General features: G+C 69.7%; 51 protein-coding genes (1 of these 51 only partly in view). 2 read left to right on the top strand and 49 right to left on the bottom strand.

Translation table 11 applies throughout. The annotated features are described in order from the left end of the window. A protein-coding gene (locus ACIQ6S_RS12190; RefSeq protein ID WP_397608591.1) for an indolepyruvate ferredoxin oxidoreductase family protein crosses the window boundary here: on the top strand, positions 1–3,242 show its 3' portion. Its footprint begins 301 nt before the window's first position; the window shows 3,242 of its 3,543 coding nt (coding positions 302–3,543); the start codon falls outside the window, past its left edge; the stop codon is at positions 3,240–3,242. A 64-nt stretch (positions 3,243–3,306) separates the two neighbouring features. Here the strand turns inward: ACIQ6S_RS12190 and ACIQ6S_RS12185 are convergent, their stop codons facing one another. The 38 genes from ACIQ6S_RS12185 to fliL all read right to left on the bottom strand — a co-directional run bounded on the left by ACIQ6S_RS12185 (position 3,307) and on the right by fliL (position 42,559). Continuing rightward, complete coding sequence (locus ACIQ6S_RS12185; protein ID WP_397608590.1) at positions 3,307–4,119, bottom strand: substrate-binding periplasmic protein; 813 nt, start codon at positions 4,117–4,119, stop codon at positions 3,307–3,309. Between the two features lie 105 nt (positions 4,120–4,224). Then, a complete protein-coding gene (locus tag ACIQ6S_RS12180) occupies positions 4,225–5,025 on the bottom strand; it encodes a substrate-binding periplasmic protein (RefSeq protein ID WP_397608589.1) in 801 nt (266 codons plus the stop codon). A gap of 75 nt (positions 5,026–5,100) precedes the next feature. Beyond that, entirely contained in the window at positions 5,101–5,898 is a 798-nt protein-coding gene (locus ACIQ6S_RS12175; protein ID WP_397608588.1) for a substrate-binding periplasmic protein, read from the bottom strand. 114 nt (positions 5,899–6,012) lie between these two features. Beyond that, positions 6,013–8,223, bottom strand: coding sequence for a methyl-accepting chemotaxis protein (locus ACIQ6S_RS12170; RefSeq protein ID WP_397608587.1), 2,211 nt, complete (start codon positions 8,221–8,223; stop codon positions 6,013–6,015). 7 nt (positions 8,224–8,230) lie between these two features. After that, on the bottom strand, positions 8,231–9,013 hold the full coding sequence (locus ACIQ6S_RS12165) for a transporter (RefSeq protein ID WP_397572500.1): 783 nt from the start codon (positions 9,011–9,013) through the stop codon (positions 8,231–8,233). A gap of 199 nt (positions 9,014–9,212) precedes the next feature. Continuing rightward, positions 9,213–10,391 (bottom strand): methyl-accepting chemotaxis protein, encoded by a 1,179-nt coding sequence (locus ACIQ6S_RS12160; protein ID WP_397608586.1) that lies wholly within the window; start codon positions 10,389–10,391, stop codon positions 9,213–9,215. Positions 10,392–10,496: 105 nt separating this feature from the next. Then, complete coding sequence (locus ACIQ6S_RS12155) at positions 10,497–11,543, bottom strand: chemotaxis response regulator protein-glutamate methylesterase (RefSeq protein ID WP_397608585.1); 1,047 nt, start codon at positions 11,541–11,543, stop codon at positions 10,497–10,499. Further along, the gene (cheD, locus tag ACIQ6S_RS12150) at positions 11,543–12,163 is read right to left on the bottom strand and encodes a chemoreceptor glutamine deamidase CheD (RefSeq protein WP_397608594.1); all 621 of its coding nucleotides are present in this window, start codon (positions 12,161–12,163) and stop codon (positions 11,543–11,545) included. The genes ACIQ6S_RS12155 and cheD overlap by 1 nt, the downstream gene beginning before the upstream one ends. Positions 12,164–12,165: 2 nt before the next feature. After that, positions 12,166–13,029, bottom strand: coding sequence for a CheR family methyltransferase (locus ACIQ6S_RS12145; RefSeq protein ID WP_397608584.1), 864 nt, complete (start codon positions 13,027–13,029; stop codon positions 12,166–12,168). 3 nt (positions 13,030–13,032) lie between these two features. Further along, a complete protein-coding gene (locus ACIQ6S_RS12140) occupies positions 13,033–15,900 on the bottom strand; it encodes a methyl-accepting chemotaxis protein (protein WP_397608583.1) in 2,868 nt (955 codons plus the stop codon). Between the two features lie 22 nt (positions 15,901–15,922). Continuing rightward, positions 15,923–16,396 (bottom strand): chemotaxis protein CheW, encoded by a 474-nt coding sequence (locus ACIQ6S_RS12135; RefSeq protein WP_297865642.1) that lies wholly within the window; start codon positions 16,394–16,396, stop codon positions 15,923–15,925. Positions 16,397–16,424: 28 nt separating this feature from the next. Next, positions 16,425–19,061 (bottom strand): methyl-accepting chemotaxis protein, encoded by a 2,637-nt coding sequence (locus ACIQ6S_RS12130; protein WP_397608582.1) that lies wholly within the window; start codon positions 19,059–19,061, stop codon positions 16,425–16,427. Positions 19,062–19,093: 32 nt separating this feature from the next. After that, positions 19,094–21,136: a chemotaxis protein CheA gene (locus ACIQ6S_RS12125; protein WP_397608581.1), complete on the bottom strand. Its 2,043-nt coding sequence runs from the start codon at positions 21,134–21,136 to the stop codon at positions 19,094–19,096. A gap of 65 nt (positions 21,137–21,201) precedes the next feature. After that, positions 21,202–21,567, bottom strand: a complete 366-nt coding sequence (locus tag ACIQ6S_RS12120; protein ID WP_297865639.1) for a response regulator — start codon at positions 21,565–21,567, stop codon at positions 21,202–21,204. A gap of 28 nt (positions 21,568–21,595) precedes the next feature. Beyond that, entirely contained in the window at positions 21,596–21,865 is a 270-nt protein-coding gene (locus tag ACIQ6S_RS12115; protein WP_397608580.1) for an STAS domain-containing protein, read from the bottom strand. 71 nt (positions 21,866–21,936) lie between these two features. Next, entirely contained in the window at positions 21,937–23,049 is a 1,113-nt protein-coding gene (locus ACIQ6S_RS12110; RefSeq protein ID WP_397608579.1) for a chemotaxis protein CheW, read from the bottom strand. After that, the gene (locus ACIQ6S_RS12105) at positions 23,046–23,831 is read right to left on the bottom strand and encodes a ParA family protein (RefSeq protein WP_397608578.1); all 786 of its coding nucleotides are present in this window, start codon (positions 23,829–23,831) and stop codon (positions 23,046–23,048) included. Before ACIQ6S_RS12105 ends, ACIQ6S_RS12110 begins: the two co-directional genes overlap by 4 nt. Beyond that, on the bottom strand, positions 23,831–24,790 hold the full coding sequence (motD, locus tag ACIQ6S_RS12100; RefSeq protein WP_397608577.1) for a flagellar motor protein MotD: 960 nt from the start codon (positions 24,788–24,790) through the stop codon (positions 23,831–23,833). The genes ACIQ6S_RS12105 and motD overlap by 1 nt, the downstream gene beginning before the upstream one ends. 10 nt (positions 24,791–24,800) lie before the next feature. Further along, entirely contained in the window at positions 24,801–25,541 is a 741-nt protein-coding gene (locus tag ACIQ6S_RS12095; RefSeq protein ID WP_397608576.1) for a flagellar motor protein, read from the bottom strand. A 3-nt stretch (positions 25,542–25,544) separates the two neighbouring features. After that, positions 25,545–27,197, bottom strand: a complete 1,653-nt coding sequence (locus ACIQ6S_RS12090) for a chemotaxis protein CheA (RefSeq protein WP_397608575.1) — start codon at positions 27,195–27,197, stop codon at positions 25,545–25,547. A gap of 12 nt (positions 27,198–27,209) precedes the next feature. After that, positions 27,210–27,827 (bottom strand): protein phosphatase CheZ, encoded by a 618-nt coding sequence (locus ACIQ6S_RS12085; RefSeq protein WP_297865632.1) that lies wholly within the window; start codon positions 27,825–27,827, stop codon positions 27,210–27,212. Then, positions 27,824–28,216, bottom strand: a complete 393-nt coding sequence (gene cheY / locus ACIQ6S_RS12080; RefSeq protein WP_297865631.1) for a chemotaxis response regulator CheY — start codon at positions 28,214–28,216, stop codon at positions 27,824–27,826. Before cheY ends, ACIQ6S_RS12085 begins: the two co-directional genes overlap by 4 nt. 94 nt (positions 28,217–28,310) lie before the next feature. Then, the gene (locus tag ACIQ6S_RS12075) at positions 28,311–29,063 is read right to left on the bottom strand and encodes an RNA polymerase sigma factor FliA (protein ID WP_397572487.1); all 753 of its coding nucleotides are present in this window, start codon (positions 29,061–29,063) and stop codon (positions 28,311–28,313) included. Continuing rightward, the gene (locus ACIQ6S_RS12070; protein WP_397608574.1) at positions 29,060–29,899 is read right to left on the bottom strand and encodes a MinD/ParA family protein; all 840 of its coding nucleotides are present in this window, start codon (positions 29,897–29,899) and stop codon (positions 29,060–29,062) included. The genes ACIQ6S_RS12075 and ACIQ6S_RS12070 overlap by 4 nt, the downstream gene beginning before the upstream one ends. Further along, positions 29,889–31,421: a flagellar biosynthesis protein FlhF gene (flhF, locus tag ACIQ6S_RS12065; protein ID WP_397608573.1), complete on the bottom strand. Its 1,533-nt coding sequence runs from the start codon at positions 31,419–31,421 to the stop codon at positions 29,889–29,891. The genes ACIQ6S_RS12070 and flhF overlap by 11 nt, the downstream gene beginning before the upstream one ends. Before the next feature lie 47 nt (positions 31,422–31,468). Then, a complete protein-coding gene (gene flhA / locus ACIQ6S_RS12060; protein ID WP_397608593.1) occupies positions 31,469–33,466 on the bottom strand; it encodes a flagellar biosynthesis protein FlhA in 1,998 nt (665 codons plus the stop codon). Positions 33,467–33,921: 455 nt separating this feature from the next. Next, complete coding sequence (locus ACIQ6S_RS12055) at positions 33,922–35,094, bottom strand: glutathionylspermidine synthase family protein (RefSeq protein ID WP_397608572.1); 1,173 nt, start codon at positions 35,092–35,094, stop codon at positions 33,922–33,924. After that, a complete protein-coding gene (locus ACIQ6S_RS12050) occupies positions 35,094–35,597 on the bottom strand; it encodes a DUF1190 domain-containing protein (protein ID WP_397608571.1) in 504 nt (167 codons plus the stop codon). Before ACIQ6S_RS12050 ends, ACIQ6S_RS12055 begins: the two co-directional genes overlap by 1 nt. Positions 35,598–35,607: 10 nt before the next feature. Beyond that, positions 35,608–36,021: a DUF350 domain-containing protein gene (locus ACIQ6S_RS12045; protein WP_397608570.1), complete on the bottom strand. Its 414-nt coding sequence runs from the start codon at positions 36,019–36,021 to the stop codon at positions 35,608–35,610. A 50-nt stretch (positions 36,022–36,071) separates the two neighbouring features. Beyond that, positions 36,072–37,121, bottom strand: a complete 1,050-nt coding sequence (locus tag ACIQ6S_RS12040) for an ion channel (protein WP_397608569.1) — start codon at positions 37,119–37,121, stop codon at positions 36,072–36,074. Between the two features lie 89 nt (positions 37,122–37,210). Further along, positions 37,211–38,332 (bottom strand): flagellar biosynthesis protein FlhB, encoded by a 1,122-nt coding sequence (gene flhB / locus ACIQ6S_RS12035; protein WP_397608568.1) that lies wholly within the window; start codon positions 38,330–38,332, stop codon positions 37,211–37,213. Between the two features lie 4 nt (positions 38,333–38,336). Further along, positions 38,337–39,137, bottom strand: coding sequence for a flagellar biosynthetic protein FliR (gene fliR / locus ACIQ6S_RS12030; protein ID WP_397608567.1), 801 nt, complete (start codon positions 39,135–39,137; stop codon positions 38,337–38,339). Continuing rightward, complete coding sequence (locus ACIQ6S_RS12025; RefSeq protein WP_397572483.1) at positions 39,137–39,406, bottom strand: flagellar biosynthetic protein FliQ; 270 nt, start codon at positions 39,404–39,406, stop codon at positions 39,137–39,139. Before ACIQ6S_RS12025 ends, fliR begins: the two co-directional genes overlap by 1 nt. 1 nt (position 39,407) lies before the next feature. After that, entirely contained in the window at positions 39,408–40,208 is an 801-nt protein-coding gene (gene fliP / locus ACIQ6S_RS12020; protein ID WP_397572482.1) for a flagellar type III secretion system pore protein FliP, read from the bottom strand. A 40-nt stretch (positions 40,209–40,248) separates the two neighbouring features. After that, complete coding sequence (fliO, locus tag ACIQ6S_RS12015; protein WP_397608566.1) at positions 40,249–40,653, bottom strand: flagellar biosynthetic protein FliO; 405 nt, start codon at positions 40,651–40,653, stop codon at positions 40,249–40,251. Between the two features lie 9 nt (positions 40,654–40,662). Next, positions 40,663–40,980, bottom strand: a complete 318-nt coding sequence (gene fliN, locus ACIQ6S_RS12010) for a flagellar motor switch protein FliN (RefSeq protein WP_397608592.1) — start codon at positions 40,978–40,980, stop codon at positions 40,663–40,665. 43 nt (positions 40,981–41,023) lie between these two features. Next, positions 41,024–42,010, bottom strand: coding sequence for a flagellar motor switch protein FliM (gene fliM, locus ACIQ6S_RS12005; RefSeq protein WP_397608565.1), 987 nt, complete (start codon positions 42,008–42,010; stop codon positions 41,024–41,026). A 9-nt stretch (positions 42,011–42,019) separates the two neighbouring features. Continuing rightward, positions 42,020–42,559, bottom strand: a complete 540-nt coding sequence (gene fliL / locus ACIQ6S_RS12000; protein WP_397572479.1) for a flagellar basal body-associated protein FliL — start codon at positions 42,557–42,559, stop codon at positions 42,020–42,022. 465 nt (positions 42,560–43,024) lie between these two features. Between fliL and ACIQ6S_RS11995 the strand changes: the two genes are divergently transcribed. Further along, positions 43,025–43,765 (top strand): response regulator transcription factor, encoded by a 741-nt coding sequence (locus ACIQ6S_RS11995; RefSeq protein ID WP_397608564.1) that lies wholly within the window; start codon positions 43,025–43,027, stop codon positions 43,763–43,765. On the opposite strand, the gene ACIQ6S_RS11990 is transcribed toward ACIQ6S_RS11995, so the two are convergent. From ACIQ6S_RS11990 to ACIQ6S_RS11940, 11 genes are all read right to left on the bottom strand, one after another. Then, a complete protein-coding gene (locus tag ACIQ6S_RS11990) occupies positions 43,754–46,021 on the bottom strand; it encodes a CHASE2 domain-containing protein (RefSeq protein WP_397608563.1) in 2,268 nt (755 codons plus the stop codon). The genes ACIQ6S_RS11995 and ACIQ6S_RS11990 overlap by 12 nt on opposite strands. Positions 46,022–46,025: 4 nt before the next feature. Then, a complete protein-coding gene (locus tag ACIQ6S_RS11985; protein WP_397608562.1) occupies positions 46,026–47,387 on the bottom strand; it encodes an amidohydrolase in 1,362 nt (453 codons plus the stop codon). Between the two features lie 124 nt (positions 47,388–47,511). Further along, the gene (locus tag ACIQ6S_RS11980; RefSeq protein WP_397572475.1) at positions 47,512–48,732 is read right to left on the bottom strand and encodes an ABC transporter permease; all 1,221 of its coding nucleotides are present in this window, start codon (positions 48,730–48,732) and stop codon (positions 47,512–47,514) included. Continuing rightward, on the bottom strand, positions 48,732–49,409 hold the full coding sequence (locus ACIQ6S_RS11975) for an ABC transporter ATP-binding protein (RefSeq protein ID WP_397608561.1): 678 nt from the start codon (positions 49,407–49,409) through the stop codon (positions 48,732–48,734). The genes ACIQ6S_RS11980 and ACIQ6S_RS11975 overlap by 1 nt, the downstream gene beginning before the upstream one ends. Next, positions 49,406–50,638 carry an efflux RND transporter periplasmic adaptor subunit gene (locus ACIQ6S_RS11970; protein ID WP_397608560.1) on the bottom strand — a complete coding sequence of 411 codons (1,233 nt, stop codon included), beginning with the start codon at positions 50,636–50,638 and terminating at the stop codon, positions 49,406–49,408. Before ACIQ6S_RS11970 ends, ACIQ6S_RS11975 begins: the two co-directional genes overlap by 4 nt. Positions 50,639–50,656: 18 nt before the next feature. Next, complete coding sequence (locus ACIQ6S_RS11965; RefSeq protein ID WP_397572473.1) at positions 50,657–51,334, bottom strand: YIP1 family protein; 678 nt, start codon at positions 51,332–51,334, stop codon at positions 50,657–50,659. 114 nt (positions 51,335–51,448) lie between these two features. Further along, a complete protein-coding gene (locus ACIQ6S_RS11960; RefSeq protein ID WP_397608559.1) occupies positions 51,449–52,753 on the bottom strand; it encodes a DUF58 domain-containing protein in 1,305 nt (434 codons plus the stop codon). Further along, entirely contained in the window at positions 52,750–53,739 is a 990-nt protein-coding gene (locus tag ACIQ6S_RS11955; RefSeq protein WP_397608558.1) for an AAA family ATPase, read from the bottom strand. The genes ACIQ6S_RS11960 and ACIQ6S_RS11955 overlap by 4 nt, the downstream gene beginning before the upstream one ends. A gap of 38 nt (positions 53,740–53,777) precedes the next feature. After that, positions 53,778–54,950, bottom strand: coding sequence for a DUF4350 domain-containing protein (locus ACIQ6S_RS11950; protein ID WP_397608557.1), 1,173 nt, complete (start codon positions 54,948–54,950; stop codon positions 53,778–53,780). Further along, positions 54,947–56,506 (bottom strand): DUF4129 domain-containing protein, encoded by a 1,560-nt coding sequence (locus ACIQ6S_RS11945; RefSeq protein ID WP_397608556.1) that lies wholly within the window; start codon positions 56,504–56,506, stop codon positions 54,947–54,949. The genes ACIQ6S_RS11950 and ACIQ6S_RS11945 overlap by 4 nt, the downstream gene beginning before the upstream one ends. Further along, positions 56,496–57,129: stage II sporulation protein M (locus tag ACIQ6S_RS11940; RefSeq protein WP_397608555.1), on the bottom strand; the 634-nt coding region annotated here is incomplete at its 5' end. The genes ACIQ6S_RS11940 and ACIQ6S_RS11945, both read right to left, overlap by 11 nt.

Below are 57,129 nucleotides of genomic sequence, written 5' to 3'. Positions count from 1 at the left end.
AGGACCTCGGCGCGACGATGGTCTGGGGCAGCCAGCAGACCAACCTGTGGCCGGGCGCCAAGTACGACGGCGTGTTCGGCATGTGGTACGGCAAGGGCCCGGGCGTCGACCGCTGCGGCGACGTGTTCAAGCACGGCAATGCCGCCGGCACGAACAAAAACGGTGGCGTGCTGGTGCTGGCCGCCGACGACCACGCCTGCCGCAGCTCGACGCTGCCGCACGGCTCGGAAGGCGAATTCGTCAGCGCGATGATGCCGGTGCTGAACCCGGCCGGCGTGCAGGACATCCTCGACATGGGCCTGCTCGGCTGGGCCATGAGCCGCTACACGGGCCGCTGGGTGGGCTTCAAGACGATCGCCGAGACCGTCGAATCGTCGGCGTCGGTCAACGTCAATCCGCACCAGCTCGACATCGTCATCCCGACCGACCTCGAGCTGCCGCCGGGCGGCCTCAACATCCGCTGGCCGGACCCGCCGCTCGACCAGGAAATGCGCCTGCACCAGTACGCGGTGAAGGCCGCGCACGCCTTCGCTCGCGCCAACAAGCTCGACAAGATCATCTACGACTCGCCGCGCGCGCGGCTGGGCATCGTCACCACCGGCAAGAGCTACCTCGACGTGCTGCAGGCGCTCGAGTACCTCGGCATCGACCACAAGGACGCCGAGGCCATCGGCATCCGCGTCTACAAGGTCGGCATGACCTGGCCGCTGGAGCCGCAGGGCCTCCGCAACTTCGCCCGCGGCCTCGAGGACATCGTGGTCGTCGAGGAGAAGCACGCCTTCATCGAAGCGCAGATGAAGGAGCAGTTCTACAACTTCGACGGCCAACGCCCGTCGATCGTCGGCAAGTACGACGAGTCTGGTGATTGGATCCTGCCGAGCACCAGCGAGCTCACGCCGGCGCGCATCGCCCGCGTGATCGCCAAGCGCCTGAACCGCTTCTTCAATTCGGAAGCCATCACCGCACGCCTGAAGTGGATCGCCGAGAAGGAGCAGGAGCTCGCGCTGCCGCGCCCGCTGTTCCCGCGCGTGCCGACCTACTGCTCGGGCTGCCCGCACAACACCAGCACGCAGGTGCCGGAGGGCCACCGCGCGCTCGGCGGCATCGGCTGCCACTACATGGTCACGTGGATGGACCGCCGCACCGACACCTTCACCCAGATGGGCGGTGAAGGCGCGACGTGGTGTGGCCAGGCGCCCTTCGTGGAAACGCCGCACGTCTTCCAGAACCTCGGCGACGGCACCTACTTCCACTCGGGCTCGCTGGCGATCCGCCAGGCGGTGTCGGCCAAGGTCAACATCACCTACAAGATCCTCTACAACGACGCGGTCGCCATGACCGGCGGCCAGCCGGTGGACGGCACGCTCACCGTGCCGGACATCGCGCGGCAGATGCGCGCCGAGGGCATCCAGACGATCGTCGTGGTGTCCGATGACATCGAGAAGTGGAGCGATCCGTCGATCTTCCCGGACGGCGTGCAGTTCTACGACCGCGCCGAGCTCGACGACGTGCACAAGAAGCTGTCGGAAGTGAAGGGCGCTTCGATCCTGATCTACGACCAGACCTGCGCGGCCGAGAAGCGTCGCCGCCGCAAGCGCAAGCTGATGGTCGACCCGCCGAAGCGCGTGGTCATCAACTCGCTGGTCTGCGAAGGCTGCGGCGACTGCTCGGTGAAGTCGGCCTGCGTCTCGGTGCTGCCGAAGGAAACCGAATTCGGCCGCAAGCGCGAGATCGACCAGAGCGGCTGCAACAAGGACTTCAGCTGCGTGCGTGGCTTCTGCCCAAGCTTCGTCTCGGTGGTGGACGCCCCGCTGCGCAAGAAGAAGCCGAAGGCCAAGATCGACTTCAGCGCCCTGCCGATGCCGAACGTGCGCTCCAGCCTCGAGCAGCCTTGGAACATCCTGCTCACCGGCGTGGGCGGCACCGGCGTGGTCACCATCGGCGCCCTGCTCGGCATGGCCGCGCACCTCGAAGGCAAGGGCACCTCGGTGCTCGACCAGACCGGCCTCGCGCAGAAGGGCGGCGCCGTCACCACCCACATCCGCATCGGCAAGAACCCGGCCGAGCTGCACGCCGTGCGCATCGCCGCGGGCGAGGCCGACCTCGTGCTCGGCTGCGACATGGTGGTGGTGAACGACTACTGGTCGCTGTCGAAGATCCGCGCCGACCGCACCGAAGTCGTGCTGAACACCTACGAGGCGATGCCGTCCTCGTTCCTTAAAGCACCCGACCTGCAGTTCCCGGCCGAGGCGATCATCGAGACGGTGCGCAAGAGCCTCGGTGGCCGCGCGCCGTTCACGGTGGAGGCGAACAAGCTCGCCACCGCGCTCTGCGGCGACGCCATCGCCACCAACCTGTTCATGCTCGGCTACGCCTGGCAGCTGGGCCTGGTGCCGGTCACGTTCGAGTCGCTGATGCGCGCGGTCGAACTGAACGGCGCGGCAGTCGAGATGAACAAGCAGGCCTTCGGCTGGGGCCGCCTGGCCGCCATCGACATCGACAAGGTGGTCGAGGCCGCCGATGCCGCGCCCGCGCAGCGCAGCGGCACCGCCGACGCGCTCGACGACGAGACGCTCTCGCTCTCGCTCGACGAGACCGTCGCCCGCCGCGTCGCCTTCCTCACCGACTACCAGAACGCCGCCTACGCCAAGCGCTACAGCGACCTCGTCGCCGAGGTGCGCGCCGCCGAAGCCGCGAAGGTGCCGAGCAAGGACGCGCTGTCGAATGCCGTCGCCCGCTACGCCTTCAAGCTGATGGCCTACAAGGACGAGTACGAAGTGGCGCGCCTGTACACCTCGGGCGAGTTCGAGGCACGGCTGAAGGAGCAGTTCGAGGACGGCGGTTCGCTGCGCTTCCACCTCGCGCCGCCGCTGCTCTCGAAGAAGGACGCCGACGGGCACCTGGTGAAGAGCGAGTACGGCCCGTGGATCTTCAGTGCCTTCAAGGTGCTGAAGCACCTGAAGTTCCTTCGCGGCACCGCTCTCGACCCGGTGGGCCACACGGAAGAGCGCAAGATGGAACGCCGCCTGCGCGACGAGTACGTGCAGACGATCCGCGAACTGCTGCCGAAGCTGTCGGCGGAGAACCACGCACTCGCGGTCGAGATCGCCGAGGTGCCGGAGCAGATCCGCGGCTTCGGCCACGTCAAGGAGCGCCGCGTCGAGAAGGCGGAGAAGCTGCGCAGCGAACTGCTGCGTCGCTGGGCCAAGCCGGGCATCGCCGCGACGGTGACGACGGCCTGAGGCCTCGCGCTCCGCAACAAACGAAACGCCGCCTCAGGGCGGCGTTTCGTTGTTGGTCATGGACTCAAGGTTGGTCGATGCGACAGCCCATCGTCGACGGATCGGTCGGGCAGGGAATCCACGCCTCCCGCAATCGAGGCAACCAGCCGTCACCCACCATGGCATCGATCGCACGGTCCAATGCCTCCGCCTTCTCTGCATCGAGATGGCGGCCCACCATGACGCGCGACGGCTCGTCGGAAAAAATGAAGACCTGCTTCAGCGGGACGCGTCCCGAAGTATCGGCCTGGTAGTTCAAGGCACTCAGCTCATCGATGAAGAGGCCATCGAGGCGGTCGCTCTCCAGCATTTGCCAGCCGCTCTTCGGTTCAAGGATGGGACGCAGTCGCGCGGCGAACGCCGGATCGCGCGCGAGGGCCACATACTCGGGCCCGTAATTGGCGCCGGCCTGGATCCCGATCCTGAGCTCCGTTGCGGCGAGCGCGGAGAGATCACCGACGTCGACCGTCGCGACCAGCTCGGCGCGAAGCAAGAGCACGTTGCGCGTGGCGTTGATCGGCCGGGTGAATCGGGCGAACCGATCGCGTTCCGGGCTCTGCACGGCACCTGCGATCAGGTCGACTCTGCCGGCCCTCATTTCCGCAACGCCGCGCGCCCAGTTCATTTCCCGGAAGCGCATTTCGCACCCGGTACGGCGCCCCAACTCGGCGAGCAGCTCCGCGAGATAGCCCGTCGGTGGCTGCCCCTCACGGGCGACCCAGTAAGGAGGCAGGGGATTCCAGCGCGTGGTCAGGACGCAAGGATCGCGCGGCCCCGACTCGGCAGAAGCCGGGGCGCTCGCGCAAAGCGCGGCCAGCAGGACGAACAGAAGGCGCATACCGGTCCAACAAAACTCCACGCGCAACCGTAGCACTTCGCAATGCCAGAATCTCGCTCAGAACAGCGCGATTCCGGCTTTCCACACGGTGTTCTATCTCAGGGGCTAGCGCGGCTGAAGCTCGCCACCGTCGGCACCTGCTTCCACGCAGCCCAAGGTCACCGGGTCCGTCGGGCAACCGATGTAGCGCTCGCGCAAGCGCGGCAACCACCCGTCCGCCACGGTTTCGGCAAGCACCGCATCGAAGCGCTCGGCAAACGCCGCATCGACGCTGCGACGGCTCAACCCGATCAACGCGTGCGCCTCGGCCACCGTCAACACGGCGCGCACCTCGCTCGCCTCCGGCTGCATGGGCAGGCCCACCATGCGCGCAAGCACATCGTCGGAAATCAGGCCATCGAGACGGCCGGTGGCCAGCATCTGCCAGGCGGTGCGCTGGTTCGGTACGAAGTACAGACGGGCGCGGAATGCCGGGTCGTCTTTCAGGGCGACAAACGCGGGCCCGTAGGCCGCCGAGGATTCGACGCCGATGGTCAGCGACGTCGAGCGCAGGTCAGCGAGCGTCCGCAGCGCGGGATTGCGTTGCCGCGCCGCCCCCGACAGATAGAGCAGGTTGGGCGAGAAGTTGATGCTGCGGGTGAATCGCGCGAACACGTCGCGCTCGGGCGTGCGCATCATGCCCGGCATGATGTCCAGGCGGCCGGCTTCCAGCTCGACGAGCGCGCGCGGCCAACGCATGTCGACCAGACGGGCCTCGCATCCCATCCGGCGCAGGACCTCGACCACGAGGTCGGCGGAGTAGCCCCCTTGGCGTCCATCCGGAAGCCGCAGGTTGTAGGGGGGCTCCGACGGCTCCCAGCGCACCGTCCGGATGCAGGCTTCACGTGCCGGCAGGGCGGTGGCCACGGCCGATGCGGCGAGCAGACAGAGGATCAGGGAGCGGCGCATGGGCTGGAGCATAACTCGGCGCACATCCCTCGCTCAGGGCGGAGACGGTGACGTTTCCACGGCATCGGCCTGGCATCCCAAGGTCAACGGGTCCGTCGGACAGGGCACGTAGCGCTCGCGCATTCGCAGCAGCGAGCCGTCGGCGATCATCGATTCGATGGCGGCGTCGAAGCGCGCGACGAAGGCCTCGTCATGGTGACGTCGGCTGAAGGCGATGCGTGCCGGCACCGACGACAGCATCAGGACCGCTCGGGGCTGGTCGCCGACGGGACGCAGCGGCATGCCGGCGACCAAGGCCGAGGCCTGGTCGGAGATCACGCCATCAACGCGCCCGCTCTCGAGCATGAGCCAGGCCCGCGCGCGGTCGGGCACCGGATGCAGGCGCGCGGCGAAGCGCGGGTCAACGAGCAGAGCCGCGTACTCGGCGCTGTAGTAGGCGCCGGTCTCGATGGCGATCTTGAGGTCGGTGTCGCGCAGGTCGGCCAAGCGCAACAGGGTGGCCCGTCGAGCCGCCGCGGCGGTCAGGAAGAGCAGGTTGGGCGAGAGATTGATGCCGCGCGAGAACAGGGCGTAGCGGCTGCGTTCCCGGTTGAACAACATGCCCGGCATCAGGTCGAGCTGCCCGTCCTCGAGTTCCTTCAGGCCGCGCGCCCAAGGCCGGGCGACCAGGGTCGAGGTACAGCCCATCCGGGCGAGCGCTTCCTGCGCCACATCGGTGTAGTAGCCCGCACGTTCACCGTCCGGGCGCACCACGCCATACGGCGGCTGGAGCTCCCAGCGCACCGTCTTGCTGCAAGTGCCGGCGAACGCGGGAGCCGCGAGGAGCAGCATCGCGGCGACAGCGCTCGCGAGGCCCTTCGCGATGTTCGTCCAACCGTCCGGCAACCCCGGCCCCCTCTTGTCGACGTGGCGCGCCCGTTCCAGCGCGCGCCGCGATTGTCGCACTCAGGTGAGGGTGAATCGCCCGACCGCGTCACGCAATTCCACCGCCTGCTGCTCCATCGACGCCGCGGCCGCACTGGCCTCTTCGACGAGGGCGGCGTTCTGCTGCGTGGCGCCATCCATCGCGACGATGGTCTGGTTCACCTGGTCGATGCCGCGTGCCTGCTCGATCGTGGCCGCGCTGATCTCGGCCATGATGTCGGTGACCTGGCGAACGGAGCGCACGACGATCTCCATCGTCTCGCCGGCGCGGTGCGCGAGCTTTGCGCCCTCGGTGGCTTCGGCCACCGATTCGCCGATCAGGCCGTGGATCTCCTTCGCGGCTGCCGTGGCGCGCTGGGCCAAGGCCCGCACCTCGCTGGCGACGACGGCGAAGCCGCGGCCCTGCTCGCCGGCGCGCGCGGCTTCGACCGCCGCGTTGAGCGCGAGGATGTTGGTCTGGAAGGCGATGCCGTCGATGGTGGTGACGATCTCACCGACCCGGCGCGAGGTGCCGTCGATGCGGTCCATGGTGCGAACCACGTCGGACACCACGCCACCCGCTTCCCCGGCCACTTTGGCCGCATCGGCCGAGAGGCGGTTGGCGGTCTGCGCGGCGTCGGCGTTCTGCTTCACCGTGGAAGTGAGTTCCTCCATCGACGCCGCCGTCTCTTCGAGATTGGCGGCCTGCTGCTCCGTGCGCGCCGAGAGGTCGGCGTTGCCCTGCGCGATCTCGCCTGCGGCGGTGTTGATCTGGTCGGCCGACTGGCGGATCTCGACCATCAGGCCCTGCAGCGTTTCGACCGTTCGGTTGGCGTCGTCGCGCATCTCGGCGAACACACCGGACAGCGGTGCATCGGAGCGGTGCGTGAGATCGCCTTCGCCCAGGGCGTGCAGCACGCTCTTCACTTCCGCGAGGCCTTCGATCGTTCGTTCCAGCAGCGTGTTGAGGCTGCCTGCGAGCTCGCGGAAGAAGCCTTCCTTGTCGTCGAGGCCGATGCGCCGGGAGAAATCGCCCTCGGCAGCGGCGGAAACGATGCCACCGACCTCGCGCTGCATCGCCAGTTCCGCGGTGCAGTCGTCCCAGTCGACGGTCGTGCCCATGCGCTGGCCCTCGCCATCGAAGATCGGCGTGGCGACGAGGCGGAAGTCGTGGCCACCGACGCGGATCTGCGCGCGGTGCACGCCACGCAGGTTGGCGAGGAGGGTCGACTGGTGCTCGGGACGCACGTGGAACTGGTCGATGCTCTCGCCGACAAGGCGTTCGGCGGAGAAGCTCGGGAACACGGTGCGCAGGGCCGACTCCGCGTCCTTGAGCACGCGGACCACGGCGCGGTTCACGAACACGATCCTCCGGTTCTCGTCGGCGATCATCGTGGCGCTCGAGGCGCTGTCGAGCGCATGGCGCAATCGGAGGTTTTCCGCCGCTTCGGTGCGCTCGTGCTCGATCTGCGTGCGCAGCTGGTCGCGCATGTGGGCCAAGCGCGACATCAGGCTGGTGGAATCGCCGGGCGCCACCGGGATGGCGACGGTGAGCTTGCCCGCGGCGATCTCGCTGGCCGCCCCGGCGGCGATGGCTGGGTCGCCGCCGACGGTGCGCAGCAGCACGCGCGTCGTCCACCACACGAGGGTGGCGAGCACGAGCAGTCCACCGATGAGCAGCCCGCCGATCTGCCGCGTCGCGCTCTGCCGGGCGACGGTTGCCGCGTCGGAGGCCGCGGTAGCGGCCCCTTCGATGGCGCCGCTGGTGGCCTCCATGCTGGTGGCGAGCTCGTCGTAGGCGGTATCGAAGCCGGCGAGGTCAGGGGCGGCATTGCCACCCTCCACCTCCACCATCAGGCTTTGCGCCGCCGCGACGTAGCCATCCAAGGCCGGCCGCACCGCCGCCACCGCGCCCGCGGTCGCGGTGTCGAGCGGCAGGGTGGCGTTCTCGTCGACCACGCGCTGGAACCAGGCCACATGCTCGTCGAGTCCGGCGCGCGCGCCGGCGAGCTTGTCCTCGTTGCCGAGGGCCCGGGCATGGAGGGCCTCGTAGAGGTCGGCCTTGATAGCGTCGTGCATCATGTCGGCCTCGAGTTGGTTGCGCAGGGCCTGCGTGTTGACGGCCTGTGCATCGACGAGGTCACCGAGGTGCGTCTGTACGCGGAGGCTCACGAGGCCCACGACCAGTGCACCGAGGATGCCGCTGACGCCGAGCAGCAGGAGCCGCCCGCGGAAGTTCAATCGAAGGGACATGGCGGCCTCACCAACGGATCGACAGGCCGGTGGTCAGGCCGAGGTCGGGTGTGCGGTTGTTCAGCCCCACCGATCCGGCGAAGTCCCATTGCGTGTTGTTGTTGATGAGGTAGGCGCCGCCGAGGTCGAGCGCGGCCTGCGTGCCGCCGTCGCTGCTGCTCGCGATCTGCGGCATCGCCAACTCGGCGAAGGTGCGGAAGCGGTCGGTCCAGCCCTTGCCGACGACGATGCCGAAGATGCCGGCGGCGTAGCGGCCGTCATCGCCGTTGTCGTAGATCACGCCGGGCATCACGCCGAGGCTCATGTCGTTCGGCAACTCCCACTCCGCCACCAGGCGCAGGGAGGGCCGGGCGCCGTCGCCGCGGAAGGCGCTGGAGCCGGTGTCGAGGTCGACGTGCATCAGCCAGGCCATCGACGGCCCGCCGTTCTCGCCGCTGCCGGGCACGTGGTACTTCAGGCCCACCGCGAGGTCGGCGACGCCGTCCTCGTCCACGCGCAGGCCCGGGCCGCGCAGCTCGGCATCGATGAAGCCATCGGTCTCGAAGCGCAGTTCCCAGTGCTCGGCGAAGCCGTAGCGCAACAGCGTCGGGGTGGAGAACGCGCTCGCCTCGAAGGCACCGTCCTCGTCTTCTTCCCAAGCGACGCTGGTTTCGATCTGCCATCGGCCGAGACCGACGGTCTGGCTCGACTCGACGAAGTCCGGGCGATCCGTGGCGATCGGGTCGTCCGCCCAGGCCGGACTGGCCGCCACGCCCATGGACAAGATCAGTGCAATCGATTTGCGCTTCATCGCTCCGCTCCCTGTGCTGGTGTCGCCGGCTCCCGCGGCGCGGGAGTGAAGAACCAGGTCCGTCGGGCAGGCCGCGCAAGGCGCGTTGCGATGACGGGCGGACCCTGAAATCAGGATCAGGGGGGGGGTGAAGACGTGAAGAGCATCACACAAAAACGCCGGCCCGTGCAGGGGCCGGCGTCACGCGGCTTGGGCGAGGTCAGAAGAGTTCGATCTCACCTTCCGACATGTTGTTCTGGGTCACCGGCTTGTGGGGTTGGCGTTCCCACTCGCCGCGGAATTCCTTGATGCGCGACGACAGGCGGCGCAGGGCGGCCAGCAGCTCCTGCTCGTTGCCTTCGCCGGCCTTGTTCAGCAGCTCCTGCATGCCCATCGCTTCGCGGTTGATGGCGGCGAGGCGTTCCATATGGGTGAGCGCCGAGCCCATCGCCTGCGTGGCGATGTCCTCGAACTGCAGCGAACGCACGGCGTCGCCAACGTGCTGTTCCATCGCCGAGTTGGCGCTCTGGATCTCGCGCATGCCGTCGCTCAGCGTGCGCTGGATCTGGTCGACCTGGCGCAGCATGTTGGCCGACTCATCCTTCGCACCGCGCGAGCGGTCGAGGTCGCGGCTGGCCATGGTGCTGACCGTCTCGCGGACCTTGTGGATGGCCTCCTTCGAGTTGTAGGCCAGCTTGCGGATCTGTTCGTTGAAGGCCGTGCTGCGCTCGGAGAGGTTTCGCACCTCGTCGGCCACCACGGCGAAGCCGCGGCCCGCCTCGCCGGCGCGTGCGGCTTCGATCGCGGCATTGAGCGCGAGCAGGTTGGTCTGGTCGGCGATCGACTTCACGTCCTCGAGCAGGGCGAAGATGCCGTCGAGATGCTGGGCCATCAGGTCGATCTGGTTGACGGTGGCGGAACTCTGGCCGCTCACCTCTTCCAGCGCCTCGACGAGGCCGCTCATCTGCGACGCCGCCTGGTGGGCGAAGCGCTGCACGTCGACGCCGCCACCATCGCTGCGGTCGACGATGCGGGACACGGCGCTGGCCTGCTCCTTCGAGCGGCGCATCATCGCGTCGAAGCTGATGCCGAGCTTGGCGACCGCTTCGCGGATCAGTTCGCGCGTGCGGTTCACTTCGCCGCGCGTGCCTTCGATCTCGTTGGAGACGAAGCTGCGCAGCTCGCCGAGCAGGGCGCGCTCCTCGGCGATCATGCGCGAGGCGTTCTTGCTCCGACCGCCGGTGGCGGCGAGCACGCCGACGCCGACGCCCCACGCGAGCATGGTGACGAGGAGCAGGGCCCATTCGATCGCCGGTGCGACCCCCATGGCTTTCGCCACCATGAGGATCAGGGACAGGACGAGCGGCGCGGCGGTGAATTTCAGCAGGCGCTGGATCATGGCGGATTCCTTCAATCTCCCCGCTGGTATCGGCGCTTGCGGGGTGTTCTTTAGAGTCCTCCTGAAGCCAGGAGGGGGCCTTCCACCCCCTGCAAGTCCCGTGCCTCAGGCGTTCCGCGCCAGCTCCAGCAGGCGTCCAGCGACCTTGTCCAGCGGCAACACTTCGTCGGCGGCACCCAGCCGGAAGGCCGTGCCCGGCATGCCCCAGACCACGCTGGTGGCCTCGTCCTGCACCAGGGTGCGGATGCCGGCCTGGCGTAGCGTCAACAATTCGCGGCTGCCATCGTCACCCATGCCGGTGAGCAGAGCCGCCACGCAGTTGGTACCGGCCGCCTTCAGCACGGAGTTGAACATCACGCCCACCGAGGGCTTGTGGCGGTTCACGGGTTCGGTGTCGATGACACGGCAGCGCCAGCGGGCGCCGTCGCGCACCACTTCGAGGTGCTTGCCACCGGGCGCAACGTACGCGTGGCCGGCGAGGATCGGCGCACCATCCTCGGCCTGCATCACCACCATCGCCGAATGCTTGTTGAGGCGCTCAGCGAAGGGCCGGCTGAATTCGGCCGGGATGTGCTGGGTGATGACGGTGGCCGGCGCGTCGGCCGGCATCATCTCGAGCACCACGCGCAGGGCTTCGGTGCCGCCGGCGGAGGCGCCGATGGCAATGAGCTTGTCGGTGGTGCGGAAGGCCATGGCCGTCGCCGGGGCGTGCGACACGGGCTTGTCCACCGGCCGCGCGGGAAGGCTGATGATCTTGGCCTTCGCCGCCATCTTCACCTTCTCGCAGAGGATCGGGCCGTAGGCCGTCAGCCCCTTCGCCACGTCGAGCTTGGGCTTGGTGACGAAATCGATGGCGCCGAGCTCCAGCGCCTTCAGCGTGACGTCGGCACCGGCCTCGGTGAGGCTCGAGACCATCACCACCGGCAGCGGATGCAGGCGCATCAGGTTGGCGAGGAATTGCAGGCCGTCCATGCGCGGCATTTCGACGTCGAGCGTCAGCACGTCGGGCTTCAGCTGCTTGATCTTGTCGCGCGCGATGATCGGGTCCGGCGCCGCGCCGATGACTTCGATCTCGGGATCCTTCGACAGGATCTCGGTGAGCAGCTGCCGCACGAGGGCGGAGTCGTCGATGATCAGGACCTTGATGGGCATCAGAACAGCTCCACGGAGCCAGCGATCGGCGCTTGCCGCAACCGCTCCTTGTAGGCGACTTCCTCGGCGGCCACGGCGTCGTCGTGTGCGTGCGGCAACAACTTCACCATGGCCTTCCCGGTCGTCGGGAAATAACAGATCTTGCGGGGATGGATGCCGCCGAGGTCCTTGGCGACGACATTGATCTTCTCGTCGCGAAGGAACTCGGAGACGAACTGGGCGTTGCGCGTGCCGACCGGCGTCGAGGTGAAGCTCTTGAGCACGTTCCCGCCGCCGAACACCTTGCACTCGAAGCGCTCGCGGCGAGCGCCGGCCTTGATGAGCTCGTTGATCAACAGCTCCATCGCATGCAGCCCGTAACGGGCGGGCGCGCCGTCGCTGGTGTCGCCGTCGGGCAGCATGAAGTGGTTGATGCCGCCGAGGTGGGTGAACGGGTCGCGGATGCACGCCGCCACGCAGCTGCCGAGCACCGTCATCAATCCGACCGGCTGGTCGGTCACGAAGAACTCGGCGGGCAGGATCTTGATGACATCGGCGCCGAGCTGCGCATCCCTGTAGACCAGCGGCGAGGCGCGCGAGCGTGCCGAGGCATCCGCATCGAGCGCGCGGGCGGCGCGGATCTTCACCTGCCGGCCCCGCCGGCGGCCGAGGCACGGCGGTACAGTGAGCGGCCGCAGGTGGCGACGATGTCGCTGGCGTGCATGTAGTTCTCGGAGTGCCCGGTGTAGAGCAGGCTCTCGGCACCCATCTTCAGGACGATCTTCGACAGGATCTCGCGCTGCATCGGCTTGTCGAAGTAGATCATCACGTTGCGGCAGAACACCGCGGCGAACTCCGGGCTGCGCGGATAGCTCGCGTCGAGGAGGTTGAGCGTCTGGAACTCGACGAGTTCGCGCAAAGCGGGCTTCACACGAACGAGGCCATCGTTGCCACCGGTGCCACGCAAGAAGAACTTCTTTTTGCGCTCCTCGGACAGGCCGGCGATGCGCTCGAAGGGGTAGACGCCGCGCGAGCCGGTCTCAAGCACCTGAGTGTCGACGTCGGTGGCCCAGAGCCGCACCGGCGGCTTCAGCGTGCCCCAGACCTCGCAGGCGGTGATGAGGATGGAATACGGCTCCTCGCCGGTGGAGGCGGCGCAGCACCACAGATCGACGTGGCCGCCCTTCGCCTTCAACTTGCCGAGCTGCTCGGCGAGGATCTCGAAGTGGTGGCCCTCGCGGAAGAAGCTGGTGAGGTTGGTGGTCAGCGCGTTGGTGAACTGCTGCCACTCCTCGTCGTCCTGCGGTTGCCGCTGCAGGTGGGCGAGGTACTCCTCGAAGCTCGACAGGCCGAGCGTGCGCAACCGCCGGGTCAGGCGGCTGTAGACCATGTCGCGCTTGCTGTCGGTGAGCGCGATGCCCACCCGCTTGCGGATCAGGTCGCAGACGACCTTGAAATCGCGGTCGGTGTACTCGAAGTCCCTGGGCCCTGTCCCGATGGCAGCCATGGCTCAGGCCTCGCCATCGCCCGCGAGCCGGAAGCGCGCGACCAGTTGCACCAGCGTGGCCGCCTGGTCCTCCATGGAGTGGGCGGCGGCCGTGGCCTCCTCGACGAGCGCGGCGTTCTGCTGCGTGGCCTCGTCGATGTGCGTGATGGTCTGGTTGACCTGCTCGATGCCCTGGCTCTGCTCGATCGACGCCGCCGAGATCTCGCCGATCAGGTCGGTGACGCGCCGCACCGAGCCGACCACCTCGTGCATGGTCTGTCCCGCCTGGCCGGCCAGCTTGGCGCCGGTGCCGATGCGGGCGTTCGATTCCTCGATGATGCCGCGGATCTGCTTGCTGGCGTCCGCGGTGCGCTGCGCGAGGCTGCGCACTTCCGATGCGACCACCGCGAAGCCACGGCCCGCTTCGCCGGCACGCGCGGCTTCCACCGCGGCGTTGATAGCGAGGATGTTGGTCTGGAAGGCGATGCTGTTGATGGTGCCGATGATGTCGCCAATCTTCTTCGAGCTGGCCTGGATCTGCGCCATGGTCTGCACCACGTCATCGACCAGCTTGCCGCCGTCGACGGCCACCTGGGCGGCACCGCCGGAGAGCGTCGTCGCCTGCTTCGCCGACTCGGCGTTCTGCTTCACCGTCGCGGTCAGCTCTTCCATCGACGAGGCGGTTTCCTCGAGGCTGGCGGCCTGCTGCTCGGTGCGGCTGGAGAGGTCCTGGTTGCCCGCGGCGATCTCGCTCGAGGCCGTGGTGATCGACTCGGCCGCGTCGCGGATGGCGGCGATGACCTCGGAAAGACGCTCGGCGCTGCTGTTGGCGTCGTCGCGCATCTGCGCGAATACGCCGCGCAGCTCGGCGGTGGAGCGCTGCGCGAGATCGCCCTCGGCCAGCGCCGCCAAGACGACCTGCACTTCGGCCACGCCGGCGCGGGTCGCGCCGAGCAGCTCGTTGATCGAGGCCGCGAGGTCGCGCAGGAAGCCCTGCTTGCCTTCCAGCGACAGCGCGCCGGAAAGGTCGCCGGCCGCCGCCGCGGAGACGATCGACTGCACCTCACGCTGGGTGGCCAGCTCGGCCGTGCGCTCTGTCCAGGTCACGACGCTGCCGCGGTAGCTGCCGTCGTCGTCGAACCACGGGCTCAACTCGAGCAGGAAGGTGCGGCCGCCGTAGGCACGCTCGACCTCGAAGGCCTGCACCGGCGGCGTGGCCATCGGGTAGAGGGTGCCGAAATGGAACCCCACCATCGCCTCGGCGCTGAAGCCCTTCGCGACGCTGGCGATCGCGGCCTCGGCATCGGTGAACAGCGTGCGCATCGCGCGGTTGGCGTAGCTGATCACGTGGTCGCGGTCAGTCATCATCACCGCGCTGGACGCGGCGTCCAGGGCATTCGCAATTGCCGAGGTCTCGTCGGCGAGGCGCTTCACCTCGGCCGCGGCGCGACGCTCGACTTCCTGCCGCTTGCGCAGCTTGTTGATCATGTCGCTGAGCGCGCGGTTCAGCGCACCGATCTCGGCGCGCGCTTCGGCGTCGGGCTGCGCGTCGAGGTCGCCGGCGGCGACGGCGTTGGCGAAGCCAACGGCTCGGTTCAGCGGCTGCGCCACCAGCAGTCGGGACAACCACACGACCGCCGCGCCGATCACGAGGGCGCCGATCAGGGAGAACAGCAGGATGCGCCGGCCGAGGGCGCGGGCCTGCGCTTGCACGGCTTTCTCCGGCACCTGCGCCATCAGGCGCCAGCCGAAGGGCTCGAAGGTGCGCAAAGCCACGAGATGCGCCTCGTTGACCGCGGGCTGGGTCGGTTCGGCCCACACCGGCAGGTCGGCGACGTGGCTGCCGTCTGGATTCTCCAATGCCTCGGCAATGCTGGCGGCGGCCGGATCGGCTTCCTCGCCACGCAGCGCCGTGTCGTAGAGCATCGGATGGACGACGAAGCGCGAGTCGCCATCGCGGGTCTGCACCACGACGAGGCGACCGCCGTCGCCGAGGTCGAGCTCGGCCAGCTTCTCATTGAGGGCGGTCAGAGCCGCCTCGTAGCCGATGCCCACCATGACCGCACCGACGACGCCACCATCGTCGTCCGTCGTGCCGCTGGCGGAGAAGATCGGCTCGTAATGGGTGATGTAGTCGGTGCCGTAAATGCGCTCCGCCGAGGTGAGCGGTTCGCCAGCCATCAGCTTCGCGTAGGCCGGATGCTCCCGCGACATGGTCGCGCCGAGCGGGCGGCTGCCCATGTCGTCCAGCAGCGAGGAAGTGATCTGCTTCAAGTCTTCGCCGTCGAGCACGAAGATCACGGCGGCGGCCTCGGTATTCGTCGTGAAGTCGTCGACCAGCACAGTGTCGCCATTGATCAGGCGATCATCCATGCGCAGTGCCGGGGCGTCGCCCTCACCGGCCGGGATGCGCTCGTCGGGGCTGCGGACGATGATCGTCTGCGGCAGCGTTCCGAGGAAGGCGCCGTACATGCGCAGCACGTCCTCGTCCAGCCCTTGGCGGTAGACCTCGAGGGTGGCCATCACCGCGTCGGTGGAAGAAGCCAGGCCCTGCTCCGCCTTTTCGTTCAACGCCGAGGCGCTGCTGCGCGAGACGATCTGCGCGATCAGTCCGAGGATCAGCACGACGACGATGGCGGCGACGATGCTCAGGCGCCCACCGACGCTCCATTCGCGACCATCGCTGGTGCGGAACATCGCGAGGCTGCGCCTCGCCGCAACGCCTGCCATGCGCACCGGCGGTAGCGCTCGTAAGCGCCCCCAGGCCGCGGTAACCGGGCCGATCAACTTCGCGAGCGCCGGATGGCGGAGCACGCCACCGAGGCCCGATCCGATGCGCCGCAGGAGGCCAAGGGCCCGCTGCGCCACGTGCTTCAGCCCCTGCTGCGCCATGCGGTTCTCCTCGGGTGCTGGATCAGGCGGCCACCGGCGTGGAGCCGGTGATGTCGGCACTCAGGATCAGGGCCTCGATGTCGAGCAGGATGAGCATGCGCTCGCCAACGGTCGCGATGCCGGAGATGTAGCGCGTGTCGATGATCCCGCCGAACTCCGGCGTGGGGCGGATGTCGACCGGTTCGACGCGGACGACGTCGGAGACGCCGTCGACGACCGCGGCGATCACCTTGCCCTTGAGGTTGAGCACGATCATCACGGTGAATTCGTCGTAGGTCGCGCTGCCGAGCTTGAACTTCAGCCGCAGGTCCACCACCGGGACGATGACGCCGCGGAGGTTGATCACACCCTTGATGTATTCGGGCGCTTCGGGGACGCGGGTGACGGTGTCGTAGCCCCGGATCTCCTGCACCGAGAGGATGTCGACGCCGTACTCCTCGGGCCCGAGCTTGAAGGCGAGGAACTCGTGCGAGACATCGTTGCTGTTCGTGCTCATGGGCGGAACCCTCGGGAAGACGTGGAGATCATGCGTCGTCGCGGAACGACGATCCGTGCGCTGCGGCCGATTCCTCGCGCAGCGTGAAGCGGGCGGTGAGCTCGGCCAGGGCGGCGGCCTGGTCGGCCATCGACTTGGCCGCGGCGGTGGCTTCCTCCACCAGTGCGGCGTTTTGTTGCGTCGCGGAATCCATCTGCGTGATGGTCTGGCTGACCTGGCCGATGCCGGTGGCCTGCTCGACCGAGGCCTCGGCGATGAGCTGCATCAGGCCATTGACGCGGCGGATCGCCGCCTCGGTGTCCTGCATGGTGCGGCCGGCAGCGTTCACCACCGTCGAGCCCTCGCCGACGCGCTGGTTCGACTTCTGGATCAGCATCTTGATCTCGCGGGCCGAGGCAGCGGAACGCTGCGCCAGTGCGCGCACTTCCGACGCCACCACGGCGAAGCCGCGGCCCTGCTCGCCGGCACGCGCAGCCTCCACCGCCGCGTTGAGCGCGAGGATGTTGGTCTGGAAGGCGATGCCGTCGATGGTGGTGATGATGCTTTCGATCTGGCGCGCACCGTCGGCGATGCCCTGCATCGACTGGACGACCTGCTCGATCTCTTTTGCGCCGCGACCCGAGATGTCGGCCGCCTGGGCCGCGACCTCGCGGCCGCTGCGGGCCGAATCGGCGTTCTCGCGAACGCTGGCGGTGAGCTCCTCGACCGAGGCCGCGGTTTCCTCGAGGTTGGCCGCCTGCTGTTCCGTGCGGACGGAGAGGTCCTGGTTGCCCGCCGCGATTTCGCTGGACGCGGTGTGGATCTGCTCGACGGCGACCTTGATCTGGGAGAGGACATCCTCGAGCGCATCGGCGGTGGCGTTGGCGTCGTCGCGCATCTGCGCGAACACGCCGTGCAGCGTCGCTTCCGAACGCACCGTCAGGTCGCCGACCGCAAGAGCCGCCAGCACCGCCTGCACCTCGCTGACGCCGGTGGCGGTCGCATCGAGCAGCCGGTTGAGTGCCGTGCCCAGCTGCAGGAAGAAGCCGTGCTTGCCGGTGAGGCGGATGCGGCCGTCGAGGCGGCCCTCGGACGCGGCACCCACCAGCGCATTGACCTCAAGCTCGGTGCGCACTTCTTCGGTGCGGTCGGTCCAGTTGGCGACGAGGCCGGCGAAGCGCCCTTCGTCATCACGCAGCGGCGCCAGCGCCAGCTGCACGTGGAACTCGCCGAACCGCAGCGCCGCGACGCTCACGCCGCCGTTGGCATCGGTGGCCTGGCGGGCTTCCGGATGGACCGCGAACAGCGATTGCCCGACCGGCGTGGCGGGGTTGAAGCCCGTCACGCTGGCTTCGATGGCCGGCGCCATGTCGCGCAGGGAGGACTGGGCGGCATCGTTCGCGTAGACGATCGCGCCGGAAGCGTCGGCGATCATCACGCCGGCGGCGGCGCCATCAAGCGCGCTGCGGACGCGCTGGTTCACGGCGGCGACGCGACGCTCCTCGGCGATGCGCGCGCCGAGATCGCGCTGCATCTTCCGCAGCGCCGAAGCCACCTGGCCCACTTCGTCCTCGCCCTTGCCGGCGATCGGATGGTCGAGCTTGCCCTCGGCCAAGGCCGAAACATCGACGACCGTTTGCTCCAGCGGATCACGGACGAGGCGGACGAGGATCAGGCGGGCGAGGAAGGCCAGCGCGAGCGCGCTCAGCAGGCCGATCAGCAGCACCCGGTTTCGGATGCTCTTCACGCCTTCGAACACCGCCGCCTCCGGCGCCGACACGCCAAGCACGAAGTGCTTCGGATCCTTGGTGCCGACGCGGAAGGGCATGTACAGCTGAAGGGAATCGCCGCCCACCGCGGCATCCTCGGCACTGATCAGCAGCGTCTCGCCCTTGGCAGCCGCCGCGAGGATGTCGTCCATGCGCGGATGGACCGCGGGCTTGCCCAGCTGGTCGGCCTCCGGGCCGGCCATCAGCATGCCGGACGGCGAGTAGAGGCGAAGCACACCCGTCTCGTAGGGGCGGACCTTGGCGAGCTCGGCCTGCAGGCCGGCCAGCGTCACGTCGGCACCGGCCACGCCGCGGAACTCGCCATCCTTGAAGATCGGCACCATCAGGCTGGTCATCAGCACTTCGGCGCCGCTGACCTCATACGGATAGGGCTCGAACATCGTCTCGCCCCCGAGGTCACGCGCGGCGGCGTAGTAATCCTCGGCACCGATGTCCTCGGTGTCACCGCCTTCTTCGGCGGTGACCGAGCCGTCGTCGTTGCGGACCCAGTAGGCGGTGAAGCGGCCGATGGTGGGGATGGCAATGACGTTGTTGCCGATGAAATCGGCGTCCCGGCCATCGAAGGCGTCGCGCTCGAACTCCACCCAATACCCGAGCGCCGTGGTGTCACGGCGGGTGTAGCGGCCGACCATGTCGTTGATCAGCTCGCGGCTGGGGCGCTCGCGGGCCATTTCGGCCTCGGTGGCGTCGGCGAGGCCGCGCACCTGCGCGAGGGTGTTCTCCATCGCGAGGCGCACGCGGTAGGCCTGGGACTCCGCCAGCGAATGCAGTTCGCTTTCCGCGCTTTCGGTCTGGACCTCGCTGGCCTTGCCATTGATCAGCCACGCCGCGACTGCGAAAGCGACGATGGCGAGGCCGCCGATGCCGAGAGTGGTGCGTGCCGCGATAGAACGCATCTGCTACTCCGTTGGACGCTGGCGGGAGAGGGTCAGGCCGCCTTGCTGTTGGTATTCACCCGGCCCCGCACGAGGCCGGGGACGTCGAGGATCAGGGCGACGCGACCGTCGCCGAGGATCGTCGCGCCGGAAATGCCTTCGATGCGGCGGTAGTTGGTCTCGAGGCTCTTCACCACGACCTGCTGCTGGCCGATGAGGGCATCGACTTCGATCGCGAGCTTCTGGCCGTCGCCTTCGACGATGACGGTGATCTCGGGCTTGTCGGCGCCACCCATGCCGAAGTGGTTGCCGAGGTGGACCATCGGCAGGTATTCGCCGCGCACTTTCAGCACGCGCCCTTCGGCGTTGACGGTGCGGACGTTCTCGCCGGCCGGCTTCATCGACTCGATGACGTAGCCCAGCGGCAGCACGAACACCTCGTTGCCGACGCCCACGGTCATGCCGTCGAGGATGGCGAGGGTCAGCGGCAGCTTGATCGTGACCTTGGTGCCCTTGCCCGTGAAGCTCTCGAGCACGGTCTCGCCGCCCAGGCTCTGGATGTTCCGACGCACCACGTCCATGCCCACGCCACGACCCGAGAGGTCGGTAACGGCATCGGCGGTGGAGAAGCCCGGCGCGAAGATCAGGTTCCAGACGTCGGCATCGGTGGGATTGTCGGCGATCGGGATGCCCTTCTCGCGAGCCTTCGCCAGGATGCGATCGCGGTTGAGGCCCTTACCGTCGTCGCTGACCTCGATGATGATGTTGCCGCCCTGGTGGGAGGCCGCCAGCGTGATGGTGCCCACCGGGTCCTTGCCCGCCTTGATGCGGTCCTCGGTGGTCTCGAGGCCGTGGTCGATGGCATTGCGCACGAGGTGCACCATCGGGTCGCTGATCTTCTCGATCAGGCCCTTGTCGAGCTCGGTGCTCTCACCGAAGGTCTTGAGGTTCACCTGCTTGCCAAGGCGCCCGGCGAGGTCGCGGACCAGGCGCGGGAAGCGCTTGAACACGGCATCGACCGGCAGCATGCGCACGCTGATGACGGCTTCCTGGAGGTCGCGCGTGTTGCGCTCCAGCGTCTCCAGCCCGGCGAGCAGGCGCTCGGCCAGCGGGCCGTCCATGCCAGTACCGACCTGCTTCAGCATGGCCTGCGTGATCACCAGTTCGCCGACGAGGTTGATCAGCATGTCGACCTTGCTGGCCTGCACGCGGATCGAGGCGTCCTCGTTCGCACCACCGCCGCCGGCAGGCGCGCCGCCACCGGCCGCGGCGATCGGGATCGCGCCCGCAGCGGGAGCGGCCGGGGCCTCGGCAGCCACGGGCGCAGGCGCCGGTGCGGGAGCCGGCTCCGCCGCGGCGGGCGCCGCGGGCGCGGCACCACCGTCGCCATTGATGGAGAGGTCGCACTCGTCCTCCACCCAGGAGAACGCGTCGCGGATGACCGCTTCCGATGCCGACCCCGGGAGGGTCAGCGTCCACTTCAGGTAGCTCTGGGTCGGATCGAGATCGCCGAAGGCCGGCAGCCCGGAGAGATCGCAGTCGACCTTCATCTCGCCGAGTTCGGCCAGCTCGCGGATGATCCGCAGAGGGTCGTTGCCGCTCATGAACATCGAGGGCTTCGGCGCGAAGGCGATGACGAACTGGTCGGGCGCCTTGGGCTTGGGCGCCGCAGCGGCGGGCTTGGCGCCACCACCGACGGCGATCGTCGCCCTGCCGGTGAGCACGCCGTTGAGCTGCGCAACGATGCCGGCGCCGTCATCGGCCGGCGGCACGCCTTGCTCGGCGGCCTTGAGCAGGCCACGCAGCACGTCGACGGAAGCCAGCAGCGCGTCCATCGCGTCGGTGGTGAGCGGACGCTTTCCAGCACGCAGCTCGTCGAGCAGCGTTTCCAGCACGTGGGTGAGTTCGGCGACCTTGGTGAAGCCGAAGGTGGCGGAACCGCCCTTGATCGAATGCGCCGCGCGGAACACGGCGTTGATGGTGTCCGCACTGCCGCGGCCGCCTTCGAGGTCGAGCAGGCCGGCCTCCATGACCTCGAGGCCTTCGCGGCTTTCCTCGAAGAAGGTGGCGTGGAATCGCTTGAGATCGTTGCTCATCGAAGAATCCCGGAGTGCCAACCGCGAAACATGGGGAGCGCGCCGGCGGGTCGCCGGCGGCGCTGTCAGCCGAGCACTTTCTTGACCGTCGCGACCAGCTGGTCGGGGTTGAACGGCTTCACCAGCCAGCCCGTGGCGCCCGCGGCCTTGCCTTCGGCCTTCTTGTCGGCGCCGGCTTCGGTCGTGAGCATCAGCATCGGGGTGAACTTGTAGTCCGGTAGCTCGCGCAGGTGCTTGATGAGCGTGATGCCGTCCATGTTCGGCATGTTCACGTCGGTCACGACCGCGTTGAACTTCGCCCCCTTGGCCTTGCCCAGCGCGACGACGCCGTCCTCCGCCTCGGTCACGGTGAACCCGGCACCCGTCAGGGTGAAGGCGACCATTTGTCGCATCGAAGCCGAGTCGTCGACGACCAGGATGTGCGCAGTCATGGGGCAGTCCTCATTGATTCAATGGAGTTCAGGCGAGGCCGAGCTCGGAGGCCAGACCGAGGGAAACCGCGGCGTCGCGCACGGCGGCGGCGCACGGCGCGATGCGCGTCGTGCGGCCGGCTTGGCGACGGGTTCGGACGAAAGCGGCGAGGACCTGGATGGAGGCGCTGTGGACGCGTCCGGCTTCGCCCGCGGCGAGCACCACCTCATCGGCGGTGTCGAGATGCGCGGCCAGCTCCGCCTTGAGGCCTTCGCTGGCTTCGATACCCCATTCGGGACTCAACGCTACGGTCGGCATGTTTCCCCTCGACGTCCAGGACGATCCATGGAACACCCCCCGCCCCGTTGCGGTGGGCGACGAGGTTGCGTTCAGCCTAGCAGCCCCACCGCGTCGAGGAGTATCACAGGTTGTGAATTCAATCGTGTCACACCACGCAGCATCGCGCTGCCCGGGGCGGCCAGGGTGTTCTCGGCCGGCTCGACCTGGCCGTCCGCGATGGCGTGGACGTCCAGGACCGCACTGACCTTGAGCGCGAGGCAGTCGCCATTCTGCTCCAGCACGACATAGCGGGTTTGTGCGGATTCCTCCACTTCTTCAAGCCCGAGCCACACCCCGAGGTCGAGGACCGGAACGACGACGCCCCGCAGGTTCATGACCCCGAGGATGGAGGCATCGGTGTCGCGCATGGGCAGGACGCCAACCGGGAGCAGCACCTCCTGCACCTTCAGCAGCTCGACGCCGTAGTCCTGGCCGTGCACGCGCATGCGCAGCCAGCGCGAGCTGCGCCGGCTGGCGCGACGCTCCTGGCCCCGCCAGTCGTCGCCCTCGTCGCTGCCGGCCTGGGCTTCGGCAGGCTCCTCCGCGGCGCGCGGGGGCGGCGCGGCCGTGGCACGGGCGGCCGCCACGGCGACGCTGGCGGCCGAGGCGACCGCGCCGGGCGGCTTTCCGCCATGCAGCGTGTCGAGCAGGGCTTCGAATTCGTCCTCGCTGATCTCGTCACCGCCGGCGGCCGGCTTGGCGGGCGTCGCCGCAGCCGGCACCGGAGCCGACGTCACCGCGCCGGGCGGGGCACCCCCATGCAGCGCGTCCAGCAGGGCTTCGAACTCGTCCTCGCTGATCTCGTCGGGGTTGGCCGGCGCCTTGGGCGCGGGTGCCGACGCCACCGGAGCCGCCGCCGCGGTGCCGGGCGGTGCATCGCCGTGCAGCGCGTCAAGCAGGGCTTCGAACTCGTCTTCGGTGATTTCGTCGGGATTGGCCGGCGGCGGGGTGGACACGGTCACGGCAGGCTCCGGGGCGACGGCAGGCGTGGAGGCGGGAAGTTCGGCAACGGGCGGCGCAGGCGCGGCCGGCTCCGGGGTAGGCGCGGGCGGCGGTGCCGCGACAGGCGCGGGTGCGGCGGGCGCGGGATCGCCGGCCATGGTGCCGGCGGCGGCGGCACCGAGCAGCTGCGACAGGTAGTCGTCGACGAGGCCACCACTCATGCCGGCAGCTCCTGCGGCTGGGGCGCCTCGCGCAGCAGCCAGGCGAGAGCACGCTGGTAGGCGTCGAAGCCGCGGCTCTGCGTGACCTCGTGCGACAGCTCGGCATGGGTGAGCTCGGCGGCATCGCGCAGGCGGGTGTCGAGCGGCACGGCCTGCACCCAGGTGCGCTCGGGGTGCTGCTCGCGCAGCAGGTCGAGGGTCTCGGTGCAGGCGCGGGTGCGGCGGTCGAACAGCGTGGGCAGGATCCGCGCCGGCAAGGGGCGCTTGCGCGAGCGCTCGATCATGGTCGCCGTCTTCAGCATGCCCTCCATGCCGTGCACGCCGAGCGGCTCGGTCTGGGTGGGCACCACCAGCTGGTCGGCCGCGGCCAACGCATTGACCATCAGCAGGCCGAGCGTGGGTGGGCAATCCAGCAGCGCGTAGTCGTAGTCAGCAGCGGCGGCGGCGAGGCCCTGGCCGAGGGCGAGGCCAAGGCCGGGCGCCGTGGCCGAGCGGCGCTCCAGCGTGGCCATGCCGGCCTGCGCCGGCAGCAGGCGGAGGTTGGCGATGGGCGTGGTGCGCGACACCTCGGCGACGGCCTTCGGCGGTGACTCGAACAGGTCGAGAGTGCCGGGCGGCGACGGCTCGGTAGGGATACCGAAGGCGCGCGTCAGCGAGGCGTGCGGGTCGAGGTCGGCCAACAACACGCGCTGCCCGCGGGCGGCCAGCAGCCGTCCGAGCAGCAACGTCGTCGTGGTCTTGCCCACGCCGCCTTTCTGGTTGGCGATCGCCCACACCTGCATCAGGGAACATCCTCGGAAAGCGCCTGTGGCACCGACACCGGGGCCGGCGGACGCGCGGCTTCGGTCGGCGTGGCCGCACCGGCTTCAACGGCCGGTGGCGGCGAAACTTGATTCGACGGCCTCGCCGCGGCATCGCCGGGCGTGCCTGGCGACGTGGCCAGGATCACCAGCATCACGCGGCGGTTGGTCGAGCGCCCGGCGGGCGTGACGTTGTCGGCGACCGGCCGCTTGTCGCCGAAGCCGATCGCCGCCATCCGCCGCGGATCGACGCCGCGGCCCTCGAGCAAGCGGATCACGCTGGCGGCGCGGGCGCCCGAAAGCTCCCAATTGGACGGATACAAGGCGCTGGCGATCGGCTGGTTGTCGGTGTGGCCTTCGACGCGGAGCTCGTTCGGCAGCTCGCGCAGCACGGTCGCGAGCTGGTCGATGGCGTCGCGGGCCGGCGTGGAGAGCGTCGCCGAGCCGCTGGCGAACAACACGTCGCTGCGGATGTTCACCTCCAGCCACAGGCCCTCGCGGGTGACGGTGACCTGGTCGGACATGATCATCGGTCCGAGCGCACGCTCGACCTGGCGCTGGATGGCATCGAGCTGGATGTCGGCCTGCGCCTGCTGCTGCTCGAGCTGCATCAGTTCGATCGGGGTGATCACGGCGTCGGCACGCACGCGCTCGCTGAGGTTCACGACGCTGGGCGAGCCCGGATCGTTCTCGAAGGGCTGCGGCGGCGCGATGCTGGACGCCTCGGTGGGCTGGCCGATCTGGATGGGCGCGATGCTGCGCGGCACGCCGTCGAAAGCGGCGTTGAGCGAATCGGACATCACCCGGTACTTGCCTTCGTTGAGCGTCGAGATGGCGTACATCACGACGAAGAAGGCGAGCAGCAGGGTGATCAGGTCGCCGTAGGGGATGGCCCAGGCTTCGTGGTTGACGTGCTCTTCGTGGCGGGCGTGGCGGGCCATGGCACGGCGGTCAGTGCAGGAAGCCGCCGAGACGGGCCTCGATGTTGCGCGGGTTCTCGCCGTGGGCGATCGAGACCAGGCCTTCCAGCACCAGCTCGCGGTCGCCGGCACGGTGGCGGATGATCGACTTCAGCTTGTTCGCCGCCGGCAGGAACAGGCAGTTCGCCGAGGCGATGCCGTAGATCGTCGCGGTGAACGCCGCGGCGATGCCGCCGCCGAGCTTGGAGGGGTCGGCGAGGTTCTTCATCACCGCCATCAGGCCAAGCACGGCGCCGACGATGCCCAGCGTCGGCGCGTAGATACCCGCGGCCTCGAACACCTTGGCGGCCTGCATGTCGGCGTGTTCCTCGGCGGCGATCTCGATCTCGAGCATGTGCCGGATGCCTTCCGGCTCGACGCCGTCGACGAGCATCTGCAGGCCCTTGGCGATGTATTTGTCGGGCTGCCGCGCGACCTGCGCTTCGAGGCCCAGCAGGCCCTGCTTGCGGGCGGTGGCGGCCCAGTCGACGATCTGCGCGATCAGCTTCTTGCGGTTGTCCGGCGGCGGCTGGACGATCCAGCGCGCGATCTTCATGGCGCGCTTGAAGGTGGGCAGGCCGCTTTGCAACAGCACCGCGCCGAGCGTGCCGACGATGACGATGAGGAAGGCGGCGAAGTTCCACAGCGCCGACAGCCCCGCGCCCTTGGCGATGCTCCCGCCGATGATGGCGATGAGCGCCAGGACGAGGCCGGCGATGCTGAGGATGTCCATCGATCAGGCCCGCTTGAGCCGGTTGTTCCCGCTGCTGACGCTGCGCTGGATGCCGTCGACGTCGAGGATCAACGCGAGCGAGCCATCGCCGATCAGGGTGGCGCCGGCATAGCCCAGCAGGCCGCGCACGCGCTTCGGCAAGGCCTTGATGACGACCTCCTCGCGACCGCGCACCTGGTCGACGACGAGGCCGTAGCGGAAGTCGCCGGTCTGCAGCACGACGATGACCTCGCCGTTCTCGCAGGGCGGCACGCGCAGCCAAGCGCGCAGCCAGACCAGCGGCAGGGTGTTGGAACGCAGGTCGAGCACGGGCTGGCCATCGACATAGTCGGGCTTGCGCTGCGGCATGGGCAGCACTTCCACGACACGGCCGAGCGGCAGCGCGTAGGTCGTGTCGGCGACGCGCACCAGCAGGGTCGGCAGGATGGCCAGGGTGAGCGGCACGCGGATGGTGAAGCGCGAGCCTTGGCCCAACTCGGACTGGATCTGGATCTGGCCGGAGAGCTCGCGGATCTTGCTCTGCACCACGTCCATGCCGACGCCGCGGCCGGAGATGTCGGTGACCTCCACCTTGGTGGAGAAGCCCGGCATGAAGATGAGCTGGAAGCAGTCCTCGGCGCCGAGGCGGGCCGCGGCCTCCGGCGTCAGCAGGCCTTTCTCGACGGCCTTGGCGCGGAGTTTTTCCGGGTCCATGCCGCCGCCGTCGTCGCGGATCTCGATGGCGACCGCGTCGCCCTCTTGGCGCGCGGAGAGGAACACCTGGCCCATCGGGTTCTTGCCCGCGGCCTGGCGGACGGCCGGCCGCTCGACGCCGTGGTCGATGGCGTTGCGGACGAGATGCACCAGCGGATCGGCAAGCGCCTCGACGAGGTTGCGGTCGAGTTCGGTCTCGGCGCCTTCGAGCGTCAGCTCCACCTGCTTGTCGAGCTGGCGCGCGACGTCGCGCGCCATCTTCGGGAAGCGCTGGAACACGCGGCTGACGGGCTGCATGCGGGTGCGCATCACCGAGCCCTGCAGGCGCGCGGTGGCGTGGTCGAGCGCGGTCACTGCCCGATGCAGGTCCTCGTCCTTGAGCTTGTCGCGCAGCACCTTGAGGCGGTTGCGCGCGAGCACGAGCTCGCCGGTGAGGTTGACGATGGCGTCGAGGCGCTTGGTGTCGACGCGGACGGTCTGTTCGGTATCGCCGCCGGTCTTGGCCGGGCCGGCCGCCTTGGCGCCGGGCTTGGGAGCCGCTTTCGCGGCCGCGGCCTTGGCCGGCTTGGTGGTCGTCTGGCCGGAGGCCCAGGCCTTGATGGCGGCGATCAGGTCGGGGTCGGCGGGCTCGAGTGGCTGGCCGGCGCCGAGTGCCGCCATCTGCACGGTCAGGGTGTCGTGGCAGCGCTGGGCGTAGTCGAAGGCGTCGTCGTCGAGCAGGATCTTGCCCTCGCGGGCCTTGTCGAAGGCGTCTTCGAGCGCGTGGCAGAGCTCGACCATCGGCACCAGGCCGAGGAAGCCGGCACCGCCCTTGATGGTGTGGAAGCCGCGGAAGACCGCGTTCAGCAGGCCTTTGTCGTCGGCGGCCTGCTCGAGCTGCACGAGCTGTTCGCCGAGGCGCTCGAGGATCTCGCCGGCTTCGACGAGGAAATCGGCGGCAATGTCGGGCGAAACGGCGGACATGGAAGCACTCCCTTAGAGGCCGAGGTCGGACAACAGGTCGTCGGCATCGCTCTGCGATGTCGGCGGCTTGTCCACCCCTGCAATCGCCGGGCCAGAACCGGCCAGCGGGTCGTCGTCCTTGCGGCGCGCGCCGGGGCCGGTGGGCGGCAGGCCCATCGCGGTGAGCTGGTCGTGCACGCCACGGACGATCCCGGCCACCTTCTTGATGATCTGGCCGGTGAGGTCCTGGTAGCTCTGGGCCAGCGCCATTTCCGAGAGGTTGCTGCGCAGCTCGCGCAGAAGGGCCTCGTGGTCGGCGCTGGGGACCAGCAGCTTCTCCATCAGTTTCTGCGAGTCCTCGACGAGGTCGAGGGTGCGGTTGGTGGCCTGCTCGGTCATGGCCACGACGTGGTCGAGGCGGGCGCAGGCATCGGGCAGTTCGCCCACCGCGGCGTCGACGGCGGGAATCTCGCCGAGCGCTTCGCCGAGGCTCTGGCTCAGCTTGGCGAGCCCCTGCATCAGGGGCTGCTCCTGCCACTGGACGATGGCGCCCAGTTCGGCTTTCAGGCTGGCGTCGTCGGCGTCGCTGATCGCGGCCAACGCGGCGCGCAGGTGGGCGGTGATTTCCGCGTTGCGCGCCGGGTTGGTCATGCGGCGCTGCCCAGGCGTTCGAAGATCTTGTCGAGCTTCTCCTTCAGCGTGGCGGCGGTGAAGGGCTTGATGATGTAGCCGTTCACCCCGGCCTGCGCGGCCTCGATGATCTGCTCGCGCTTCGATTCGGCCGTGACCATCAGCACCGGTAGGGTCTTCAGCTTCTCGTCGGCGCGGATCAGCTTCAGCAGCTCGATGCCGGTGGTGCCGGGCATGTTCCAGTCGGTCACGACGAAGTCGAAACCGCCCTGCTTGAGGATGGTGTAGGCCGCGCCGCCGTCTTCGGCCTCGGCGGTGTTGGTGAAGCCCAGGTCGGCGAGCAGGTTCTTGACGATGCGTCGCATCGTCGAGAAGTCGTCCACGACCAGGATGCGCATGTTCTTGTTCACAGCAGTGCCTCGGATGGAAGGGTGCGGAATCGGTGCGGTGGAGCGCCCCTTCGCAGGGGTCGCCCAGCCGTCGGCCGGGCGAGTTTAGTCCGGGCTAGCCGACGTCCTCCGTGTCGTTATCGGCAGAACCGAACTCTCCTAAACGGCTGCGGAGGCGCAGCATGGCCTGGCCGTGGATCTGGCAGACCCGCGATTCCGAGACGCCGAGCACGGCGCCGACCTCGCGGAGGTTCATTTCCTGCTCGTAATACAGGGAGAGCACGAGCTGTTCGCGTTCGGGCAGCTGGCCGATGGCCGCGCCCAAGGCCTGCCGGAACTCGGTGGCCTGCAGGCGACGCTCCGGGGAATAGGCCGCCCCGGCGGCGACGTTCGGCTCGCCGTGGTCGTCGATGTGGGAATCGAGGCTGAGCACCTGGCCGGAGACGGCGTCTTCGAGCAGGCGGGCGTACTCCTCCGGGGCAAGGCCCAAGGCCTGGGCGATCTCGGCACCGGTGGCGGCGCGGCCGGTGGTCTGCTCGATCTGGCGGGTGACCTCGGCGGCCTCGCGGGTGCGGCGGTGCACCGAGCGCGGGGTCCAGTCGCCCTTGCGGATCTCGTCGATCATCGCGCCGCGGATGCGGATCGAGGCGTAGGTCTCGAAGCTGGCGCCCTGGTCGCTGTCGAAATTCCGGGCGGCCTCGATCAGGCCGAGCATCCCGGCCTGCACGAGGTCATCGACCTCGACGCTGGCGGGCAGGCGGGCGGCGAGATGGTGGGCGATGCGCCGCACGAGGTCGGCATGCCGCTCGACCACCTCGACGGAGGCGCTGCGCTGCACGGCTCGGTATTGGGCGGCGGGAGCGATCATGCGCGGGCACCTCCGGCCTCCAGCATACGCTCGACGAAGAACTCGATATGTCCTCGCGGCGTGGTGGCTCGGGACCAGCGGTGGATGCGGGTGGCGAGTTCGCGGAAGGCGGCCGAAGCCTGGGCGGAGGGAAAGGCCTCCACGACCGGCTTCTGCTTCTGCACGGCGCGGCGCAGGGCATCGTCCTGCGGGATGGCGCCGAGGTAGGCCAGCGAGGCCTCGGGAAGGAACTTCTCGACCACGCGGGCGAGCTTGTCGTACAGGGCGCGGCCCTCGACGGGGCTGCGCACCATGTTGGCGATGACGTGCACCCGCTGGATGCCGCGCTCGCGGCACAGCACCTTCACCAGCGCGTAGGCGTCAGTGATCGAGGCGGGCTCGTCGCAGACCACCACCAACACCTCCTGCGCGGCCTGGCAGAAGGTCAGCACGGCGTCGTTGATGCCGGCGGCGGTGTCGACGATGAGGGTGTCGAGCGGGCCCTCGTAGGTGCTGACGGCCTGCACGATGCCGGCGTGCTGCTGCGGCGTCATTTCCGCCATGTGCCGCTTGCCGGAGGACGACGGCACGATCTGCAGCCCGCGCGGCCCCGGCAGGATCACGTCGGCTAGCGTGGCGCGGCCGGCGACGACATCGGCGAGGGTCTGCTTCGGCGTGAGGCCGAGCAGCACGTCGACATTGGCGAGGCCGAAATCGGCGTCGAGCAGCATCACCCGCTCGCCGAGCGCGGCCAGCGCCGTGGCGAGGTTCACCGAGACATTGGTCTTGCCCACGCCGCCCTTGCCCGAGGCGACGGTGAGGACACGGACCGGGGCCGGCGTGGCCTCAGGCGGCATCGGCGTCCTCCGCCGGACGGTCGCCGGCGCGGCGCAGCTCCTCCAGCTTCAGCACGAGGCGGCTGGCCTCGGCGGTGCTGAGGTCGTCGGGCACGTTCTGGCCGTCGGTGGTGTAGGCCAGCGGCAGCTGGTGGCGCACCAGCACCGAGAGCGCGGCGCCGAGGCGGCCGGTTTCGTCGAGCTTGGTGAGGATGGCGGCCTCGGGCGCGACGAAGCCGAAGCGACGGATGACTTCATCCAGGTCGGCGCTATGGGCGTTCGCGGGCATGACCAGCATCGTCCGCACCTTGCCGGCGTGACGCAACCAGTTCAGCTGCCCGACCATGGCGCGGTCGCGCTGGCCGTGGCCGGCGGTGTCGACCAGCACCAGCGGGTAGTCGCGCAGGCGGTGCAAGGCCTCGTGCAGGGCCTCCTCGCTGCCGGCTTCGACCACCGTGAGGCCGAACTGGCGGCCATAGGCGTGCAGCTGCTCGCGGCCGCCGGGGCGCTGGGTGTCGGTGGTGATCAGGGCGACGTCGCGCGGGCCGTGCTCGGCCGCATAGCGGGCGGCCAGCTTGGCCAGCGTCGTCGTCTTGCCGGCGCCGGTCGGGCCGACCAGCGCCACCACGCCGGGCGTGCGCAGCGGATCGAACGTAGCGACCGGCAGCAGGTGGGCCAGTTGGCCCAGCATCAGGCCGCGGGCGCGGGCCGGGTCGGCCTCGGCCGGGATCTTGGTGGCGACCTCGCGGGCCAGTGCGTCTTCGCAGCCGTAGCTGGCCAGCGCGTCGAGGGCGAAGGCGCGCGCCGGGCTGCCGCGCAGGCGCTCGCCGGTCATGCGCTGCATCTCGCGCTCCATCATCTCGCGCATCTCAATGAGCTCGGCGCGCACCTGCACCAGGCTCGGATCTTCGTCCCAGGGCGAGATGCGGACGGCGCGCGGCGCCGAGCGGCGGGCGACGGCCTCGGCTTCGCGGTGGGTGGCGCGGGCCTGGGCGTCGAGCGCGGCCGCCGTCGGGGCGACGGTGGGCTCGGGGTCCATGAAGGCGGCGGCGGGCGCGCGCGGCGCCGGGGCGGGCCGAACGGTCTCGGAAGACGCCATCTCGGACGACGTCGAGCGGGCGATGCGCTCCTTGGCCTCGGCGAGGAAGGCGGAGAAATCGGCGCGCTTGCCGGCGCTGGGCGGTGGGGCGGCGGCGGGCGCGGCCGCCTTGGCGGCAATGGCCTTGACCAGCGACTCGGGGATCAAGGCGGGGCGCTCGTCCGACACCGGCGGCGGCGCGGCGGCGCGCAGGGCGCCGGCGAGCTGCGCCGGGAGGCCGATGTCTGCGTCGCGGGCGTTGTCGAGGGCGGTGGCGGGCTTCTGCGGCAGGAGCGACTTCAGGGCGTCCTGCGCCAGCTGTTCGTCGTAGTCGGTGGCGGCCACCACCTCGATGCCGCCCGGCACCGGACGGTTCGAGAGGATGACCGCATCGGCCCCCTGCTCCTCGCGGACCATGCGCAGCACCGTCCTCATGTCCGGGGCAACGAAGCGCTTGATCTTCATGGTGGCTCTCTCCGAATCCTGCTAACCGCAACCGTTGTTTCGAGGCCTCAACCGATCGAACCGACCAGCTTCAGCCGTTTGTCTTCGGGGATCTCGCTGTAGGCCAGCACCTGCAGCGACGGCACCCCGTGCCGGAACATCCGCGAGAGCACCCCGCGCACCCCGCCCGGTACCAGCAGCACCGAGGGTTCGCCACGGGCCTCCTGCCGCTGCACGCAGTCGGCGAGGCTCTGGTGCAGGCGCTCGGCCAGGTTCGGTTCGAGCGCCGCGGTGTTCCCGTTCACCGAGTCCTGCAAGATGCGTTCCAGCGGCGGCGCCAGCGTGTAGACCGGCAGCTCGGGATTCATGCCGTTGATCTCCTGCACGATGAAGCGGCCCAGGGCGTTGCGGACCGCGGCGGTCAGCGTGGCCGGATCGGACGTGGTGGCCCCGTGCTCGATCAGCGCCTCGGCGATCTGGCGGATCTGCCGCACCGGCACCTTCTCGGCGAGAAGGTTCTGCAGAACGCGCACCACGACCGCCAGCGGCAGAGTCTTGGGCGTGAGGTCTTCCACCAGCTTCGGGGCCGCCTTCTTCAGCGTGTCCAACAGGGCTTGCGCCTCCTCGTGGCCGAGCAGCTCGCTGGCGTGCTCGCGCACCAGGTGCGACAGATGCGTGGCGATCACGGTGGCCGGGTCGACCACCGTGTAGCCCAGCGATTCGGCCTGCGCGCGCTGCGCCGGCTGGATCCACACCGAGTCCAACCCGAAGGCCGGGTCGCGGCCGGCGATGCCCTGCAGATCGCCGTAGACCTGCCCGGGGTTCAGGGCCATGTCGCGGTCGGGGTAGACCTCGCCACTGGCCACCGGCACGCCGTGGATCACCACGCGGTACTGGTTGGGCGGCAGGTCGAGGTTGTCGCGGATGTGCACCGCCGGCACGAGGAAGCCGAGGTCCTGCGTCTGCTTGCGGCGGATGGCCTTGATGCGCGCCATCAGGTCGCCGCCCTGCGCCTTGTCGACCAGCGGGATCAGGCGGAAGCCGACCTCGAGGCCGAGCGCATCGACGGGACGCACTTCGTCCCAGCTGAGCTCGGCCGGCGCGCCGCCCGGCGTCTGCGTCGCCATGAGCTTGCGGGCTTCCACATCGGCCACCCGCGCCTGCTCGGCCTGCTCGCGCTGGTAGAGCATCCACGCGAGGTAGCCGAGGCCCACCGCGAACGTCAAAAAGGCGACGTTGGGCATACCCGGCACCAGGCCGACCAGGCCGATGATCGCGGCGGTCATGGCGAGCGCGCGGTACTGGCCGAACACCTGGCCGAACATGGCGTTGCCCATGTCCTGCGAGCGCGAGACGCGCGTCACGATCACGGCCACGGCGGTGGAAACCAGCAGCGCCGGCAGCTGGGCCACGAGGCCGTCGCCGATGGCGAGCAGGATGTAGATCTCGGCGGCATCTCCGGCCGAGAGGCCGTGCTGCATCACGCCGATGGCGAAGCCGCCGATGATGTTGATGAAGAGGATCAGGATGCCGGCGATGGCGTCGCCGCGGATGAACTTGCCGGCACCATCCATCGAACCGTAGAAGTCCGCTTCCTCGCGCACTTCCTCGCGACGCAGCTTGGCTTCCTCGCGGGTGAGGATGCCGGCGTTCAAGTCGGCGTCGATCGCCATCTGCTTGCCGGGCAAGGCGTCCAAGGTGAAGCGCGCCGCCACTTCCGAGACGCGCGTCGAGCCCTTGGTGATGACGATGAAGTTGATGATCGTCAGGATGGCGAAGACGATGATGCCGACGGCGAAGCTGCCGCCGATGACGAACTGGCCGAAGCTGGCGATCACCTGGCCGGCGGCGTCATGGCCTTCGTGGCCGTGCAGCAGCACCACGCGGGTGGAGGCCACGTTGAGCGCCAGGCGCATCAAGGTGACCAGCAGAAGCACGGTCGGGAAGATCGAAAACTCCAGCGGCCGCTTCACGTAGATCACCGCGAGCAGCACCACCAGCGAGGCCGCGATGTTCAGCGTGAACAGCACGTCCAGCGCCAGCGGCGGCAGCGGCACCACGATCATCGCCAGCACGCCGATCAGCACCAGCGGCACGGCCGCACCCTGCTGGATCAGCTGGCGGGTGCGGTCGAAGGGAGTCATCACGGCGGCCATGGGTCTCGCGTGGGCGTGGGGTCGGGCGAGACGTGCAAGACGTGTGCCGGGGGATCACCCGCCTAAGCCGGCGCCTGCCACGCGTGCCGGTGGGCCGCTCTCCGCGGACTCGGGGCTGTCCTGCCCCGAGCCGCGGGCGCGGCGCACCCGGGCTTCGCGCCAACCCCCGAGCGAAGCGGTGGCGCAGGGATGCGCCATCCGCTCGAGCGACAGGACGTCGCCTTCGAGCAGACAGCCGGGTTGATTTCCGAACCGGTGACGGGGCGGGCCAGCGTCAACGCGGGCCGCCTTGAGGACGCGGCATGCCGTCGCCATCGGCGCGCCGGCGACTACTCGCGCTCGAATACGCCGCCGAAAGGCGACGCTCACCCCACGATCGCGTGCGGCACGAAACGCGAGGTGTTCATCGTGATCGGTCCGTCGTCTTCGCGGAGGCCCATGCCACAGGCGCGATCGCCAATGACCCAGCTGCCGATCAGCGGCCAGCCGGCATCGAAACGCGGCAGCGGGTGCCAGGCCTGCCGCACTTGGGGGCCATCGGCGTAGGGACCCGGCGTCACGATCGCTTCGCCGTCGGGGAGGGTCGCGGCGATGTTCGCCCCCTCGCGCGAGAAGAAGGGCTTGCGGACCCAGCCGGCGGGCAGCGGGGCCGAAGGGGCCTCGTCGATGTGGCACTCGAGCAGGTTCGGGTGGCCCGGATGGCGCTCCCACAGCAAGGCCAAGGCGGCCTTGTTCGAGAGCAGGGCCTTCCACGGCGGTTCGATGAGCTGCATCGCATCGAAGCGCAGCGCGGGCCCGAAGGCATCCTCGAACATGAATTCGTAGGGGTAGAGCTTGAACAGGCTGCGGATGGCGTGGCCGCTCTCGTCGGCGAAGGTGCGGCCGTCGTCGCCAAGGCCGATGGCTTCGACAGCGAGGCGGTGCGTCTCCAGCCCCGCCTGGTGCGCACAGTCGCGCAGGTAGTCGACGGTGCCGCCGTCCTCGGCGTGGCCGTCGTGCGCGGCGAAATGCAGCGGCAGGCGCAGCCGTCGCTCGCGGGCCATCGCGCCGAAAGCCTCGACGATCGCTTCCTGCAAGCCGTTGTACTGGTCCGCGCCGGGCGGCAGGGTGCCGTCGGCGATCCGGTCTTCCAACCACAACCACTGGAAGTAGGCCGCCTCGTAAAGCGCCGTCGGCGTGTCGTAGTTGAACTCGTAGAGCTTCGCCGGGCCGCGGCCGCCATAGGCGAGGTCGACGCGACCATACAGATGCGGATCGCGGCGGTGCCACGACCGCGCGATCCAGTCGCGGTAGTCGGACGGCACGGCGAGCCTCGCCATCAGCGCCTCGCTCGCGCAGACCGCGTCGACGAGATCAAGAGCCATCGCGTGCAGCTCCTGCGTGACGTCCTCGATGTCGCGCTCCACCTGCGCGAGGGTGAACAGGTAGCAGGCGCGCTCGTCCCAGTAGGGTGCGCCGTCGAGGGTATGGAAGGCGAAGCCGTGCTGCGCCGCCTGCGCCTCCCAATGGGCCCGCGGGACCAGCGGGCGCCGACGCATCAGCCGCCCCAGCCGCCGCCGCGGCTCGATCCGCTGGTGCCGAAGCCACCGCGCGACGCGCGTGGCACGGCCTGGCGCGGTGGGTCGACCTGCACCACGCGGCGGCCCTTCGTATCGAAACCCTGCAGGCTCTCGCCATAGATCGGGCGGATGCTGCCGTAGGGCGAAACCCGGGAGGTGCCGTAGCCGTAGGGTGTCGCGAAGGCCGACGTTTTCGGGATGTAGCGGTACTTCCACCCGTCGAAGTCCTCGCAGGCCTCGTCCCCGTAGAGGCGCTCGCAGTCCTCCTCGGAGGCGTAGCCGGGCGCCATGCCGCGGGCCTGGGCGTAGGCCTGGTCGCACTGCGCATCGCTCATGTCGTTGGCCTCGTAGCACGCCTGCACCGAGGCGTATTCGAGGCTGCCGGGCTGCGGCGGCGGATCGATGTAGTCGGGTCCGCAGGCGGTCAGGGCCACGGGCGACGCGGCCAGCAGGGCCAGCCGCAGGGTCTTGCTGCGCTTCATGGCCGCGCCCTCACCAGGTCATCGAGGCGGCGTTGAGCACGCCCACGCCGAGCGACACGACGCCGGCGAACACGCCCGCCGCGGTTTCGCCCGCGGCGATGCGCTCCGGCAGGTCGGCGATGACGAGGCGCTTCGCAAGGTGGGCGACCGCCTGCACGACGAAGGCGACGAGCCCCCAGAGCATGAAGTCGACGAGGCTCACCGAATTCGCCATCGCCGAAGCCAGCGGAAGGATGAACCCGAGGACCGCGCCACCGAGGGCCAGCGAAGCCGCGACGTTGTTGGCCTTGATCAGCGCGAACTCGCGGTGGGGGGTCAAGCGCACATAGACCACCACGAACAGCACGGTCATCCCGACCGAGGTGCCGAAGTAGGCGAGGAAGGCCGGCAGGCCCTGCAGGTAGGCGGTAAGCGAAGCGATCACGGGGACTCCTGTCGATGCGGAACGGGCGGTACGGGGAAACGCGGGGCGGCTCAGGCCATCGCCGACGCAAGCGGCATGTCCGCCGCCTTGATGCGGCGGCTGGCGAGGTAGAACAGGGTGGCGCCGGCCGGCACGCGGGTGTCGTCGTCGGCGTTGAGGATGGCCTTCAGAGGGGCTTCCCGAAGGGCGTAGCCCAACAGCGTGGCGCGATGCTGGCGACGCAGCAGGACCAGGTAGTCACCGTACCGGCGGCTGCCGGTGTCGAGGGGCAGCACCAGCGAATACTGCGTCGGGCCATCAGCCAACGAGAGCATCTCCATTGCGACGCTGGAGGCGCCGAGGTCGTGCGAAGCGCGGACGATGAGCTCGGCCTGCACCGGCGTCGTGCACTCGACTTCCGGATGGTGGCGCTTGAGCAGGGTCGCCGACTCGGCGCGGTCGAACTGCGCCACGACGTGGGCGTCGCCACCGAGCGCGCGGACCGCCATCGCCGCCGCCAGGGTCTGCTCGTCCGTCGCGGCATCGATGATCACTCGACGCGCCGCGCGAACGCCGGCGCGGACGTAGCCGGTCGGATCCGCCAGCGTGGCCAGCTTCACGAAGCGCGCCTCGTCGGGCCGGGGGTTCGCTTCGAGGTCGACGTCGATGATGACGATCTCCCCGCGGCCCTGCTCCTCGTGGCGGAGGAGGTCGACGATGCGGTGCGATTCCCGGCCGTTCCAGCCGACGAGGATGGTGTGGTGCTCCATGTCGCGATAGCTCCTTTTGCCGTGCAGGCCGCGCTGCCACAGTCCGGCGAGCACGGCCGTGGTCTTTCCGATCATGGACGCCAGCAGTGCCACGGCGCCGGGCATCAGGTAGAACGCCGCGACCATCCGGCCGGCATCGGTCTGCGGGCTGAAGTCGCCGAAACCGACCGTCAGCGCCACCGTCGCGTAGAAGTAGGCCCACACCACCGGCTCGACCAGGCGCTCCTCGCCGGACAGGACCATCAGGGCCCATGCGCTGGCGAAATGCAGGGCGATCAGGACCGCCAGCGCCGTCCAGCTGACGGTGGCCAGATGCTTCCTTGCAATACGTAGGGCGCGCAGCAACAGCACGGGATCGACGGGGGGCGGTGCGGGGGACGGCGCACCTTAGCGGAAGGCGTGCGGCTCGGCCACTCCTTTGCACGGGCGGCGCAGGACGATCAGGGCTCGCCCTCGAGCGCCCCGAAATCCGGCAACGTCGGGTACGCCCCGCGCTTCGGCGTCCACACCTTGAGCTGGTAGACGTAGCTCAACACCTGCGCCACCGCCTGGTAGAGCTTCACCGGGATCTCTCGGTCAATCTCGGCCTGCGCGTGCAGCACGCGCGCCAGCGGCGGCGCCTCGACGATGGCAACCTTGTGCGCACTCGCGACCTTGCGGATGTTCAGCGCGACTTCGTCCAAGCCTTTCGCGACGACGATGGGCGCCTGCGCCTTCTTCGGGTCGTACTTCAGCGCGACCGCGTAGTGCGTCGGGTTCACCACGACCACGTCGGCGGTGGGCACGGCCTCCATCATCCGGCCGCTGGCGAGCTGCTGCTGCATGCGGCGGATCTGCCCCTTCACCTCGGGGCGGCCCTCCATTTCCTTCATTTCCTCGAGCAGTTCCTGCCGCGTCATCTTCAGGCGGCGCTTCCAGCTCCACAGCTGCCAGGGCACGTCGGCAACGGCGAGCAACACGAGGCCCACGCCCATCGCCATCAGCAGGCCGAGGATCAGGCCGAAGCCCTCCGCCGCGGCCGTCGCCACGGGCAGCTGTGAGAGCTGCAGCAGGCGGTCCTCGTAGGACAGGTAGTAGACCGTGCCGATGGCACCCAGAATGGCGATGCGCAGCAGCGACTTCACCAGCTCGCCGAGACCCTGCGTACCGAAGATGCGCTTGAGCCCGGCGATCGGCGACAGGCGCTCGGCGTTCGGCGTCAGCGCCTCGGTGCTGAAGTTGAAACCCATCACGGCCGGCGCGACGAAGGCGAACAGCAGGCAGGTGCCGATGAGCGGCCCGACGGCCAGCATCAGCTCGCCGATCGACAGGCCAGCTCGGTTGACCAGATCCGCACCCAGCCCCCGGCCCTCGCCGGCATGGCGCAACTGGTTGCCCATCCACGCCATCGCGTGCCCGGCCATCCAGCCGCCGAAGGCAATCAGTGAGAGCAAGGCGCCGACAAAGACCGAGGCCGTGGCGAGCTCCGGGGATCGCGGGCTGTCGCCTTTCTCGCGCGCATCCTTGAGCCGTTTGGCACTCGGCTCTTCGGTTTTCTCCTGGCCGCTCTCATTCTCCGCCATGGCCCTAGCCCAACCAGCCGGTGGAGAGTTCGAAGGCCGCTTCGAGATTGGCGCGCAGCGGGCCGAGCAACTGGCCGGTGAGCGTGCCCATCAGCAACAGGCCGACCAGCACCGAGGCCGGCAGGCCGAGCTGGATCGGGTTGAGCGAAGGCGCGGCGCGGCTCATCACGCCGAAGGCGAGGTTGATCACCAGCATCGCCAGCACCACGGGCAAGGCGATCTGGATGCCGACGAGGAACATCTGCCCGCCGAAGTCGGCGATGGCGCGGAACGCGTCAGGCGTCGGCACCCAGTTCGACTGCAGCGGCACCGCCTTCCACGAGTCGGCGAGCAGCTCCACGATCATCAGATGCCCGTTCATGCTGAGGAAGATCAGCGCGAAGCACAGGTAGAACCACTGCCCGACCACGCCCGCGTTGGTGCCGCGCAGCGGGTCGGCCAGCACGGCGAAGGACAGGCCGGTGCCCTGCGCGACGAACTCGCCGGCCAGCGCTCCGGCTTCGAAGGCGAGTCGCAGGACGAAGCCCATGCCCACGCCGATCAACACCTCGCGGGCGGCGGTGAGCACGGTGAGCGGATCCACGCCCGGCAGCGGCGGCGGCGGCCCGGCCAGCGGCGCCATCGCGAAGGCCAGCGCGATCGCCAGCATGGCCTTCACCCGGCGCGGCACGGTGCGCGTGCCGAACAGCGGCGCCACCATCAGGAGGCCCCCGACGCGCAGGCTGGTCCAGAGCGTCGCGTTGATGACGGCGAACATGTCGCCGCCGTCGAGCACGATGCCGGGGATGCTGCCCGCGGCGGCCATCAGCCCACCAGCGTGGGGATGCGCTGGAACAGCGCGATGGTGTAGTCGACGAGCTTGCCGAGCAGGAAGCTGCCCATCGCGGCGAGCGCGACGGCCAGCGCCACGGCCTTGGCGATGAAGGCGACGGTCGGCTCGTTGATCTGCGTGGCCGCCTGCACGAGGCCGACGGTGACGCCGACGCCCAGCACGACGACCAGCAGCGGGCCGCCGACGAGAAGGGCCAGCTCGAGGCCGGCGCGGAGTTCGGTGATCGCGGTTTCCGGCGTCATGTCAGCCTGCCCCCGCCGCCATGGCGACCGGATTGAAGCTGCCCGCCAGCGTGCCGACCACCAGCACCCAGCCGTCGACCAGGACGAAGAGCAGGATCTTGAACGGCGCCGAGACCAGCATCGGCGACATCATCATCATGCCCATCGACATCAGCACGCTGGCGACGACGAGGTCGATCACCACGAAGGGAATGAAGATCAGGAAGCCGATCTCGAAGGCCGTCTTCAGCTCCGAGGTGATGAAGGACGCCACCAGCACGCCGAACGGGATCTCTTCCGGCGAAGCGAAGCCCTGCGTGTGCCCCGAGAGGTTGGCGAAGGTGAGCAGGTCGGTGTCGCGGATCTGCGCCAGCATGAAGGCGCGGAAGGGTTCGGAGGTGGCCGTCCACGCCGCGTCGAAGGGCATCGTGCCGTCGAGGTAGGGCTTCAGGCCCGCGGCCCACGCCTGGTCGGCGACCGGCATCATCACCATCATCGTGATGAAGAGGGCCAGCCCGACCATGATCTGGTTGGAGGGCGTCTGCCCGGTGCCCAGCGCCATGCGCAGCAGGGCCATCACCACGATGATCCGCGTGAACGCGGTGCAGGCCAGCAGCAGGCTCGGCAGCAAGGTGATGGCCGTCATCGACAGCAGCACCGCGAGCGAGACCGAGACGTTCTCGCCGCCGACGTTGGCGACGGTGACCTCGGGCAGGCCGGTGGGCTGCGGGCCGGTGGGCGTGGCGAAGCCCAGCGCCGGCAGCAGCGTCAGGGCGAGGAAGGCGTAACGGAGGACGGTGGAGAGCGTGGGCACGACGGGCATCCGGCGGGGATGCCCGGTGACGTGCAAGCGGCGTGCCGGGCTAGGCGGAATCCCGCGCCTTCAGCCGCGCCAGCAATTCGGCGAAGCCCGCTTGCGTCGGCGCATCGAGCAGGGGCTCGGGCAGGGTGTGCAGCAGGTTGACGCTGTGCTGGGTGACGCCCAGCAGCAGCTGCTGGCCGCCGCAATCGACGATGACCACGCGTTCGCGCGGGCCAACCGCGAGGCTGGCCACGGTGCGCAGGCCGGCCATGGATTTCAGGCCGGCGCCCGGCAGCTTCTTCAGCACCCAGGCGAGGAACAGGATCAGGCCGACGACGAGGCCCAGCGCCAGCAGGCTGCCGCCGAGGCCGGCGCTCTGCGGCACGGCCTGCCCGACCTGCAGGGTCTTGGCGGCGGCGGGTGCGGCGGCCGTAGCCGCCAGCAACAGGGAGGTGGGCTCGCTCATGGCGTGGCTTCAGCGCAGGCGCTTGATGCGTTCGCTCGGGCTGACGACTTCCGTCAGCCGCACGCCGAAGCGCTCGTTCACCACCACCACTTCGCCTTGCGCAACCAGCGTGCCGTTGACGTAGACGTCGAGCGGTTCGCCGGCGACGCGTTCCAGTTCCACCACCGAACCCTGGTTGAGCTGCAGCAGGTTTCGGATCGGGATGCGCGCGCGGCCCACTTCGAGCGACAGGGTGACCTGCACGTCGAGGATCAGGTCGAGGTTGGCGTCGCCGCCCGTGGGCGGATTCGCCGCGGGCGACGGGCTGGGCGCGAGGTCGCCCCACATGGCGAGATCAGCGGCGTCTTTTTCGGTGCTCATGGGGTGGTCCTCAGTTCGCCCGCGGCTTGGTGCCGGCCATGGGCGTGATGCGGGTGATCTTCACGGCGTTCTTGCCTTTGTGCAGGCCGAAATCGCCTTCGAACAGGGGCAGGCCTTCGACGTGCAGCGGGGTCTTCGCGGGCACGTCGATCGGCAACACGTCGCCGACCTTCAGCGCGACGAGCTGGCGCACGCTGAGGCGCTTGGTGGCCAGCACGCCGGCCACGTCGAGCTCGGCGAGGTTCACGCCCTCGCGCAGCTGGATCGGGAAATTCTCGTCCTTCTCGGAACGGTCGGAGGCGATGCCGGCATCCAGCAGTTCGCGGATCGGCTCGAGCATCCCGTAGGGCAGCGTCACGTGCATCTCGCCGCCGCCGCCCTCCAGCTCGACGTGGAACTTGCTCACCACCACGTATTCGCGGGGGCTGACGATGCTGGCGAAGTGCGGGTTCACTTCCGAGCTCGTGTATTCGAACTCGAAGTTCATCACCGGCGCCCAGGCTTCCGTCAGGTCGGCGAAGGCCTGCTTCAGCATCAGCTGGATGACGCGCATCTCGGTCGGCGTGAACTCGCGGCCCTCGATCTTCGCGGGAAAGCGGCCGGCGCCACCGAAGAAGTTGTCGAGCACCGCAAACACCAGCGTCGGCTCGAAAACGATGAGGCCGGTGCCGCGCAGCGGCTTCATCTTGATCAGGTTGAGGTTCGTCGGCACGTACAGCGTGTGCAGGTAGTCGGCGAACTTCATCAGCTCGACGCCGCGCACCGACAGGTCGGCGGAGCGGCGCAGCAGGTTGAACAGGCCCACGCGCCACATGCGCGCGAAGCGCTCATTGACCATTTCCAGGGTGGGCATGCGCCCGCGGACGATGCGGTCCTGGGTGGCGAAGTCGAAGGACCGCGCCACGCCGGGATCGACATCGGTCTCGGTCTCGACTGCGCCCGAGTCGACGCCGTGGAGCAGGGCGTCGATCTCATCCTGGGAAAGCAGGTCGCTCATGGCCGTCGCTTACTGGGTGACGAAACTGGTGAACAGCAGGGCGGTGACGGTGTCCTTCTTGCCGGTCTCGGCCTCCAGCACCTTGTTCGTCTCCCCGAGGGCCTTCTCCTGCAGGGTCACCATGATGTCGGGCTGGGACAGCTCCTCGTTGGTGAGCTGGCGGAACATCACCAGCAAGCCACTGCGGATCGCCGGCAGGTGCGTCTCGATGGCCTTCTGGCCCTCCTCGCTCTTGGTGGCGAGCTGGATCTGCACCTGCAGGTACTTGGCGCTGCCGCCCGTGAGGTTGACCACCAGCGGGTCCTTGACCTCGATGTAGCGGGTCTCGGGCTTGGGCGCGCCGTCCTCGCCCTCCTCCGCCTCGGCACCCTCCGCGGCCTCGTCGCCCTCGGCCGGGGCGTGCGCCGGCTTGGGCATCATGAAGAACATGATGCCGGCCACCAGGACGGCCGAACCCACCGCGGCGCCGATGATCGGGACGAGCGGCACCTTGGGCTTGGCGGCGGCGTCGGCGGGTGCGGCGGCGGGTGCGGGCTTTTTGTCGGCCATGAGTGGGTCCTTGCGGTCGTGGTGGGGAGTGCAAGACCCGTGCCGCGGCAGGGGTCCGGACCTGCCGGAAACCCGCCACCGGCGGCCTCCGGGCCGGTTCGCGGCTAGTAGGCGCTGAAACCGTTCGTCGTTCAATCGGCGCGTTTTGAGTATTCCTGACTCTTCGCCGCGGGGATTCCGTCATGCTTCGCCCGCCCCTCACCCCCGGGGGGTGGAGGAGCGGTTCGATACGCTTCGAGCGGCGCGACGCGAGGCACCCCCCCTGCCTTCGCTTCCGCCCTGTTCTGCGACCGTGCTGCTTGGTGGTCGCACCCCCTCCGAGCCCGACCCGGCCCCCGCCGTGGTCGGGTTTTCTTTTTTGCGCGGCTTCACTTCGCCGGGATCGATCGCCACACTCGACGCCATGCCCGCCTGCCCGACCCGCTTCGCGACGCCCGCCTCCCCCCACCCCGGGAGCGGTCGCGCATGAGCACGCCGATGGTGACGGCGCACCCGCCGCTGCGCGTGGCGCTGGTGGAGGACGACCGCATCGAGGCGGAACGCGCCATCGCCGCCCTGCGGGCCGCCGGCCACGAGGTGGAGTGGTTCACCGAGGGCGTGCAGTTCATGTCCGAGGTGCGCGAGGCGAGGCACGAACTGTTCCTGTTCGACTGGCACCTGCCCGACACCGAGGGCACCGCCCTGGTGGGCTGGGTGCACCGTTCCGTCGGCCGCCGGGCCCCGATCATCATCTTCAGCCGCTTCGACGACGATGAGCGCATCGTCGAGGCGCTGGCCGTCGGCGCCGACGACTACATCATCAAGCCGACCTCGGCGACCGTGCTGCTGGCCCGGATCGCCGCCGTGACGCGACGCTTCCAGGGCGCCACCACGGCCCCGCTGCGGGTGGAGTTCGGCCCCTACCGGATCGACGGCGCCTCCCGCGAGCTCACCCGCGACGGCGAGCGCATCGAGCTGCAGCCCAAGGAATTCGACCTAGCGTGGTACCTGTTCCTGCATCGCGACCGGCTGGTCCGGCGCGAGGAGCTGGTGGCCGCCATCTGGGGCCGCGACATCGGCGGTTCGGCCCGCACGCTCGACACCCACCTGTACACGCTGCGCCGCAAGCTGATGTTCGCGGAGAACGGCCTCCGGCTCTCGAACGTCTATCGCGAGGGCTACCGGCTGGAACTCGCCCCCGCGGCGGCCGGCGCCTCAGACGACTGAGGCCTCGCGCTCGAGCGGCAGCTCGATGCGGAACTCGGCACCGCCTTCCGGCGGGTTGTCGACGAAGACGGTGCCGCGGTGGCGCGCCACCACGCTCATCACCATGGCGAGACCGAGGCCGACCGAACGGGTCGAGGACTTCGGCGTGCGCGCCAGGGGCCCGAAGCGCTGGAACAGCTGGCTGCGCCGGGACGGGGCGATGCCCGGACCACCGTCGCGGACGACGATGGCCAGCGCCTCGTGTCGGCGCTCCACGCGCACATCCACATGCCCACCGGACGGGGTCACCTTCACCGCATTGCTCAGCAGGTTCTCGACCGCGCGCCGCAGCAGGGCGGCGTCGCCGATCACCCAGCCGGCCTCCTGGTCGTCAAGGGCCAGCTCCATCCGAACCTGCTTGGCGCTGGCTTCCGGCGTGCTGGTCTCGACCGCTTCCAGCACCACGTCGGCCAACAGCACCGGCTCGGCGCGGGTGAAGGCCTCGGGCGAGGCCGAGCGCACGAAATCGAGGTAGGTCGTCGCCATCTGGACCATGCGGCGGGAAAGCCGCTCGGCGCTGCGCAGCACCTGCTGGGTGGACGGCGTGAGGGTCGGATCGGCCAGCACCCCCTCGCAGAGCTCGACGAGGGCATGGGCCGGCGCGCGCAGGTCGTGCGAGAGGAAGTCGATGGCGGCCTGGCGCTCACGCTGGTCGGCCATCAGGCCAGTGAGCTCGGTGACGCAGACGAGGGTGTCGTGCTGGTCGGGCTCGCGGCCGCCGGGCAGGGGTTCGAAGGCGACGACCACCTCGCGTTCGCCGCACTGCGCCAGCAGGCGCGCGCTGCCGGCGCCCACGTACTGACCGGCGTCGGCCGGAAGGCGCAGGTCGACCGCGGCCAACCAGTCGCGCAGCGTGCCCATCGGCGCTTCGGGGTCGGTGCGCCAGGCCACGGCCTGGGCGTTGCCGAGGCGCAGGCGCTGCTGGCCGTCGATGACGATGATGGCGGCCGGCTGCACGTCGATCAGCCGATGCACGTACTCGCGCTGCCGGCGGATGCTGGCCACCGCCTGGCGCACCGCGGCCAGCGCCTCGTCGAAATCGAAGCCGCGACGGGTGGCCGGCGGCGCGGTGGCTTCGCGGCGCAGCACGGCGATCTCGGCGGCCAGCATCGAGGCCGAGCGCACGTAGCGATGGATCACTTCGACGAACACCTGAACGGGCAAGGCGATCGCCAGCACCACCGGCGGCAGCCACACCAGCATGCGGTAGGCCACCAGGTAGGCCACCAGCACCAGGACGAGGAAGCCAACCGCGAGCACCGCGGCCCGGCGTTGGCGCAGGTGGTTCAGGGCCAGGGCGAAGACCAGCAGCACGCTGCCGACGATGGCCGCGTCGGTCCACGACGAAAGCACGCGGAACACGTGGCCGGTGAGCAGGGCCGCGGTCGCCTGCGCCTCGTATTCGTCGACGGTGAGGCCGTGCTCGGCCCAGCCCGAGACGGCGGTGGTGAGGTTGATCTCGGTGTCCTGCTCGGACTGCCCGATGATGACGATGCGGTCGCGCCAGACGTCCGGATGCACCTCGCCATCGAGCACGTCGGCGGCGCTGACCTGACGCACGCTGCCGCCACCGCCCAGGAAGGCGAAGACATACGCGTCCTCGGCGACGGTGGGCGAGTCGAACGCGGCCTGCAGGGCCGCGCGGCGCTCCTCGGGCACGAGGTCGCCGGCCTGCTGCAGCAGGGCGAGGGCAAAGCTCGGCCGCAGCGCGCCGGCCAGCGGCGCGGCATGGAAACTGCCGCGGATCACGTTGTCGTCGCCGGTGGCGACGAGCTGCAGGCCCAGCGTGCGGAAGCCCACTTTCTCGGCGGCGCGGAACGCTTCCTCGGCACTCTGGTGCGCGGTGTCGCCGACGAAGGCCTTGCCGACCGTGTTGCCATGGCGGGCCAGCGCCTCGCGCAGCACGCCAAGGCCCTCGCGGTCGCGCGGATCGCGCGCGTCGAAGGCGAGGTAGGCGCCGATCACGCGCGGCTTCACCTGGTTCAGGCGATCGACGAGGCGGGCCAAGGCCAGCGGCCGACGATCGATGAAGTCGGGGTAGCGGCGCTCGGCTTCCCCGTCGATGTGGACCAGCACGATCTCCGGCGGCGCCTCGCGCTGGTGCAGACCCATCAGCTGGTCGTAAACCCGCGTGTCGAACGGCGCCAGCAGGTTGAAGCCGACCAGCAGGGCGGCCAGCAACGGGATGACCAGCGCGTGGATCGGCAGGCGGCGCATCGGCTCAGCGGGCGGCGGACGGCGCGGTGGCGGGCGGCGGTGAGTGCAGGGCGTCGAGTGCCACGGCCAGCAGGCTGCGCAGGCCCGGCTCGAGCGCCGATTCGTCGAACATGAATTCCGGCGAGTGGTTCATCGGCGCGCGGCGCGGGTCGATACCCGGGCCGGTGCTGCCCACGAACCAGTAGAAGGTCGGCGCCACCGTGCTGAACTGCGAGAAGTCCTCGCCAATGGTGAGCAGTGGCATCTCCACGACCTTGTCCTCGCCCAACGCCGCGCGCAATGCCGCACCGCCGCGCTCCGCGCGTTCGGCGGCATTCGCGGTGAGCGGCGCATTGAGGTTGACGCTGAGCTCGGCGGTCGCACCGGCCGACTCGGCGATGGCCTTCGCGGTGCGCTCGAAGCGCGCAATCACGTCGGCGCGCACGCCGTCGTCGAAAGCGCGCAGCGTGCCGGCCATGCGCGCCTCGTCGGGGATGATGTTGAAGCGCACGCCGGCCTGCACTTGGCCCGTGGAGAGCACCACGGGCGAGCGCACGATGTCGGTCTGGCGCGAGACGATGGTCTGCATCGCCATCTGCACCTGCGCCGCGATGGTGACGGGGTCGATGCCGTCCCAGGGACGCGCGCCGTGGGTCTGCCGGCCGCGGATGACGAGGTTCCACTCATCGACCGAGGCCATGGTCGGGCCGCTGCGGTAGCCCACCGTGCCGGCCGGCAGCGCCGCCCAGACATGCAGGCCGTAGATGGCGTCAGGCTTCCAATCGGCAAACAGGCCGTCGTCGATCATCGCCTTCGCACCGACGATCTGGCCGGGCTGCGGCGGGCCTTCCTCCGCTGGCTGGAACACGAACATCACTTCGCCAGCGAGCTGGTCCTTCATGCCGACCAGCACCTCGGCCGCGGCCATCAGCAGAGCAACGTGGGCGTCGTGGCCGCAGGCGTGCATCACGCCGACGTCCTGCCCGCGATACGTCGTGCGCACGGTCGATGCGAACGGCAGGCCCGTCGCCTCGGTGACCGGCAGCGCATCCATGTCGGCGCGTAGCGCGATGCGCGGACCGGGCTTCGCGCCCTTGAGGATGGCGGCCACGCCGGTGACGCCGAGTCCTTCGCGCACGTCGAGGCCGAGGCTGCGCAGATGCGCCGCAGCCTTGGCCGCGGTGCGCGTTTCCAGCGTGCCGAGCTCGGGGTGCTGGTGCAGGTCGCGGCGCCATGCGGTGAGTTCGGGCAGCACCTCGGCGATGGCCGCATCGAGCGGCGCGGCGGTGGCCGGTGCCGCGTGGGCAGCGAACGGCGCGGAGGCCAGCGCGGACGCGAGCAGGGCAAGCGGAGCAAGTCGAAGAGCGACGGCGCGGGGCTGCGGCATGGTCGAGGCGGGTGGCTTCGGGGACACCGAAGCATACGCAGGAACCACCCCGCGGCGAGGGGGCTGTGCCCCCAAGCCGACGGGCCGACGCTCCGGGCGCGCGGGCCCGGAGCGGTGGGCGGCGCTACTCGTAGCGCAGCGCCTCGATCGGGTCGAGCCCCGCGGCTTTCGAGGCCGGCATGATGCCGAAGATGACGCCCACGAGGGCCGAGAAGCCGGCCGCCGCGGCGATCACCCAGATCGGCACCGAGGCCGGCGGGAAGCCCGGGATCATCGCGGCGATGCCCACGCCCGCGGCAATGCCCAGGATGATTCCGATGATCCCGCCGAGCAGGGCGAGCATCGCGGCTTCGAGCAGGAACTGCACGAGGATGTCGCGACGCGTGGCGCCCAGCGCCTTGAGGATGCCGATCTCGCGGGTTCGTTCCGTCACCGACACCAGCATGATGTTCATGATGCCGATGCCGCCCACGAGAAGGCTGATGCCGACCACACCGCCGACCACCAGCGTGGCCGTGCCGGCGATCTGGTCGAACTGCTTCACGAAAGCGTCGGCCGCTTCGACCTTGAAGGTATTGCCTTCACTGGCCGGCGTGCGGCGCGCGGTGCGGATGGCCCGCGTGACGCGCTCGCGCACGGTGTTCACCTGCTCGAGGTCGGGCACGGTGAAGCTCGCCTGCATGAAGGGGCGGTTGCTGGCCCCCATCATCGAGCGCCCGACGTCGAAGGGGATGATCAGATAGTTGTCGAGGCTGAAGCCGAGCAGGTCGCCCTGCTTCTCCATCAGCCCGATCACCTTGAACCACTCGTTCCCGATGCGGATGTATTCGCCGATCGGGTCTTCGGGCAGGTCGAGGTCGACGCGCAGCTTGTCGCCGATCACCGCCACCTTGCGGCGGCCGCGATCGTCGGCCGGCGCGAGGAAGCGGCCCTTCACCGGCCAGCGCGCGTACACGGCGGCGTAGTCGGCGTTGCTGGCCTGCACCTGCGCCGTCACCGTGCGGCCCTGGTAGCTGATGCCGGGGACGTTCACCGCCAGGATCGGTGCGACTTGGCCAACGCCGGGCACGCGGTAGCGCAGCACGTTGATGTCGTCGAAGGTGATGTAGTTGAGCCGGCCGCTCTGGAAGTTCTCGTTGGTGTTGACGGCCTGCAGCGTCAGCGTGCTGCCACCGAGATCGGCGAGCTGGTTCTTGATCGAGGCGGAGAACCCCTGCACCAGCGACACGACGGCGATCACCGAGCCGGTGCCGATGACGATGCCCAGCGTCGTCAAGACGCTGCGCATGCGGTTGGCCATCAGGCTGGCGAGGGCGGCGCGGAAGGCTTCGAGCAGGGCCTGCATCAGCGCGTCCTCCGGTCTTCGACGATGCGGCCGTCGCCGATGCGAACCGTGCGGTGGCAGTGCGCGGCGATGTCGGGTTCGTGCGTCACCACGACGACGGTCTGGCCCTGCGCGTGAAGCGCGTCGAACAGCGCCATGATCTCGGCGGAGGTGCGCGAATCGAGGTTGCCGGTGGGTTCGTCGGCGAGCAGCAGCGAGGGCTCGCCCACCAGCGCGCGTGCGACGGCCACGCGCTGGCGCTGGCCGCCGGAGAGCTGGTTCGGCCGGTGGTCGAGCCGATTGCCCAAGCCCACGCGCTCCAACGATTCGACGGCCCGGCGGCGGCGCTCGGCGCGGGGCAGGCCGCGGTAGACCAGCGGCTGCATCACGTTGTCGAGCACGCTCATGCGCGGCAGCAGGTGGAAGCTCTGGAACACGAAGCCCACCTCGCGGTTGCGCACGTGCGCCAGCTCGTTGTCGTCGAGCGTCGCGGTGTCGCGGCCATTCAACAGATAGTGGCCGGCACTCGGCGTGTCGAGGCAGCCGAGCAGGTTCATCAGCGTCGACTTGCCGGAGCCCGAGGGCCCGATCAGGGCCACGTACTCGTTGCGGTCGATGAAGAGATCGACGCCGTCGAGGGCGCGGACCTCCTGGTCGCCCATCAAGTAGTGCTTGTGGATGCCGACGAGCTCGATCACCCGGCGTCGTCCTCGGCGTCGGTGTCTTCGGCATTAGCCGCGTCGTCGCCCTTGGCGTCCTCGTCGTCCTTGGGCTCGATCTCCTTGATGCTGCCGCCTTCCATCAGCTGGCGCAGCGCGCGGCCGGGGCCCGAGACCACGCGGTCGCCCTCGGACAGGCCCGAGGTGATGGCCTGCCAGCGATCGTCAGCCTCACCGACCTGCACTTCGATCTTGTTCACCTTGCCGTCGACGATGCGCCACACGTGGTGGGCGGTCTTGCGCGGCTCGGGCTCGCTGGCGATCACCGCTTCCACCGGGACGGCGAGCGTCGAGGCGCCATCGCCAAGGAACAGGTCGGCGCGCGCGCTCATGCCCGAACGCATGGCCAAGCCTTCCGGCGGCGTGAGCTCGGCGATGACCTCGTAGGCACGACCCTGATTCTCAAGGATCGGCGCCAAAGCCACCTGGCGCACCACGCCCGGCACCGCGGTGTCGGGGAAGGCTGCGGGGTAGACATCGACCTTCTGGCCGGCGGCGACCTTGGCGATGTCGCCCTCGTCGACCCTCAGCCGCGCCTCGATGGCGCTGGTGTCGGCGATGGTCATCAGCTGCGCGCCGGCGAAGGCTTGCGTGGAGGGCACGGCGGTCTCGCCGGCCTTGATGGTCACGCCCACGACGGTGCCGTCGATCGGTGCCACCACTTCCGTCTTCTGCAGGGTCTCGCGCGCGTCGGCGAGGATGGCCTCGGAGCGCTTGAGTGCTTCCTCGCTGCTCTTCAGTTCGATGCGGGCGAGTTCGAGCTGGTTCTTCTCTTCGTCGAAGCGGGCGCGGTCGATGGTCTGTGCGTCCGCCAAACGCTGGTAGCGCTCGAACTGCTTCTCGCGCAGGGCCAGCGTGACGCGCTGGCGCTCGATGCTGATCAGGGCCTGCCGACGGCTGGCTTCCTCGCGCTCGATGGCGTTTCGGTAGGTCTCCGGGTCGAGGCGAAGCAGCACCTGGCCGCGCTGCACGCGGTCGCCGTCCTTCACCAGCACCTCGCTGACCTGCGCCAGCACTTCCGCGGTGAGCTTCACCTCGGTGCGGAAGGCCAGCGTGCCGGAGGCAAGTATGGTCGGGCGGATGGCCTGCGGCGCCGCGGTGGCGGCCTGCACCTCCACCGCATCACCGCCACCGCGCTTGGCGATAAAGGGCAGGGCGAGGAGCAGAACGATGCCGCCCGCGATCAGGGCTTTCTTCGGGATGCGCATGGAGGAGGGGCCAGGAGGTCAGAGCAGGGCGATCAGCAGCCAGATGCCGTAGATCAGCACCGAAGGCAGCGCCGCGACGAAGACGGCCGAACCCCAGCCGCTGCGGGTGAAGGTCTTCCAGCCGATGGCGCCGAGCGCAATGGCCCAGAAGCCGAGCAGGTCGAAGCCCTTGGCGAGCGTGCTCAGGTCGTGGTCGAAGGGCAGCTGCACCAGCAGCGGGTCGATGCGCGTCAGCGAGATCGCGTGCAGCGGCGTCTGCGGTTCCATCGTCAGCGCGCCGATGGTGCCGATCAGGGCGCCAAGCGCGGTCGGCATCGCGGCCCACGTGGTCAGCGACAGGCTGTGCTTGTAGGACAGCCCGGCGCCGGCGATCTTGCCGGCGAGGAAGTAGTACAGCGCGAACACCGCGTACACGATGGGCACGAAGATCAGGGTACCGGCGGCACCGATGTAGCCCTGCACCTTGGCGCCGGGCATGAACTGCTTCGCCTGGGCGATCTCGGCCGGCGTCATCTCCTGGCCCATCATCGTCAGCGAGAAGTCCTGGAACCACACGGAATCGACGCGCAGGTAGTAGGCGAGGATCATCGCCACCGACAGGACGACCATGATCGCCATCGGCAGCAGGAAGGTGGGCTTGTCCTTTTCGGCCGTGAAGACCTTGGCCGGGTCAAGGAAGATGTCGACGAGTTTCATGCGCGCATTCCCCAATGCGTGGAGGGAGAGTCCTCGAGCTCAGACTGTGGCCTGGCGCCGAGGGGTGGAAGTGACGGAGGTCATGTCCGTGGTACGCCAGCGGAAGGCCGGCCCTTACAGCCGCCCGGCCCGCTTGATGGCGAGGTAGTGCTGCACGAGGGCTGCGGGCAGCTGCTCGCAGCGCACGTCCAGCACATCGATGCGACGCGCCCGCAGCTGGGCGTGGGCGCGCTTGCGCGAGGCGAGGTACTGCTGGGTCGCGCCGAGGCGCAGCGCGTCCTCGAAGCGGTGGGGCTCGGCCGCCATCGCGGCGTCGAGCGCGCTTTCGCGCAAGCTGGCCACGCAGACGAGATGACGGCGCTGCAGCAGTTCGAGCCCGGCGAGCAGGTCGTCGGCGTCCTCGTCGCGCACATTGGTGACGACCAGCACCAGGCTGCGGCGGGCGTTCTGCGCCAGCACGCGGCGCGCGGCCTCGAGGTAGTCGGCGGCCACCGGTGCCGGCTGCACGTCGAAGGTCGCTTCCACCAGCGCGTCCAGCCCACCAACACCGCGCACCGAAGGCACGCTGCGATCGACCGCGCCGAAGGTCTGCAAAGCGACGGCATCGCCCTGCCGCAGTGCCGTGTAGGCGACCAGCAAGGCGGCGTTGAGGGCGTGGTCGAAGTGCGTCAGCCCGCCATCCTCGGCGAGCAGGCGGCGGCCGCAGTCGAGCAACAGGGTGACGCGCTGGTTCTTCTCTTCCTGGTACTCGCGCGAGATCAGGCGGCGCGCACGAGCCGTGGCCTTCCAGTCGATCTGCCGCAGGCTGTCGCCAGTGCGGTACTCGCGCATCTGGTGGAACTCGGTGCCGTCGCCGCGACGCCGGGCGAGGTGCGCGCCGGTCATCCGCGTGGCCTGCTCGGCGGTGTGCAGGGCGAGGCCGGCGAGCGGCGCGAAGTTCGGGAACACGCGCACCGGCGTGGTCGCGCCAAGACGGCGGGTTTGCGTCCACAGGCGCAGGGTCGAGACCTGCCGCCACCAGCCGGGCTCGAACACCGCTTCGCCGCGGCGCGGCGGCAGCGTGCGGTAGGTGAGCTCCAGCACCTCGCGGGGCGCGATGCGCAGATCGCGGGGCTGGTCCTCCACGGTCCAGTCACCGGGATGCCCGTCATGCAGGGTGCCGCGCAACGCACCGCGGGCGGTGTTGGTCAGCCGCAAGGTCACCGTCGCCCACGGGCCGAGGGGCAGCACGGCGGGCATCTGGCGTTCGAAGCCCGGCGACGGCTGCCGCGACAGCGCGAGAGCATCCAGCAGCAGTGCGGCACCGAGCACGGCGCCCGCCACGCCCCAATGCATCGTCGCGAGGCCAGCGAGCGGAATCGCCAAACCAGCCAGGCCCCACAGGGCCAGCAGCGCGATGGTGGCGCGGGTCGGCCTCACTTCTGCGGGGCCTTCACCCGTTCACGCAAGGCCGAAAGCACCGCATCCGGCGACTGGCCTTCGAGCTGCAGCTCAGGGCTCAGCGCGATGCGATGGCGCAGCGCCGGCAGCAGCACGTCGCGCACGTCGTCCGGCACGACGAAATCGCGACCCTCCATCGCTGCCTGCGCGCGAGCCAGCCGCACCAGCGCGAGACTACCGCGCGGGCCGGCGCCCATCGCAATCCCCGGCCATTCGCGGGTGGCGTGGACGAGGCGCACCGCGTAGTCGAGCACGGCGGCATCGACGCGCACCGACGCGACCGCCTGCTGCATGGCCACCACATCCTCGGGCGCGAGCAGCGCCTTCAGCGTGGACAGGTCGAAGTCGGCGCGCGCACGGCCGGTGCTGATGGCCTCGACCATGCGCACTTCGTCGGCCAGCGAGGGATAGCCGATCAGGATCTTCAGCAGGAAGCGGTCGAGCTGGGCTTCCGGCAGCGGGTAGGTGCCCTCCTGCTCGACCGGGTTCTGCGTGGCGATGGTCATGAACGGAGCGGCCAGTGGGAAGCTCTGGCCTTCGATCGTCACCTGCTGCTCCTGCATCGCCTCCAGCAGGGCCGACTGCGTCTTCGCCGGGGCGCGGTTGATCTCGTCGGCGAGCAGGAGGTTCGTGAACACCGGGCCGCGGCGCACGCTGAAGGTTTCGGTCTTCGGGTCGTACACGGCGTGGCCGCTCACGTCGCTGGGCATCAGGTCGGGCGTGAACTGCACGCGCGAGAACTGGCAGCGCATCACGGCGGCCAGCGCGCGCACCAGCAAGGTCTTGCCGAGGCCGGGCACGCCTTCGATCAGCACGTGGCCGCCGCCGAGCAGCGCCAACAACAGCTGGTCGAGGACGGCGTCCTGGCCGATGAAGGCCTGGCCGATCTCGCGGCGCACCGCGGCGACGCGGTCGGCGAGTTCGGCGAAGGGCAGCGGCGGCGGGGCGGGTTGGTCGGGGCTCATGCGCGGGTCCGGTTCGTGTAGCGAGGCGGAAGTGGGGATCAGAGTCGGTGCAGCAGGGTGGCGAGCGTGGCGACGGCCTCGCGGAACTGGTCGGGCGTGGCGCGATGCGGCAGCGCGAGCGCCGCGGCGATGGCGTCGACGGGGACGCGGCTGCGGTCGGCCAAGGCCTGCGCGAGCGCGGCCTCGTCGAGACGCGCCAGGGCATGCCGTTGCGCAAGGCGTTCCAGCACGGCCTCGCGAAGCGCGGCATGCAGGGAGGCGCCGTGGTCGTTGCGGAAGGCGAACTGCCCGGCGGCGTCGATGTGCTCCATCAGCGCGCGGCGATGCGCGGCGGGCGAGGGCACCATCGGCCCGAGGCGCTGGCTCGCCCAGCGCAGCCACGCCAGCAAGGCGAGCGCGAGGCCGAGCATCACCGGCCAACCTTCGCGCCACAGCAGCGCGGCCAGCGAGCCGCCGCGATGGCTAAGAATCCACACCGCTTCGCCATCGACCCAGGCGCCGGCGAGCTGCGCCATCAGGCGCGTCTGCGCGTCGCGTCGCTGCTGCCGCTCGGCATCGGCCTCGGCATCGGCGGTGGTGCCGAGCGGCGAAAGCCGGCGGTTGGTGAAGGCATCGAGCTCGCTCAGGACCAGCACCTCGCCTTCGCCATAGGGCAGGCGGGCGATGCGGGCGTGGCCAGCCTTCGGCCAGACGAGGGCGTCGTCGATCAGGCCGGTCACCGCGAACGGTGTTCCGCAGACGACCTCCGACACCCCTTCGGCCAACCGCAGGCGCGGGCAGTCAACGTCGGCCGCGGCGCCACGCAGTGCCTCGACGCCGAGCCCTTCGCCGAGCATGGTCGAAAGCGACGGCGCGGCATCGCCGGAAGGCATGGGCAGCACGAGGCGTCCGCCCTGCTCCACCCAGTCCAGCAAGGCCCAGCTGTCGTCGTCGGTTTCCACTTGGGCTTCGGGGTACAGCAGCACCAGCGTGCCGCGCGGCGGCGGCGGGGTGCGGCGGAAATCGACATGGCCCTTTAGCACCACCTCCTGTCCGGCGGCGCGCAGGGCCAGCGTCAGCCCGTGCAGCGGGTTCGCGCGCGCTTCCGCGGTGGGCGGCGTGGGCTGCTCGACGGTGACGCGCTCATGGGTGGCGAGGAAGGCGCCGACCATCAGGCCGACGAAGACGAGCGCCGCGGCACCGATGGCGAGGTTGCGACGACGCGGTGTCATGCGCGGCCCTCCCCGAAGGCGTCGGGCCACGCGGCGATCAGCGCCTCGAAGGCCGCGGCATCAGGGCGTGCCCCGGCGTAGGCCACGGCGCGCCAGGCCTGCACGAGACGGCGCACGTGCTCGGCGGCCGGCGCATGCGCCAGCGTGCGTGCCGCGCGCAGCAGCTCGCCTTCGGTGGTGCCAGGCGGCAGCGGCCGCGGGCGCCGCGCCGACACCTCGCGCAGGCCGGCGCGATACAGGCAGGCGAAGGCCTCGCGGGCCTCGCCACGCGCCCATGCGGCGCGCGCACGCTGCAGCAGCTCGGGCGCGGCGGCGACGTCTTCCGGCGCGAGTCCCCGGTGGCGCAGCGGCGGCGGGGCATGCGCTTCGGCCGCGCGCTCGCGACGCCACGGCAGCCAATCGCGGTAGCGCCAGAGCACGTAGGCCAGCGCCAGCAGGGCCACGGCCCACAGCAGCAGCTCGGCGGCCATGCCCACCAGGCGGCCGACCAGTTCGCCCAGCTTCTCGCGCCAGTCGATCAGCGGCTGCGCCTGTTCCTCGTCGAGGTCGGAGAGCAGGTCCTTCATGCGCCAGCGCTGCACCGTCTTGGTGCCGCCGAGCGAGGCATCGTTGCGCGCCTCGCGCAGCGCCGCATCCAAGCGCGCGGTCTGCGCGTCATCGGCGAAGCCCTCGGGCAGGCGCGTCGCGCGCTCGGGCAGGTCGAGCGACTTCGCCACCTTCTCTTTCGCATCGAGCGCCGTCGGCATCGCCAGCACCGCGAGCAGCAGCACGAGCACGCCACCTGCGCCGCGACCGGCCGCCACGGCACGCGCGGCCATGCGCTTGAAGCCGAGCTCGAGGTCCCAGGCTTCGAGGTGCACACGGCGGCTGAGGTAGAGGCCGAAGCCGGCGGCGACAAAGAACGGTTCGATCACCAGCACGCCGACGCAACCCACGGCGTTGAGGACGAGGTCGAGCCACGGCGTGGCGTCCTTGCCCAGCGCGCCCATCCAATCCCCGCCACGGGCTTCCCACCACTCCAGCGGGATCATCAAGCCCACCAGCGCCCAGACGCTCGCCACCAGCACCAGTTCGAACCACGGCAGCAGCAGCCACAAGCCGGCCGCCTGCGGTGCCCCGTCTCGACGCAGCAGGCTGCGGCGCTGGCCGCGCTCGGCACGCGGCAGGCCTTCGAGCAGGTCACTGGGCAGCGAGAGCGCGCGGAAGGGGTCGAAGCGCAGCCACAGCAAGCGCGGCAGCGTCGGGCCCCAGCCCCAGCGCCACGCGGCGCGATACACCTCGGCGCGCGTCGGCTCGTGGCCGAACACCGCGCGCGACAACACGAACAGCGGAATGCGGTCGAGGGCGGGCTTCAGCCACCACAGCATCAGCGGCGCCAGCCACAGCCAACCGAGCAGATGCCCCACGCCCAGCAGCACCGCGCAGAGCAGGCCGGCGCAGAGCAGCCACGGCCCGACCCAGACTCGCGCGTGTTGGCGTGCCAAGGCGATGCCGAGATCGACGGCCTCCCAAGAGGTGCGCGCGCGCAGCGCGATGCCGAGGCGGTCAATCCGCATCGCTACGCCCTCGCCCGCCCATCGCCAACCACCAGAAAATGGCCGCCCAGAGTGCGGCCGCCAGCGGGAAGCGCACGAGATCCGGCAGGTCCGCCTTCGACGACCAGAAGGCTTCGATGAAGGCCGCCAGCAGCAGCATCACGAACACGCCGAGGCAGAGCTTGGCGCCGTCGCGGCCGGAAGCGATGAGCGCGTCGCGGCGGCGCAGGCGGCCCGGCGCGATCAGCGAGAGGCCGATGCGCAGGCCGGCGCCACCGGCGATGACGATGGCGGTGAGTTCCGGCGCGCCATGGGTGACGACGAAGCGCCAGAAGGTGTCGCCATAGCCGGACACGTGCAGGTGCCCGGCGATGCCGCCGATCGTGACGCCGTTGAACACCATCACGTACAGCGCGCCGAGGCCCGCCGGCAGGCCGGACGCGAAGCTGCGGAAGCCAATGCTGATGTTGTTCATCACGTAGAAGCCGAACATCTGGAAGTCGCCGTCGGCGCCGCGCTCGCGGCCGTAGTGCTCGGCCGCGGGGTCGTACATGGCTTCCGCCTGCGCCAGCATCGAGGCGTCGAACAGCAGCCACGCCGCGTCCGGGCGGAACTGCAGCAGCGTGAACACGCCCACCAGCGGC

The organism is Silanimonas sp., from assembly GCF_044377035.1.
GTDB lineage: Bacteria > Pseudomonadota > Gammaproteobacteria > Xanthomonadales > Xanthomonadaceae > Silanimonas.
The sequence above is the reverse complement of the archived record's forward strand: the minus strand, read 5'-3'. Positions and strand labels throughout refer to the sequence as shown.

Bases quoted from the DNA above. Each gene is read 5' to 3' on its own strand.
- ACIQ6S_RS12185 (WP_397608590.1), bottom strand. From the start codon at position 4,119: ATGCGCCTTCTGTTCGTCCTGCTGGCCGCGCTTTGCGCGAGCGCCCCG.
- ACIQ6S_RS12175 (WP_397608588.1), bottom strand. From the start codon at position 5,898: ATGCTGCTCCTCGCGGCTCCCGCGTTCGCCGGCACTTGCAGCAAGACG.
- ACIQ6S_RS12170 (WP_397608587.1), bottom strand. From the start codon at position 8,223: ATGTCCCTTCGATTGAACTTCCGCGGGCGGCTCCTGCTGCTCGGCGTC.
- ACIQ6S_RS12165 (WP_397572500.1), bottom strand. From the start codon at position 9,013: ATGAAGCGCAAATCGATTGCACTGATCTTGTCCATGGGCGTGGCGGCC.
- ACIQ6S_RS12160 (WP_397608586.1), bottom strand. From the start codon at position 10,391: ATGATCCAGCGCCTGCTGAAATTCACCGCCGCGCCGCTCGTCCTGTCC.
- ACIQ6S_RS12155 (WP_397608585.1), bottom strand. From the start codon at position 11,543: ATGCCCATCAAGGTCCTGATCATCGACGACTCCGCCCTCGTGCGGCAG.
- ACIQ6S_RS12145 (WP_397608584.1), bottom strand. From the start codon at position 13,029: ATGGCTGCCATCGGGACAGGGCCCAGGGACTTCGAGTACACCGACCGC.
- ACIQ6S_RS12140 (WP_397608583.1), bottom strand. From the start codon at position 15,900: ATGGCGCAGCAGGGGCTGAAGCACGTGGCGCAGCGGGCCCTTGGCCTC.
- ACIQ6S_RS12135 (WP_297865642.1), bottom strand. From the start codon at position 16,396: ATGAGCACGAACAGCAACGATGTCTCGCACGAGTTCCTCGCCTTCAAG.
- ACIQ6S_RS12130 (WP_397608582.1), bottom strand. From the start codon at position 19,061: ATGCGTTCTATCGCGGCACGCACCACTCTCGGCATCGGCGGCCTCGCC.
- ACIQ6S_RS12125 (WP_397608581.1), bottom strand. From the start codon at position 21,136: ATGAGCAACGATCTCAAGCGATTCCACGCCACCTTCTTCGAGGAAAGC.
- ACIQ6S_RS12120 (WP_297865639.1), bottom strand. From the start codon at position 21,567: ATGACTGCGCACATCCTGGTCGTCGACGACTCGGCTTCGATGCGACAA.
- ACIQ6S_RS12115 (WP_397608580.1), bottom strand. From the start codon at position 21,865: ATGCCGACCGTAGCGTTGAGTCCCGAATGGGGTATCGAAGCCAGCGAA.
- ACIQ6S_RS12110 (WP_397608579.1), bottom strand. From the start codon at position 23,049: ATGAGTGGTGGCCTCGTCGACGACTACCTGTCGCAGCTGCTCGGTGCC.
- ACIQ6S_RS12105 (WP_397608578.1), bottom strand. From the start codon at position 23,831: ATGCAGGTGTGGGCGATCGCCAACCAGAAAGGCGGCGTGGGCAAGACC.
- motD (WP_397608577.1), bottom strand. From the start codon at position 24,790: ATGGCCCGCCACGCCCGCCACGAAGAGCACGTCAACCACGAAGCCTGG.
- ACIQ6S_RS12095 (WP_397608576.1), bottom strand. From the start codon at position 25,541: ATGGACATCCTCAGCATCGCCGGCCTCGTCCTGGCGCTCATCGCCATC.
- ACIQ6S_RS12090 (WP_397608575.1), bottom strand. From the start codon at position 27,197: ATGTCCGCCGTTTCGCCCGACATTGCCGCCGATTTCCTCGTCGAAGCC.
- ACIQ6S_RS12085 (WP_297865632.1), bottom strand. From the start codon at position 27,827: ATGACCAACCCGGCGCGCAACGCGGAAATCACCGCCCACCTGCGCGCC.
- ACIQ6S_RS12075 (WP_397572487.1), bottom strand. From the start codon at position 29,063: ATGATCGCTCCCGCCGCCCAATACCGAGCCGTGCAGCGCAGCGCCTCC.
- ACIQ6S_RS12070 (WP_397608574.1), bottom strand. From the start codon at position 29,899: ATGCCGCCTGAGGCCACGCCGGCCCCGGTCCGTGTCCTCACCGTCGCC.
- flhF (WP_397608573.1), bottom strand. From the start codon at position 31,421: ATGAAGATCAAGCGCTTCGTTGCCCCGGACATGAGGACGGTGCTGCGC.
- flhA (WP_397608593.1), bottom strand. From the start codon at position 33,466: ATGATCGTGGTGCCGCTGCCGCCGCTGGCGCTGGACGTGCTGTTCACG.
- ACIQ6S_RS12055 (WP_397608572.1), bottom strand. From the start codon at position 35,094: ATGCGTCGGCGCCCGCTGGTCCCGCGGGCCCATTGGGAGGCGCAGGCG.
- ACIQ6S_RS12050 (WP_397608571.1), bottom strand. From the start codon at position 35,597: ATGAAGCGCAGCAAGACCCTGCGGCTGGCCCTGCTGGCCGCGTCGCCC.
- flhB (WP_397608568.1), bottom strand. From the start codon at position 38,332: ATGGCGGAGAATGAGAGCGGCCAGGAGAAAACCGAAGAGCCGAGTGCC.
- fliR (WP_397608567.1), bottom strand. From the start codon at position 39,137: ATGGCCGCCGCGGGCAGCATCCCCGGCATCGTGCTCGACGGCGGCGAC.
- ACIQ6S_RS12025 (WP_397572483.1), bottom strand. From the start codon at position 39,406: ATGACGCCGGAAACCGCGATCACCGAACTCCGCGCCGGCCTCGAGCTG.
- fliP (WP_397572482.1), bottom strand. From the start codon at position 40,208: ATGCCCGTCGTGCCCACGCTCTCCACCGTCCTCCGTTACGCCTTCCTC.
- fliO (WP_397608566.1), bottom strand. From the start codon at position 40,653: ATGAGCGAGCCCACCTCCCTGTTGCTGGCGGCTACGGCCGCCGCACCC.
- fliN (WP_397608592.1), bottom strand. From the start codon at position 40,980: ATGTGGGGCGACCTCGCGCCCAGCCCGTCGCCCGCGGCGAATCCGCCC.
- fliM (WP_397608565.1), bottom strand. From the start codon at position 42,010: ATGAGCGACCTGCTTTCCCAGGATGAGATCGACGCCCTGCTCCACGGC.
- fliL (WP_397572479.1), bottom strand. From the start codon at position 42,559: ATGGCCGACAAAAAGCCCGCACCCGCCGCCGCACCCGCCGACGCCGCC.
- ACIQ6S_RS11995 (WP_397608564.1), top strand. From the start codon at position 43,025: ATGAGCACGCCGATGGTGACGGCGCACCCGCCGCTGCGCGTGGCGCTG.
- ACIQ6S_RS11990 (WP_397608563.1), bottom strand. From the start codon at position 46,021: ATGCGCCGCCTGCCGATCCACGCGCTGGTCATCCCGTTGCTGGCCGCC.
- ACIQ6S_RS11985 (WP_397608562.1), bottom strand. From the start codon at position 47,387: ATGCCGCAGCCCCGCGCCGTCGCTCTTCGACTTGCTCCGCTTGCCCTG.
- ACIQ6S_RS11980 (WP_397572475.1), bottom strand. From the start codon at position 48,732: ATGCAGGCCCTGCTCGAAGCCTTCCGCGCCGCCCTCGCCAGCCTGATG.
- ACIQ6S_RS11970 (WP_397608560.1), bottom strand. From the start codon at position 50,638: ATGCGCATCCCGAAGAAAGCCCTGATCGCGGGCGGCATCGTTCTGCTC.
- ACIQ6S_RS11965 (WP_397572473.1), bottom strand. From the start codon at position 51,334: ATGAAACTCGTCGACATCTTCCTTGACCCGGCCAAGGTCTTCACGGCC.
- ACIQ6S_RS11955 (WP_397608558.1), bottom strand. From the start codon at position 53,739: ATGAGCCCCGACCAACCCGCCCCGCCGCCGCTGCCCTTCGCCGAACTC.
- ACIQ6S_RS11950 (WP_397608557.1), bottom strand. From the start codon at position 54,950: ATGACACCGCGTCGTCGCAACCTCGCCATCGGTGCCGCGGCGCTCGTC.
- ACIQ6S_RS11945 (WP_397608556.1), bottom strand. From the start codon at position 56,506: ATGCGGATTGACCGCCTCGGCATCGCGCTGCGCGCGCGCACCTCTTGG.